This is a genomic window from Solicola agrisoli (assembly GCF_049059935.1).
GTDB lineage: Bacteria > Actinomycetota > Actinomycetes > Propionibacteriales > Nocardioidaceae > JAURVT01.
In genome coordinates this window covers 1-56,508 of record NZ_JBMGQR010000022.1, presented here as the reverse complement: position 1 = coordinate 56,508, position 56,508 = coordinate 1, and the positions used below count along the sequence as shown (strand labels likewise).

The 56,508-nt window shown below is 71.3% G+C and carries 52 protein-coding genes, 4 tRNA genes and 2 pseudogenes; 47 read left to right on the top strand and 11 right to left on the bottom strand.

Going from position 1 to position 56,508, the window contains the following annotated elements; translation table 11 throughout:
• A pseudogene (locus ACI6PP_RS10390) lies at positions 1-387 on the top strand (Bcr/CflA family drug resistance efflux transporter); the annotation flags it as partial.
• A gap of 3 nt (positions 388-390) precedes the next feature.
• Here the strand turns inward: ACI6PP_RS10390 and ACI6PP_RS10385 are convergent.
• Positions 391-1,254, bottom strand: a complete 864-nt coding sequence (locus ACI6PP_RS10385) for an aldo/keto reductase (RefSeq protein WP_421111390.1) — start codon at positions 1,252-1,254, stop codon at positions 391-393.
• 105 nt (positions 1,255-1,359) lie between these two features.
• Positions 1,360-2,580, bottom strand: coding sequence for a Fic family protein (locus tag ACI6PP_RS10380; protein WP_421111388.1), 1,221 nt, complete (start codon positions 2,578-2,580; stop codon positions 1,360-1,362).
• Positions 2,581-2,697: 117 nt separating this feature from the next.
• Here ACI6PP_RS10380 and ACI6PP_RS10375 point away from each other — a divergent pair, with 117 nt between their 5' ends.
• The 10 genes and pseudogenes from ACI6PP_RS10375 to ACI6PP_RS10330 all read left to right on the top strand — a co-directional run bounded on the left by ACI6PP_RS10375 (position 2,698) and on the right by ACI6PP_RS10330 (position 11,411).
• Positions 2,698-3,066: an NADH-quinone oxidoreductase subunit A gene (locus tag ACI6PP_RS10375; protein WP_421111387.1), complete on the top strand. Its 369-nt coding sequence runs from the start codon at positions 2,698-2,700 to the stop codon at positions 3,064-3,066.
• A complete protein-coding gene (locus ACI6PP_RS10370; protein ID WP_476712932.1) occupies positions 3,057-3,641 on the top strand; it encodes an NADH-quinone oxidoreductase subunit B in 585 nt (194 codons plus the stop codon). Before ACI6PP_RS10375 ends, ACI6PP_RS10370 begins: the two co-directional genes overlap by 10 nt.
• Complete coding sequence (locus tag ACI6PP_RS10365) at positions 3,638-4,423, top strand: NADH-quinone oxidoreductase subunit C (RefSeq protein ID WP_421111385.1); 786 nt, start codon at positions 3,638-3,640, stop codon at positions 4,421-4,423. Before ACI6PP_RS10370 ends, ACI6PP_RS10365 begins: the two co-directional genes overlap by 4 nt.
• Positions 4,416-5,378 carry an NADH-quinone oxidoreductase subunit NuoH gene (nuoH, locus tag ACI6PP_RS10360; RefSeq protein ID WP_421111383.1) on the top strand — a complete coding sequence of 321 codons (963 nt, stop codon included), beginning with the start codon at positions 4,416-4,418 and terminating at the stop codon, positions 5,376-5,378. The genes ACI6PP_RS10365 and nuoH overlap by 8 nt, the downstream gene beginning before the upstream one ends.
• Before the next feature lie 119 nt (positions 5,379-5,497).
• A pseudogene (locus tag ACI6PP_RS10355) lies at positions 5,498-5,725 on the top strand (4Fe-4S binding protein); the annotation flags it as partial.
• A 209-nt stretch (positions 5,726-5,934) separates the two neighbouring features.
• Entirely contained in the window at positions 5,935-6,465 is a 531-nt protein-coding gene (locus ACI6PP_RS10350) for an NADH-quinone oxidoreductase subunit J family protein (RefSeq protein WP_421111381.1), read from the top strand.
• Complete coding sequence (gene nuoK / locus ACI6PP_RS10345) at positions 6,465-6,773, top strand: NADH-quinone oxidoreductase subunit NuoK (RefSeq protein WP_421111379.1); 309 nt, start codon at positions 6,465-6,467, stop codon at positions 6,771-6,773. Before ACI6PP_RS10350 ends, nuoK begins: the two co-directional genes overlap by 1 nt.
• Positions 6,770-8,512 (top strand): NADH-quinone oxidoreductase subunit 5 family protein, encoded by a 1,743-nt coding sequence (locus tag ACI6PP_RS10340; RefSeq protein WP_421111378.1) that lies wholly within the window; start codon positions 6,770-6,772, stop codon positions 8,510-8,512. The genes nuoK and ACI6PP_RS10340 overlap by 4 nt, the downstream gene beginning before the upstream one ends.
• Positions 8,509-10,002, top strand: a complete 1,494-nt coding sequence (locus ACI6PP_RS10335; protein WP_421111376.1) for a complex I subunit 4 family protein — start codon at positions 8,509-8,511, stop codon at positions 10,000-10,002. Before ACI6PP_RS10340 ends, ACI6PP_RS10335 begins: the two co-directional genes overlap by 4 nt.
• A complete protein-coding gene (locus ACI6PP_RS10330; protein ID WP_421111375.1) occupies positions 9,999-11,411 on the top strand; it encodes an NADH-quinone oxidoreductase subunit N in 1,413 nt (470 codons plus the stop codon). Before ACI6PP_RS10335 ends, ACI6PP_RS10330 begins: the two co-directional genes overlap by 4 nt.
• 249 nt (positions 11,412-11,660) lie before the next feature.
• Here ACI6PP_RS10330 and ACI6PP_RS10325 read toward each other — a convergent pair whose 3' ends face one another.
• Positions 11,661-12,155: a YajQ family cyclic di-GMP-binding protein gene (locus ACI6PP_RS10325; RefSeq protein WP_421111374.1), complete on the bottom strand. Its 495-nt coding sequence runs from the start codon at positions 12,153-12,155 to the stop codon at positions 11,661-11,663.
• 104 nt (positions 12,156-12,259) lie between these two features.
• Between ACI6PP_RS10325 and ACI6PP_RS10320 the strand changes: the two genes are divergently transcribed.
• From ACI6PP_RS10320 to ACI6PP_RS10280, 9 genes are all read left to right on the top strand, one after another.
• A tRNA-Tyr gene (locus ACI6PP_RS10320) sits at positions 12,260-12,341 on the top strand.
• Between the two features lie 86 nt (positions 12,342-12,427).
• Positions 12,428-13,357 (top strand): NADP-dependent oxidoreductase, encoded by a 930-nt coding sequence (locus ACI6PP_RS10315; protein ID WP_421111372.1) that lies wholly within the window; start codon positions 12,428-12,430, stop codon positions 13,355-13,357.
• Positions 13,358-13,400: 43 nt separating this feature from the next.
• The gene (locus tag ACI6PP_RS10310; RefSeq protein ID WP_421111371.1) at positions 13,401-14,456 is read left to right on the top strand and encodes a quinone-dependent dihydroorotate dehydrogenase; all 1,056 of its coding nucleotides are present in this window, start codon (positions 13,401-13,403) and stop codon (positions 14,454-14,456) included.
• A gap of 47 nt (positions 14,457-14,503) precedes the next feature.
• Positions 14,504-14,576: transfer RNA gene (locus tag ACI6PP_RS10305), tRNA-Thr, on the top strand.
• Between the two features lie 33 nt (positions 14,577-14,609).
• Positions 14,610-14,686: transfer RNA gene (locus ACI6PP_RS10300), tRNA-Met, on the top strand.
• 99 nt (positions 14,687-14,785) lie between these two features.
• On the top strand, positions 14,786-14,956 hold the full coding sequence (gene rpmG / locus ACI6PP_RS10295) for a 50S ribosomal protein L33 (protein WP_421111369.1): 171 nt from the start codon (positions 14,786-14,788) through the stop codon (positions 14,954-14,956).
• 64 nt (positions 14,957-15,020) lie between these two features.
• Positions 15,021-15,443: an FAS1-like dehydratase domain-containing protein gene (locus ACI6PP_RS10290; protein WP_421111367.1), complete on the top strand. Its 423-nt coding sequence runs from the start codon at positions 15,021-15,023 to the stop codon at positions 15,441-15,443.
• The gene (locus ACI6PP_RS10285) at positions 15,440-15,847 is read left to right on the top strand and encodes a MaoC/PaaZ C-terminal domain-containing protein (protein ID WP_421111366.1); all 408 of its coding nucleotides are present in this window, start codon (positions 15,440-15,442) and stop codon (positions 15,845-15,847) included. Before ACI6PP_RS10290 ends, ACI6PP_RS10285 begins: the two co-directional genes overlap by 4 nt.
• Positions 15,840-16,877, top strand: coding sequence for a UDP-N-acetylmuramate dehydrogenase (locus tag ACI6PP_RS10280; RefSeq protein WP_421111364.1), 1,038 nt, complete (start codon positions 15,840-15,842; stop codon positions 16,875-16,877). The genes ACI6PP_RS10285 and ACI6PP_RS10280 overlap by 8 nt, the downstream gene beginning before the upstream one ends.
• On the opposite strand, the gene ACI6PP_RS10275 is transcribed toward ACI6PP_RS10280, so the two are convergent.
• Genes ACI6PP_RS10275 through ACI6PP_RS10265 form a run of 3 tightly spaced genes read right to left on the bottom strand, consistent with a single transcriptional unit; the run spans position 16,878 to position 19,025 of the window.
• Positions 16,878-17,423, bottom strand: coding sequence for a DUF4190 domain-containing protein (locus ACI6PP_RS10275; protein ID WP_421111362.1), 546 nt, complete (start codon positions 17,421-17,423; stop codon positions 16,878-16,880).
• Positions 17,420-17,944, bottom strand: a complete 525-nt coding sequence (locus ACI6PP_RS10270; RefSeq protein WP_421111361.1) for a hypothetical protein — start codon at positions 17,942-17,944, stop codon at positions 17,420-17,422. Before ACI6PP_RS10270 ends, ACI6PP_RS10275 begins: the two co-directional genes overlap by 4 nt.
• Positions 17,945-17,948: 4 nt before the next feature.
• Complete coding sequence (locus ACI6PP_RS10265; protein ID WP_421111359.1) at positions 17,949-19,025, bottom strand: adenosine deaminase; 1,077 nt, start codon at positions 19,023-19,025, stop codon at positions 17,949-17,951.
• Between the two features lie 184 nt (positions 19,026-19,209).
• Between ACI6PP_RS10265 and ACI6PP_RS10260 the strand changes: the two genes are divergently transcribed.
• The 21 genes from ACI6PP_RS10260 (at position 19,210) to ACI6PP_RS10160 (ending at position 44,203) form a co-directional block, all read left to right on the top strand.
• Positions 19,210-19,282, top strand: a tRNA-Trp gene (locus tag ACI6PP_RS10260).
• 63 nt (positions 19,283-19,345) lie between these two features.
• The gene (secE, locus tag ACI6PP_RS10255) at positions 19,346-19,579 is read left to right on the top strand and encodes a preprotein translocase subunit SecE (protein WP_421111358.1); all 234 of its coding nucleotides are present in this window, start codon (positions 19,346-19,348) and stop codon (positions 19,577-19,579) included.
• A 32-nt stretch (positions 19,580-19,611) separates the two neighbouring features.
• Positions 19,612-20,715 carry a transcription termination/antitermination protein NusG gene (nusG, locus tag ACI6PP_RS10250; RefSeq protein ID WP_421111356.1) on the top strand — a complete coding sequence of 368 codons (1,104 nt, stop codon included), beginning with the start codon at positions 19,612-19,614 and terminating at the stop codon, positions 20,713-20,715.
• An 84-nt stretch (positions 20,716-20,799) separates the two neighbouring features.
• Positions 20,800-21,228: a 50S ribosomal protein L11 gene (gene rplK / locus ACI6PP_RS10245; protein ID WP_421111354.1), complete on the top strand. Its 429-nt coding sequence runs from the start codon at positions 20,800-20,802 to the stop codon at positions 21,226-21,228.
• 130 nt (positions 21,229-21,358) lie between these two features.
• Positions 21,359-22,078, top strand: coding sequence for a 50S ribosomal protein L1 (gene rplA / locus ACI6PP_RS10240; RefSeq protein WP_421111353.1), 720 nt, complete (start codon positions 21,359-21,361; stop codon positions 22,076-22,078).
• Between the two features lie 151 nt (positions 22,079-22,229).
• The gene (locus tag ACI6PP_RS10235; protein ID WP_421111351.1) at positions 22,230-23,048 is read left to right on the top strand and encodes an SCO4651 family lipoprotein; all 819 of its coding nucleotides are present in this window, start codon (positions 22,230-22,232) and stop codon (positions 23,046-23,048) included.
• Between the two features lie 360 nt (positions 23,049-23,408).
• Positions 23,409-24,062 (top strand): 50S ribosomal protein L10, encoded by a 654-nt coding sequence (rplJ, locus tag ACI6PP_RS10230; RefSeq protein WP_421111349.1) that lies wholly within the window; start codon positions 23,409-23,411, stop codon positions 24,060-24,062.
• 55 nt (positions 24,063-24,117) lie between these two features.
• Complete coding sequence (rplL, locus tag ACI6PP_RS10225) at positions 24,118-24,501, top strand: 50S ribosomal protein L7/L12 (protein ID WP_421111348.1); 384 nt, start codon at positions 24,118-24,120, stop codon at positions 24,499-24,501.
• Positions 24,502-24,806: 305 nt separating this feature from the next.
• Complete coding sequence (locus ACI6PP_RS10220) at positions 24,807-25,766, top strand: ABC transporter ATP-binding protein (RefSeq protein ID WP_421111346.1); 960 nt, start codon at positions 24,807-24,809, stop codon at positions 25,764-25,766.
• Positions 25,763-26,539 (top strand): MlaE family ABC transporter permease, encoded by a 777-nt coding sequence (locus ACI6PP_RS10215; protein ID WP_421111344.1) that lies wholly within the window; start codon positions 25,763-25,765, stop codon positions 26,537-26,539. The genes ACI6PP_RS10220 and ACI6PP_RS10215 overlap by 4 nt, the downstream gene beginning before the upstream one ends.
• A 47-nt stretch (positions 26,540-26,586) precedes the next feature.
• Positions 26,587-27,381, top strand: a complete 795-nt coding sequence (locus ACI6PP_RS10210; protein WP_421111392.1) for an MlaE family ABC transporter permease — start codon at positions 26,587-26,589, stop codon at positions 27,379-27,381.
• Positions 27,382-27,395: 14 nt separating this feature from the next.
• Positions 27,396-28,745: an MCE family protein gene (locus tag ACI6PP_RS10205; RefSeq protein ID WP_421111342.1), complete on the top strand. Its 1,350-nt coding sequence runs from the start codon at positions 27,396-27,398 to the stop codon at positions 28,743-28,745.
• Positions 28,732-29,811 (top strand): MCE family protein, encoded by a 1,080-nt coding sequence (locus ACI6PP_RS10200; RefSeq protein ID WP_421111340.1) that lies wholly within the window; start codon positions 28,732-28,734, stop codon positions 29,809-29,811. The genes ACI6PP_RS10205 and ACI6PP_RS10200 overlap by 14 nt, the downstream gene beginning before the upstream one ends.
• Positions 29,808-30,902 (top strand): MCE family protein, encoded by a 1,095-nt coding sequence (locus ACI6PP_RS10195; protein ID WP_421111339.1) that lies wholly within the window; start codon positions 29,808-29,810, stop codon positions 30,900-30,902. The genes ACI6PP_RS10200 and ACI6PP_RS10195 overlap by 4 nt, the downstream gene beginning before the upstream one ends.
• Positions 30,902-32,092, top strand: a complete 1,191-nt coding sequence (locus tag ACI6PP_RS10190; RefSeq protein WP_421111338.1) for an MCE family protein — start codon at positions 30,902-30,904, stop codon at positions 32,090-32,092. Before ACI6PP_RS10195 ends, ACI6PP_RS10190 begins: the two co-directional genes overlap by 1 nt.
• Positions 32,089-33,495 carry an MCE family protein gene (locus ACI6PP_RS10185; RefSeq protein WP_421111336.1) on the top strand — a complete coding sequence of 469 codons (1,407 nt, stop codon included), beginning with the start codon at positions 32,089-32,091 and terminating at the stop codon, positions 33,493-33,495. The genes ACI6PP_RS10190 and ACI6PP_RS10185 overlap by 4 nt, the downstream gene beginning before the upstream one ends.
• The gene (locus ACI6PP_RS10180; protein ID WP_421111334.1) at positions 33,492-34,766 is read left to right on the top strand and encodes an MCE family protein; all 1,275 of its coding nucleotides are present in this window, start codon (positions 33,492-33,494) and stop codon (positions 34,764-34,766) included. Before ACI6PP_RS10185 ends, ACI6PP_RS10180 begins: the two co-directional genes overlap by 4 nt.
• Positions 34,733-35,545: a hypothetical protein gene (locus ACI6PP_RS10175; RefSeq protein ID WP_421111332.1), complete on the top strand. Its 813-nt coding sequence runs from the start codon at positions 34,733-34,735 to the stop codon at positions 35,543-35,545. The genes ACI6PP_RS10180 and ACI6PP_RS10175 overlap by 34 nt, the downstream gene beginning before the upstream one ends.
• The gene (locus ACI6PP_RS10170) at positions 35,542-36,300 is read left to right on the top strand and encodes a hypothetical protein (RefSeq protein WP_421111330.1); all 759 of its coding nucleotides are present in this window, start codon (positions 35,542-35,544) and stop codon (positions 36,298-36,300) included. Before ACI6PP_RS10175 ends, ACI6PP_RS10170 begins: the two co-directional genes overlap by 4 nt.
• A gap of 474 nt (positions 36,301-36,774) precedes the next feature.
• Positions 36,775-40,242, top strand: coding sequence for a DNA-directed RNA polymerase subunit beta (rpoB, locus tag ACI6PP_RS10165; protein ID WP_421111328.1), 3,468 nt, complete (start codon positions 36,775-36,777; stop codon positions 40,240-40,242).
• An 85-nt stretch (positions 40,243-40,327) separates the two neighbouring features.
• Positions 40,328-44,203, top strand: a complete 3,876-nt coding sequence (locus ACI6PP_RS10160) for a DNA-directed RNA polymerase subunit beta' (RefSeq protein WP_421111327.1) — start codon at positions 40,328-40,330, stop codon at positions 44,201-44,203.
• A 397-nt stretch (positions 44,204-44,600) separates the two neighbouring features.
• On the opposite strand, the gene ACI6PP_RS10155 is transcribed toward ACI6PP_RS10160, so the two are convergent.
• Genes ACI6PP_RS10155 through ACI6PP_RS10145 form a run of 3 tightly spaced genes read right to left on the bottom strand, consistent with a single transcriptional unit; the run spans position 44,601 to position 47,883 of the window.
• On the bottom strand, positions 44,601-45,641 hold the full coding sequence (locus tag ACI6PP_RS10155; protein ID WP_421111325.1) for an acyltransferase family protein: 1,041 nt from the start codon (positions 45,639-45,641) through the stop codon (positions 44,601-44,603).
• 1 nt (position 45,642) lies between these two features.
• Positions 45,643-46,695 (bottom strand): acyltransferase family protein, encoded by a 1,053-nt coding sequence (locus ACI6PP_RS10150; RefSeq protein WP_421111323.1) that lies wholly within the window; start codon positions 46,693-46,695, stop codon positions 45,643-45,645.
• 30 nt (positions 46,696-46,725) lie between these two features.
• A complete protein-coding gene (locus tag ACI6PP_RS10145) occupies positions 46,726-47,883 on the bottom strand; it encodes a hypothetical protein (RefSeq protein WP_421111321.1) in 1,158 nt (385 codons plus the stop codon).
• 205 nt (positions 47,884-48,088) lie between these two features.
• Between ACI6PP_RS10145 and ACI6PP_RS10140 the strand changes: the two genes are divergently transcribed.
• From ACI6PP_RS10140 to tuf, 5 genes are all read left to right on the top strand, one after another.
• Complete coding sequence (locus tag ACI6PP_RS10140) at positions 48,089-49,375, top strand: hydroxyacid-oxoacid transhydrogenase (RefSeq protein ID WP_421111319.1); 1,287 nt, start codon at positions 48,089-48,091, stop codon at positions 49,373-49,375.
• A 252-nt stretch (positions 49,376-49,627) separates the two neighbouring features.
• Entirely contained in the window at positions 49,628-50,002 is a 375-nt protein-coding gene (gene rpsL / locus ACI6PP_RS10135; protein WP_421111317.1) for a 30S ribosomal protein S12, read from the top strand.
• Positions 50,002-50,472, top strand: coding sequence for a 30S ribosomal protein S7 (gene rpsG / locus ACI6PP_RS10130; protein WP_421111316.1), 471 nt, complete (start codon positions 50,002-50,004; stop codon positions 50,470-50,472). The genes rpsL and rpsG overlap by 1 nt, the downstream gene beginning before the upstream one ends.
• A gap of 84 nt (positions 50,473-50,556) precedes the next feature.
• A complete protein-coding gene (gene fusA, locus ACI6PP_RS10125) occupies positions 50,557-52,674 on the top strand; it encodes an elongation factor G (protein WP_421111315.1) in 2,118 nt (705 codons plus the stop codon).
• 79 nt (positions 52,675-52,753) lie between these two features.
• The gene (tuf, locus tag ACI6PP_RS10120) at positions 52,754-53,947 is read left to right on the top strand and encodes an elongation factor Tu (RefSeq protein WP_421111314.1); all 1,194 of its coding nucleotides are present in this window, start codon (positions 52,754-52,756) and stop codon (positions 53,945-53,947) included.
• A gap of 74 nt (positions 53,948-54,021) precedes the next feature.
• Here tuf and ACI6PP_RS10115 read toward each other — a convergent pair whose 3' ends face one another.
• On the bottom strand, positions 54,022-55,620 hold the full coding sequence (locus tag ACI6PP_RS10115; RefSeq protein WP_421111312.1) for an amidase: 1,599 nt from the start codon (positions 55,618-55,620) through the stop codon (positions 54,022-54,024).
• Positions 55,617-55,913, bottom strand: coding sequence for a hypothetical protein (locus ACI6PP_RS10110; protein ID WP_421111311.1), 297 nt, complete (start codon positions 55,911-55,913; stop codon positions 55,617-55,619). The genes ACI6PP_RS10115 and ACI6PP_RS10110 overlap by 4 nt, the downstream gene beginning before the upstream one ends.
• Positions 55,914-56,084: 171 nt before the next feature.
• Between ACI6PP_RS10110 and ACI6PP_RS10105 the strand changes: the two genes are divergently transcribed.
• On the top strand, positions 56,085-56,508 hold a 424-nt coding region (locus ACI6PP_RS10105; protein ID WP_421111309.1), incomplete at its 3' end, for a cation diffusion facilitator family transporter.

Genomic DNA, 56,508 nt, shown 5'->3' with positions numbered 1-56,508 from the left:
CGGTTCACGCCGCTGCAGATCCTGTCGTGGTCGACGATCGCGGGCGTGGCCGCCGGCGTCGCGCTCGTCGCGGTGACGCTCAGCGGGTCCGGCTCGGTCGTGCTGCTGATGCTCCCGCTCGCGGTGGTGATGGCCGCGGTGTCGCTCGCCATGCCCAACACGCCCGCGCTCGCCCTCTCCCGCCACGGCGAGGTCGCCGGCACCGCCGCTGCGCTCCTCGGCACCGTCCAGTTCGGCGTGGGCGCGCTCGTGGCGCCCCTCGTCGGGGCCTTCGGCGAGGGCACCGCCGTGCCGATGGCGGCCGTCATCCTGGCCGTCACCGCACTCGGCGCGGTCCTCACCTGGGCGGTCGTCCGACCCGCGACGAGGCGCGCCGAGGCGGCCTGACCGTCAGGCCGACAGCCGGGCGGTCTGGTCGGCGCTGAGCGTCAGCCGCGTGGCCTGCGCCGACGACTCGATCGACGCCGGGCGGCTCGCGCCCGGGATGGGGATGACGTTCGGCGACAGGCCGAGCAGCCAGGCCAGGGCCACCTGCTGCGGCGAGACGTCGAGCTCGGCGGCGACGGAGGCGAACGCGTCGTGCTCGGCACCCAGCTCGGCGGCCTTGCCGGTGCCGCCGAGCGGGCTCCACGGCAGGAACGCGAGCCCGAGCTCGGCGCACACGTCGACCTCGGGCAGGCTCGAGCGGAAGCGCGGGCTCAGCTCGTTCTGGACGCTGACGAGCGCGTCGCCGACGATCTCGCGGGCCTGACGGATCTGCTCGGGGTTCGCGTTGGAGATGCCGACGCGCTGCACCAGCCCGGCGTCGACGAGCGCGCGCAGCCCGCCCATCGTCTCGGCGTACGGGACGGCGGGGTCGGGCCGGTGGTGCTGGTACAGGCCGATGCCGTCGGTGCCGAGACGTCGCAGCGACGCCTCGCAGGCCGAGCGGAGGTAGTCGGGGTGGCCGTCGAGGTTCCACTCGGCGCCGTCGCGCGTGTGGCCGCCCTTGGTGGCCACGACGACGCCGGAGGTGTCGCCGCCGTACGACCGGAGCGCCGAGGCGATCACCTCCTCGTTGTGGCCGAGGCGGCCGTCGGGGGAGTAGGCGTCGGCGGTGTCGATCAGTGTGACGCCGGCGTCGAGGGCCGCGTGCACGACCTGCTCGGCCTGCTCGGGGCCGGGCTCGCCCGGCTTCATCGACAGCGGCATCGCGCCGAGGCCGATCGCGCTGACGGTGAGGTCGCCGATGGTGCGGGTGGGGAGGTCGGTCATGCCCTCGACGCTACCGGCGCGCCCCTCCCGTCCGCGATCTGAAGCCTTGTGGTCCTCATACAGGTCAGATGACCACCCCAAGGCTTCGGATCGCGGACGGGAGGGTCAGCCGGAGCGGCGACGGCGGCCGGCACGGCGGGCGAAGGCGTCGAGGGCGTCCACGACCTCGGGGGCCTGCCAGACGCGGTTGCGGGTCTGCTTCTTGACCAGGGTCATGATGCCGACCTCCGTGAGGTGGTCGATCGCTGCCAGCGCGGTCGGGACGCTGACCTCGAGCTTCTCTGCGACGAAACCGGCGGTGACGGCTGGTTGGGCGAGCAGTGCCTCAGCCAGCCCCCAGGCGGCGGCGGTCCGCCGAGCGGTGATCCGTTCGGACCAGGCACCCCGGACGATCTCGAGATCGGTCAGGAGACGCTCCCCGTTGCCGATCGCCTCGAAGGACGCCTCGGCGAACTGTTGGACGATCGGGTTGACGTCCCCGTCGCGGTACGCGGCGAGGGCGTCGAAGTAGGCGCCGACGTCGGTGAGGAGGCCGGCGGACACGGGAACGGTGACGCGCTGGGTGATCTCCTTGTTCCGCAGCAGCGCGTGCACGAGAGCTCGCCCGGTGCGCCCGTTGCCGTCGGTGAACGGGTGGATGGTCTCGAACTGCGCGTGCGCGATGGCGGCCTGGATGAGCGGGGGGATGTCGTCGCGGTCCATGAACCGCGCGAGGTCGTCCAGCGCAGCGGGCACGCGCTCGTGCCGAGGTGGGACGAACTCGGCGTGGTGTGGACCGATCTGTCCTCCACCGATCCAGACCTGTTGGTCACGCAGCTTTCCGGCGCCCGGGTCGATGCCGTGGAGCAGGGCCCGGTGGGTGTCGAGGACCGCAGGCACCGTGAGGTCCTTGGCGAGTCCTGTGGCCGCGCGCATGGCCTCGACGTTGCGAGCCACGATCGTGGCGTTCCTGCTCACGGGCTCCTTGAGCACGGCCATCGCGAGCTGGCGTGCTCCCGCCGTGAGGTTCTCGATCTGCGAGCTGGAGGCCGATTCGGTTCGCAGCAGGACGGTGTCGATGGGGCCGAGCTCGCCACCCCCGAGTCGGTGCGAGGCGCGTTCGTCGAATCGGGTGATGTTCGTGGTCGCGTCGAGGGCGGCGGCTCGTGCCTCCCGGCTGGTGACCACCTCGCACTCGGCGATCAAGGGCGTGACCGCCGCGTCATAGGGCCCCTGGTGAAGTCGCCGCTGCGTGCGAGAGATCGGGATGTCGTGCTGGCTCTGCCAGGCCACGGACTCCCACGTCACGCTGGGCCAGCCCTCGACGGTGTGCGATTCCTTGACCATGGGATCACCTTATTAAAGGAAACGCGTCTTCCCTTTACCAAGGCGGCGGTGTGTTCAAGGAAAGGCGGGTGCGGCCGCTGACCCACTGGCCGGAGCGACGAGCCTAGACTGCCGCGCATGGGCGCGGGGTACCTCTGGTCGTACGCGAGCGTGGCCGTCGTCGGCCTGCTCGGCGTCGCGCTCGCCGCGGGGATGCTCGGCGTCAACCGGTTCCTGCGCCCGAGCCGTCCGGGCCGCGAGAAGCAGCTCACCTACGAGTCGGGCGTCGACCCCGTCGGCACGGGGTGGGCGCAGGGCAACGTCCGCTACTTCGTCTACGCCTACCTCTACGTGATCTTCGCCGTCGACGCGGTGTTCCTGTTCCCCTGGGCCACGGTCTTCACCACGATCGGGTGGGACGCGGCGGTCGAGATGGGCGTCTTCCTCGGCTTCATCGCGCTCGGCCTGGTCTACGCCTGGCGCAAGGGCGTGCTCACGTGGACCTAGACCGCCCCGTCGTCCGGCTGCCCGACCCGGTCTTCTCCGACCCCACCCTGGGCCCCGGCTCGGCGCTCGCGCCGCGTCCCGTGCGCTACCTGCTCAACTGGGGACGCCGCTACTCGCTCTGGGTGTTCAACTTCGGCCTCGCCTGCTGCGCGATCGAGTTCATCGCCAGCTCGATGTCGCGCCACGACTTCATCCGCCTCGGCGTCATCCCGTTCGCACCGGGGCCCCGCCAGGCCGACCTGATGGTCGTCTCGGGCACCGTCACCGACAAGATGGCGCCGGCGATCCAGCGGCTCTACGAGCAGATGCCCGAGCCCAAGTACGTCATCTCGTTCGGCTCGTGCGCCAACTCCGGCGGGCCCTACTGGGACTCCTACTGCGTCACCAAGGGCGTCGACCAGATCATCCCCGTCGACGTCTACGTGCCGGGGTGCCCGCCGCGTCCCGAGGCGCTGCTGCAGGGCATCGTCAAGCTCCAGGACCACATCGCCGGCGAGGACCTGTCGCAGCGGTACGCCCCGCGCGGTGCGACGTCGCTGCTGTCGCCGCGGGTCGACCCGCCCGAGGGACGATGACCGCGCCGACCGAGGCGCTCGACGTCGCCCGCGCCGCCGCCGGCGACCTCGCGGACGGGCTGCGCGTCGAGGACGGCTTCGGCCCCCCGACGCTGCATGTGCCCGCCGCCGTCTGGCGCACCGTCCTGCTCGCGCTGCGCGACCGAGTCGGCCTGTCGTACTTCGACTGGCTGAGCGCCGTCGACGAGCTCGACGCCGGCTTCACCGTGGTCTGCCACGTCGCCCGGCTCGGCGACCAGGGCGGCCTGCGGCACCTGCTCGTCGCCACGACGGTGCCGCGGGAGTCGCCGTCGCTCGACTCCCTGGTGCCGGTCTGGGAGGGCGCGGCCTGGCACGAGCGCGAGACGCACGAGATGTTCGGCATCGGCTTCGACGGCGGCGTCGCGCTGACCACGCTGCTGCTGCCCGAGCGCTTCGAGGGCCACCCGCTGCGCAAGGACTTCGTGCTCGCCTCGCGCGTCGCCAAGGCCTGGCCGGGAGCCAAGGAGCCGGGCGAGAGCGACGCCGACGTCGCCTCCGCCGGCTCGTCCCCGGGACGGCGCCGGCAGCGTCCCCCGGGCGTGCCCGAGCCCGAGGTGTGGGGGCCGCGCGAGCCCGGCAGCGACGCGCCCGACCCGCTCGCACCGGCCCGTGCGCCCGTCGCGGCGCAGCGACCCCGGCGCGGACGGACGGCCGCCGCGTCCACGGACGCCCCGCCCGGCACGCCAGCCCCGCGGGCCCGTCGCTCGCGCCGTCAGGCCGACGTCGCCCCGCCCCCGGCCGAGGGGGACGACGGTGCCTGAGGCGCTCGAGATCGTGCTGCGCGGGCTGGTGGTCCTCGGCGCCTTCCTCACGCTGCCGCTGCTGGTCGGGCAGGCCGAGCACAAGGTGATGGCGCACATGCAGTCGCGCCTGGGGCCGATGCACGCCGGCGGGTTCCACGGCTGGGCCCAGCTGGTCGCCGACGGCGTGAAGTTCGCGCAGAAGGAGGACGTCGTCCCGGCCGCGGCCGACCGCACCGTCTTCGCGCTCGCCCCGTCGCTGGCGCTCGTGCCGTACCTGGTGGTGATGGTCGCGATCCCGCTCGGCCCCGGCGTCGTCGGACGCGACCTCGACACCGGCCTGTTCTTCGTCCTCGCGGTGATGAGCCTCGGCGTGCTCGGCACCCTGATGGGCGGCTGGGCCAGCGCCAACAAGTACTCGCTGCTCGGTGGCATGCGCGTCGCGGCGCAGCTGATGAGCTACGAGCTGCCGTTCGTCCTGGCCGCCGCGTCGGTGGCGATGGCCGCGGGCACGCTGTCGCTGGTCGGCATCGTCGAGGCGTGGCAGCCGTGGTGGTTGCTGTGGCAGCTGCCCGGCGCGCTGGTGTTCCTCGTCGCCGGCCTGGCCGAGCTGCAGCGCCCGCCGTTCGACGCGCCGCTCGCCGACGCCGAGCTCGTCATGGGGCCGTTCACCGAGTACGGCGGCATGCGGTTCGCGATGTTCCTGCTCGCCGAGTACGCCGGCATCGTGGTCGTCGCCGCGCTCACGACGGTGCTGTTCCTCGGCGGGTGGAGGGGCCCGTTCGCGTCCGACCAGCTCGGTGTGGTCTGGTCGCTGCTCAAGATCGCGGTGGTCGCGTTCCTCGTCATCTGGGCCCGGGTGGCCTGGCCGAGGCTCCGCGAGGACCAGCTGAACTCCCTGGCCTGGAAGGTGCTCGTGCCCGTCACCCTGGTGCAGCTCGCGCTCACGACCGTCGTCGCCCTGGCCGTCGCATGAGGTGGCCCGGGCGCGGACTGGCCGCGGGCCTGAGGGTCACCTGGCGCTCGCTCACCCGTCGCGCGGTCACCCAGCAGTACCCGGACGTCGCGCCGGCCCTGCCCCCGCGCTCGCGCGGCGTGATCGCGCTGCAGGAGGAGAACTGCACGTCGTGCATGCTCTGCGCGCGCGAGTGCCCGGCGTGGTGCATCACCATCGACTCCCACCAGGAGGTCGAGCCGGCCACCACCGAGGGCGGCCGCGACCGCAGCCACAGCGTGCTCGACTCCTTCGACATCGACTTCTCGCTGTGCATGTACTGCAGCATCTGCATCGAGGTCTGCCCGTTCGACGCACTGCACTGGTCGCCGGAGTTCGAGTACGCCGAGACCGACATCCGCGACCTCACGCACGGCCGCGACCGGCTGCGCGAGTGGATGTGGACGGTGCCGCCGCCGCAGCCGCTCGACCCTCACGCCGCCGACCCCAAGGAGCTCGACGCCGCCCGCGCGGCGGTCGAGAAGGCGCGGGCCGCGGAGGCTCCGCCCACCGAGGCCCCTCCCGCCGAGGAGGGGCCGTGAGCGCCGTCCAGGTGGTGTTCCTGGTGCTCGCCGCGGTGTGCGTGTTCTCCGGGCTGCAGGCCGTCACCTGCGACCGTCTCGTGCACGCCGCGCTCTGGTTCGTGCTGACGCTCGGCGCCCTCGCCGGGACGTTCCTGCTGCTCGCCGCCGAGCTGCTCGCCTGGGTACAGGTGCTCGTGTACCTCGGCTCGGTGGTCGTCCTGCTCGTCTTCGCGCTGATGCTCACCCGTGCGCCCACCGGCCCCGGCTCGGCCACGCTCACCGGCAACCGCTGGGTGGCCGCCGTGTTGTCCGTCGCGACCAGCCTCGGCCTCGGCGTCCTGGGCTGGACGGGGTTCGCCGGCCAGCAGGTCGTCAGCCCCACCGTCGGGTCGCCGGAGGTGATCGGGCAGGCGCTGTTCACCCAGTGGGTGCTGCCGTTCGAGATCCTCAGCGTCGTGCTGCTCGCCGCGCTCGTCGGCGCGATCGCGCTCTCCACCGGGCAGCGCACGGCCGGTGACAGCGGCGCGTCGGACGGCGACGTCTGATGCCCCTCGCCTGGCCGCTGATCCTCTCGGCCGTGCTGTTCGGGATCGGCCTGTACGGGGTGCTCGCCCGCCGTCACGCGGTGCTGGTGCTGATCGGCGCCGAGATGATGCTCGCCGCCGTCACGCTCGACCTCGTCGCGTTCGACGCGTGGTGGGGCGAGCCGTCGCACTCGGGCCAGGTGCTCTCGCTGTTCGTCATCGCGATCGCCGCCGCCGAGATCGGCCTGGGCCTGGCGATCGTGCTCGTGCTGTTCCGGGCCACCGGCTCGGCCGACGTCGACGACGTCCCCGCGAGGGAGCCGCGGTGAGCACGGTCTCGGGCACCTCCACCGCGCGCGCCGGCGCCGCGGGGGTCGCCGCCAGCGCGGTCGTCTGGGTCCTGTCGCTGGTCGCCTGCGTCCCGTACCTGGGTGACGCGACGGGCCGCACCGACCTCTGGGTCACCGGCGGCGACCTGCTCGGCGTCGACGTCGCCACCCACCTCGACGGCCGCGCCGCGCCGGTCGTCCTGCTCGCGACGACGGTGGGCCTGCTCGTCCAGGTGTTCTCCACCGCGTACCTCGACGGCGACCCGCGCTACCGGTCGTACGCGGGGCTCGTCGTGCTGTTCACGCTCGCGATGGTGACGGTCGTGGTGGCCGACGACCTCCTCGTGCTCGTGGTCGGCTGGGAGGTGATGGGCATCTGCTCCTACCTGCTCATCGGCCACCACGTCGAGCTCGCGGCGGCCCGTCGCGGCGCGGTGGTGGCCTTCCTGACGACGCGCGTCGGCGACCTCGGGCTCATCGTCGGCGTCCTCGCAATCGGGGCCCACTACGACACCTACCGCGTCTCGGAGGTGCTGGCCCGGGTCGACGGGCCCGACCCCGTCGTCGTCGGCGCCGGTCTGCTGGTGCTGGTGGCGGTGCTGGCCAAGTCGGCGCAGCTGCCGTTCCAGGCCTGGCTGCCCGGCGCGATGCCCGGCCCGACGCCGGTCAGCGCGCTCGTCCACGCCGCCACGATGGTCGCCGCGGGCGTCTACGTCCTCGCGCGGCTGGAGCCGCTGGTGACGGCGTCGTCGGTGGTGCCCACGGTGCTCGCACTCGTCGCGTCGGCCACCATGCTCGGCGCCGCGCTGCTGGCGCTGGTGAGCGACGACCTCAAGCGGGTGCTCGCGTGGTCCACCGTCAGCCAGCTGGCCTACATGTTCGCCGCGATCGCCGTCGGCGACCCCGACGCGGCGACGGCCCACCTCGTCGCCCACGGCCTGTTCAAGGCCCTGCTGTTCCTCTCGGCGGGCTGCGTCGCGCACGCCGTCGGGTCGACCGCGCTGTCCGCGGCGGGTGGCCTGCGGCGTCGGCTCCCCGTCACCGCGTGGACGTCGGCCGTCGGCTTCGTCGCGCTCGCGGGCGTCGTGCCCACGTCGGGCTTCTTCACCAAGGACGCCGTGCTGGACGCGGGCCTCGGCGCGGTGGACGGCAGCGGGCCCGTCGCCGGATGGGTGGCGGTGGTCGTCGTGGCGGCGGGGCTCGCGACGGTCGTCGTCACCGCCGCCTACGCGCTGCGGACGTGGTGGCGCGTGTTCCTCGGCCCGGTGCCCGACGTCGCCACCGCCGGCCGCCGCGACGAGCCCGTCGCCATGTCGGCGCCGCTGGTGCTGCTCGCCGTGGGCGTCCTCGCGTACTCGCTGACGCAGGAGCCGCACCTGCTGACGGGCGTCGTCACGACCGTCCTCGTGCTGGCGGCGGTCGCCGTCACCGTGCCCGTCCTGCGCCGCGGCGCCGACCCGGCCGACCTGCTCGGCCCGGCGGCCCCCGCGCTGCGCACCGAGGGCGGATTCGAGCGGCTGAACGACGCGATCGGCGCGGGCGTCGGACGGGTCGCCGACGTCGTCGTGGCCCTGGACCACCAGGTCGTCGACGCCTACCCGCGCGGCGTCGCGGCGACCGCCCGTGCGGGCGCCCGGTTGTCCGACCGCGCCGTCACCGGCAACGTCCAGACCTACGCCACCGTGCTCGCCGCCGGGGTCGCGGTCGCCGTTCTCGTCATGGCGGTGGTCGTCCGGTGAGCCCGCTCGTCGCGGCGGTCCTGCTGCCGCTGCTGGTCGGCGGCGCGCTCGTGGTCGCCCGCACCCGCGTCGGCGGACGACCGGCGGCGGTGGCCGGCGTCGTCACCACGGCCGTCTCGGCGGTGCTGGTGCTGACGTCCTGGGCGGCACGCTCCGCCGACGCGCGGGCGGGCGAGGTCGACGTGCCCTGGATCGATGCGCTCGGTGCGCGCTGGCACCTCGGGATGGACGGCATCTCGCTGCCGTTCGTCCTGATGACGCTGCTGCTCGGGCTGCTGTGCTGCCTCAGCCTGGTCGACCACTGCCCCGACGGCGACGGCCCGCCGGGCGTGCTGGTCGGTCTGGTGCTGCTCGTCGTCGGCGCCGCGCTGGGCGTGTTCACCGCGCTCGACCTGCTGCTGTTCTTCGTGTTCTTCGAGCTCGCGCTGATCCCGATGTGGTTCGTCGTGGCGCGCTGGGGCGACGAGGCCGCGGGACGCCAGGCGGCCGCCACCCGGTTCCTCGTCTTCACCGTCACCGGCTCGGCGCTGATGCTGACCGGCTTCATCAGCGTCGCCCGGCTCGCCGGGTCGCTGCAGCTGACCGACCTGTCGGTGCTGCGGGTGCTCGTCACGGGCCCCGTGGGCGCGTTCGCGGCGCTGACGATCCTGCTCGGGCTCGCCGTCAAGACGCCGGTCTGGCCGCTGCACACCTGGCTGCCCGACGCCCACGCCGCCGCGCCCACCGTCGGCTCGGTGCTGCTCGCGGGCGTGTTCCTCAAGCTCGGCACGTACGGGCTGCTGCGCGTGTGGCTCGCGGTGGCGCCCGAGCCGGCCGCGCGGCTCGCGCCCTGGCTCGCGGCGTTCGGCGTCGTCGGCATCCTCTGGTCGTCCCTGGCGTGCCTGCGGCAGCACGACCTCAAGCGGCTGATCGCGTTCTCGAGCGTCGGCCACATGGGCTTCGTGGTGCTCGGCCTGTCGACGATGAGCGAGGTCGGCGTCGCCGCGGCCGTCCTCGGGAGCGTCGCGCACGGCGTCGTCACCGGGCTGCTGTTCTTCCTCGCCGGTGCGCTCAAGCGGCGGTACGGGTCGACGTCGTGGGACGCGATCGGCCGCGGCCTCTACCTGCGGACGCCCTGGACCGCGGGCGTCCTGGCGTTCGCCGCGATCGCCAGCCTCGGCCTGCCGGGACTGGCCGTGTTCTGGGGCGAGCTGCTCGCGCTGCGGGCGGCGTACGAGGTGGGCCCGGTGCTCGGGCGTCCGCTCGCGTGGACGCTGCTCGGTCTCGCCGCGCTGGGCGTCGTCCTCACGTCGGCCTACGTCGTGGCGATGCTGCGGCGCGTGCTGCAGGGCGTCCCGACCCCCGACGACCGCGACGCCGACCTGCAGGGCTCCGACGTGCCCGTGGTGGGCGTGCTCGTCGTGGCCACCGTCGCGCTCGGGCTCGCGCCCGGCCTGGTGCTCGGCGTCGTCGAGCCCGACCTGCTCGCGGTGCTGGGAGGTGTGCGGTGATCGACTGGCCCGACGTCCTGCCCGCGCTCGTCGTCGCCGGCGGCGGCATGCTCGCGCTGCTGCTCGACGCGTTCGGCACCCGTCGCTCGTGGCGACGCCCGGGGCTGGTGTCGTTCGCCGCGCTCGTGGTGGCCCTCGGCGTCGTCGTGTCGCCGGCTCGGCCCGACGGGCTCCAGCAGGCGCTGTGCGTCCTCGTGCTCGGCGGCACCCTGCTCGTCGTGCTCGGCGCGGCGGTCATGGAGCACGAGGACTCGATGCCACCGGGGGAGCTGCACTTCCTGCTGCTCGTGTCGGCGTCGGGCGCGGTGTCGATGGTGCTCGCCCAGGACCTCGCGACCCTCGTCGTCTCGCTCGAGCTGCTCTCGCTGCCGTCGATCGCGCTCGTCGGGCTGCGGCGCGGCGACGTCGACGCGGCCCGCGGCGCGTGGACGTTCTTCGTCGTCTCGGTGGTCTCGACCGCCGTGACGCTGCTGGGCATCGCGTTCGTCTACGGCGTCAGCGGCACCCTCGTGTACGACGAGCTCGCGCTGAGGCTGTCGGCGTCGCGGGCGCCGGAGGAGACCGTCGGCGCCGCGGTCGTGCTGACGGTCGTCGGGCTGCTGTTCAAGCTCGGCGCGGTGCCGCTGCACCTGTGGGTGCCCGCGACCTACCGCGGCGCGAGCGTGCCGGTCGCGGGCTACCTGTCGGTGGTGTCGAAGACCGGCGCCGCGGGCGCGCTGGTGCTCGTCCTGCCCGAGGCGTTCGGGCTGCAGGGTGACGCGTGGCGTCCCGTCGTCGCGGTGGCGGCCGCGCTGACCCTCGTCGTGGGCAACCTCGGCGCCTGGATGCAGGACGACGTCGTCGCGCTGCTCGCCTGGTCGTCGATCGCGCAGGCCGGGTTCGTGCTGGTGCCGATGGCCGTGCTGACCACCCCCGGGGTGTCGTCGGCTCCCGTGCGGTACCTGGCCGTCTACGGGCTGGCGAACCTCGTCGCGTTCGGGGTGGTGGGTCTGGTCCGGCGACGGTGGGGCGGGACGTCCTTCGACCACGTGACCGGACTGGTGCGCGTCGAGCCGTGGACCGGGGGAGCGCTGGTGCTCGCCCTGCTGACGCTGGCCGGCTTCCCGCCCGCGGTGGTCGGGCTGGTGGCCAAGTACGTGGTGCTCGAGCCGCTGCTCGACCCGCGCTTCGGCACGCCCTACGCCTGGCTCGCGGTGGTCGCCGTCGTCAACGTCGTGGTCGGGCTCGTGTACTACCTGCGGCTGATCGTCCGGGTGGTCGGGCCGGTGGGCACGGCCCTGGCCGGCAGCACCGTCAGCCCCTCACCGCCCCGCGCCGTCGTCGTCGCCCGCCTCGGCGTCCTGCTGCCCGCCGCCGTCCTCGTCGCGGCCTCCGTCCACCCCGACCTCCTCCTGTCCTGGATCCCCTGACGGTTTCCCAGGTATACCTGGGAAACTGCGCCAGCCACGGAGAACTTTCCGGGTATCGGGTCAGTTCTCCATGCCGAGTGGGGCGGATGTGCTGGGTGTGACGGCGACGAGGCGGGAGTCGGGTCGGCGGCCGCGTTCGTCCCAACCGTCACGGCAGCCCCACTTGGCCCGGGAATCTCGTCGGGACCATGGAAAGTTTCCCGTGCTGCCCGCAGTTTCCCAGGTATACCTGGGAAACTGCGGCCCCCATCAGCGGTAGTTGACGAACTGGACGGGGAAGTCGAGGTCGGCGCCCTTGACGAGGCCCTGGACGGCCTGGAGGTCGTCGCGCTTCTTGGACGTGACGCGCAGCTCGTCGCCCTGGATCTGGACCTTGACGCCCTTGGGGCCCTCGTCGCGGATGAGCTTGGAGACCTTCTTGGCCTGCTCCTGGGTGATGCCGTCGCTGAAGGTGCAGGAGATCTTGGTGTCCTTGCCCGACTGGCGGGGGTCGCCGGCCTCGAGCGACTTGAGCGACACGTCGCGCTTGATCAGCTTCTCCTTGAGCACCTCCAGGACGGCCAGGGCCCGCTCCTCGGCGTTGGCGGTGATCTCGACGCCGTCCTCGCCGCTCTTCTCGACCGACGCGCCGGTGTTCTTGAAGTCGTAGCGGGTGGACAGCTCGCGGGAGGCCTGGTTGATCGCGTTATCGACCTCCTGACGGTCCAGCTTGCTCACGATGTCGAACGAGGAGTCGGCGGCCATGGGGGTCCTCCAGAGGTGGGTCGGCGTGCGTCCGGGCGGGGGTTCGAGCGGACTCGGCCCCTACGCTATTGTTTCGTCCTGTCGCCCGCGGGCGACGACCCCCTGGCAGGTTGCCCGAGCGGCCAAAGGGAGCTGACTGTAAATCAGCCGGCACAGCCTACGCAGGTTCGAACCCTGCACCTGCCACGTCACGAGCCCGGTCCCCGGTGGGGGCCGGGCTCGAGCCGTGTCGGGGCAGGAATGCCCCGGCGCGCACCGCCGTTGGCCCAGGCATGCGTGCTTCCTACCTCGAGTCCTACGGTGACCCCCTCGACGTCGTGCGGGTCGGTGAGCAGCCCGACCCGATCGTCGGCCCCGACACCGTGCTGGTGCGCGTCCGCGCCGCCGGCGTCAACCCGGTCGACTGGAAGATCGTCGCCGGCTACCTCCAGGGCGCGATCCCGCACCACCTGCCGATGGTCCCGGGCTGGGACGTCGCCGGCGTCGTCGAGGCCGTCGGCCCCGCGGTGACGACGGTGCGCGCCGGCGACCGCGTGCTGGCCTACGACCGTCAGGACCACGTCCAGAACGGGACGTTCGCCGAGCTCGCCGCGGTGCCCGAGCGTGCGATCGCGACGATCCCCGACGGCGTCGACTTCACCACCGCCGGCGCACTCCCGCTCGCGGGCCTCACGGCCCTGCAGCTGCTCGACGCCCTCGAGGTGACGGCCGGCGACACCGTCCTGGTCCACGCGGCGGCCGGTGGCGTCGGCGGCTTCGCGAGCCAGCTCGCCCGCCTGCGCGGCGCGACCGTCGTGGGCACCGCGAGCGAGGGGAACCACGCGTTCCTGCGCGAGCGCGGCGTCACCCCGGTGACGTACGGCGACGGCCTCGTCGAGCGCGTCCGCGAGGTCGCCCCCGACGGTGTCGACGTGGTCGTCGACCTGGTCGGCGGCGAGGCCCTCGCCGCCACGCCGCAGCTGCTGGCCGACGGCGGGCGGGTCGCCTCGATCGTGGACGCCGACGTCGTGCACGACCTCGGCGGCACCTACGTCTTCGTCCGCGGCAACGGCGCCGAGCTGCAGTCGCTGGTCGACCTCGTCGCCTCGGGCGACCTCGCCGTCGAGGTGGCGCAGACCTTCGACCTCGAGCAGGCCGCCGAGGCCCTCGAGGCCAACAAGGAGGGCCACACCCGCGGCAAGGTCGTCGTCACGCACGGCTGACCTGCCGGGTCGGCGCGGCAGCGGCGGCCGATACCCTGCCGACGTGGCCTACCGCGTCCTGTTCGACCGTGTGCTGAGCCAGATGGACCCCGAGCGGGCCCACGAGCGGGCCTTCGCCGCGATCGCGCTGGCGGGCCGGACGCCCGGCGTCCGCGCCGCGTTGCAGGCGGCCACGTCCGCCCGCTCGCCGCGCCAGGTGATGGGGCTGACCTTCCCCAACGCGTTCGGTCTGGCCGCCGGCTTCGACAAGAACGCCGCCGCCGTGCCCGGCCTGCTCGCGCTCGGCTTCGGGCACGTCGAGATCGGCACCGTCACCGGACGTCCCCAGCCCGGCAACCCGCGTCCGCGCCTGTTCCGGCTGGTCGAGGACGACGCCGTGATCAACCGGATGGGCTTCAACAACGACGGCGCCGAGGTGGTCGGACGCCGGCTGGCCGCCCTGCGCGACTCCGGCCCGGCGGCCGACGCCGTGATCGGCGTCAACATCGGCAAGACCAAGGTCGTCGCGCCCGAGCACGCCGTCGCCGACTACGTGCTCAGCACCCGTCTGCTCGCACCCCACGCGAGCTACCTGGTGGTCAACGTCTCCTCGCCGAACACGCCGGGGCTGCGCGACCTGCAGGCCACCGCCGAGCTGCGACCCCTGCTCACCGCCGTGCGCGAGGCCGCCGACGGCGTGCGCACCACGCACCTGCCGCTCGTGGTCAAGATCGCGCCCGACCTCGCCGACGCCGACGTCGACGCCGTCGCCGACCTCGCACTCGAGCTGGGCCTGGACGGCATCAGCGCGGCCAACACCACCATCGCCCGTCCCGACCACCTCCGGACGCCCCGCGGCACCGTCGACGCGGCCGGCGCCGGCGGGCTGTCGGGCCCGGTGCTGGCGCCCCGCTCGGTCGAGGTGCTGCGCCGCCTGCGGGCCCGCGTGGGCGACCGGACGGCGCTCGTCTCGGTCGGGGGAGTGGTCACCGCGGACGACGCGCGGACGCGTCTGGCGGCGGGCGCCGACCTCGTCCAGGGGTACACCGGGTTCGTCTATGAGGGCCCGCTGTGGGCCTCGCGGATCAACCGCGGGCTCGCCCGTGACGCCGGGTCCTGACCCGATTTCGTCTGTGCTCCGGCGCCATGTATCTTTGTCGCTGGCTTGCCCCTTTAGCTCAGTCGGCAGAGCGTCTCCATGGTAAGGAGAAGGTCTACGGTTCGATTCCGTAAAGGGGCTCGGGGTCGCCGCACTCGCGTGCGGCGACCCAGTGGCGGGGTAGCTCAGGTGGTTAGAGCACACGGCTCATAATCGTGGTGTCGCGGGTTCGAGTCCCGCCCCCGCTACCACCACAGACCGTGACAGGCACAGAGCGTGTCAGCACAGACCAGTCGCCGCCAGGCGGCGACGCACGCACCACCCAAGACCAGAGGTAGAGGTAGAGCACCGTGGCCAGCAAGAGCTCCGACGTCCGTCCGAAGATCACCATGGCCTGCACCGTGTGCAAGGAGCGGAACTACATCACCAAGAAGAACCGTCGGAACAACCCCGACCGGCTCGACATGAAGAAGTTCTGCCCCCGCTGCGGCAACCACACCGACCACCGCGAGACCCGCTGACGCTGGGCCTCGCGCCCGCCGGTCCGTGGCGCCGACGACTACCCGAGTTGGTAGCGTCGGCGCCATGCCTGTTCCAGCCGACCTGGCCGGTCGTACCTTCCCGCCCACGGCGCCGTACGACGTCAGCGCCGCCAAGATCGCCGAGTTCTCCGCCGCGGTGGGCCAGCCCGCCGGCCCGGACGGCCAGGCACCCCCGACCTTCCCGATCGTGGTCGCCTTCGGCGCGATGACCGACCTGATGCGCGACCCCGAGGTCGGCATCAGCCTGCAGAACGTCGTCCACGCCGACCAGCGGTTCGAGATCACCCGCCCGGTCGTCCCGGGCGACGTGCTGGTCGCCGAGCTCACCGTCGACACCCTCCGCCAGCGCGGCGGCGCCGACTTCATCGGCACCCGCAGCGACGTCACCGACGCGTCCGGCGCGCACGTCTGCACCGCGTTCGCCACCCTCGTCCACCGCGCCCCCGAGCCCACGGACCTGCCATGACGCTGACCCCCGGTGCCGATCTCGGCCCCTCCCAGTTCCCGATCACCCGCGCCGACCTCGTCCGGTACGCCGGCGCCAGCGGCGACTTCAACCCCATCCACTGGTCCGAGCGCGTGGCCACCGACGTCGGCCTGCCCGGCGTGCTCGCCCACGGCATGTTCACGATGGCGCTCGCCGGTCGCGCCCTGTCGTCCTGGCTCGGCCCGGACGACCGTCTCGTCTCGTTCGGCGTGCGGTTCTCCAAGCCGGTCGTCGTGCCCGACGACGACGCCGGCGTGGCGCTCGAGGTCACCGGCGTGGCCACCGAGGGCGAGGACGGACGCGTGCGGGTCGACCTCACCGTCACCGTCGCCGGCGAGAAGGTGCTGGGCCAGGCCCGCGCCGAGGTCGCCACCGGTGCCTGACGCGCCCCCGCAGACCCTGGCCGACCTCACCACGCTGCGCGTCGGCGGGCCCGCCCGCTCGGTCGTGGTGGCCGACGACGCCGAGGCCCTGGTGCGCACCGTCGCCGACCTCGACGCCGCCGGCGAGCCCCTGCTCGTCGTCGGCGGGGGCAGCAACCTGCTCGTCGACGACTCCGGGTTCGACGGCACGGTCGTGCTCGTCCGCTCGCGCGGCGTCGCCGAGGAGGCCGACCTGTGCAGCGGCGCGCTCGTGGCCGTCCAGGCCGGCGAGCCGTGGGACGAGTTCGTCGCGCACACCGTGGCGCAGGGCTGGCAGGGCGTCGAGGCGCTCTCGGGCATCCCCGGGCTCGTGGGCGCGTCGCCGGTGCAGAACGTCGGCGCCTACGGCCAGGAGGTCGCGCAGACGATCGCGAGCGTCCGCACCTACGACCGTCACGACCGGCGGGTGCGCACGTTGGCGGCCGCCGACTGCGACTTCGGCTACCGGCACAGCCGTTTCAAGGCCGAGCCCGGCCGCTACGTGGTGCTGACGGTGAGCTTCCAGCTGGCGCTGGCCGACCTGTCCGGACCGGTCGCCTACGCCGAGCTGGCGCGCACCCTCGGCGTCGAGGTGGGTGAGCGCGCCCCCGCCCAGGACGTGCGCGACGCGGTGCTGCGCCTGCGTGCGGGCAAGGGCATGGTGCTCGACGCCGCCGACCACGACACCTGGAGCGCCGGCTCGTTCTTCACCAACCCGGTGCTCACCGCCGACGCCGCCGCCGACCTGCCCGCCGACGCGCCGCGCTTCCCCCAGCCCGACGGCACCGTCAAGACCAGTGCCGCGTGGCTGATCGACCGCGCGGGCTTCGAGCGCGGCCACGGCACCGGCGAGGCCACCCTGTCGACCAAGCACACGCTCGCGCTGACCAACCGCGGCCACGCCACCAGCGCCGACCTGCTCGCCCTGGCCCGCGAGGTGCGCGACGGCGTGCGTCGGCGGTACGGCGTCGACCTCGTCAACGAGCCGGTGCTCGTGGGGTGCGAGCTGTAGTCAGCGACCGAGCAGGCCCAGCAGCAGGCGCGCGCCGAGGTCGGGCTCGTCGCCGAAGGTGGGCGAGGGGTCGCTCGGCTCGAAGCCGCCGTTGGCCCCGATGACCACGAGCACGACCACGCCGACGACGGCGAGCACGAGCAGCACCGTGCCGACGACGCCGAGGATCCATCCGGCCAGGGCCATGCCGCGGCCCGTGTAGGCGCCGGGCTCGGAGCGGTCGATGAACCGCACGGCCCGGTGGCCGAACACCCAGGCCACGGGGGCGACGAGCACGGGCAGGAAGCAGACGAACCCGCCGGCGATCGCGATGATGCCCATCACGAGCGCGGCGACGGCTCCGGGCGCGTTGGGCGCCGGCGGGGGCGCGTAGCCCCAGCCCTGCTGCGGCGGTCCGTAGCCCGGCGGGGGACCGTACCCGGGCGGTGGTCCGTAGCCCGGCGGCGGGCCGTACCCGGGCGGAGGCCCGTAGCCGTACGACGGCGGCTGCTGGGGCGGGGTGCCCTGGCCGGCCGGGTCCTGCGGCGGGGTGCCCTGGTCGCTCACGGTGACGTCGAGCTCGCGCCCGCGACGATGGCGATGACGACGAAGAACGCGACCGCGAGGAGGCTCAGCCCGAGCAGGACGCTGCCGATGATGCCGCAGATCCAGCCGGCCTTGAGCTCGCCCTCGCCGGAGTAGCGGCCGGGGTTGGCGTTGACCTCCTTGAGCGCGCGTCCACCCATGACCCAGGCGAACGGCGAGGCGATCTGGCAGATGAGCAGGCCGAGGATGCCCACGACCAGCACCGTCGTGGCCTGCGGGTGCTTGGGCGGCGGGCCGTAGCCGTACCCCTGCTGCGCGTAGCCCTGCTGGCCGTACCCGCCCTGCGGGTAGGGCTGCTGCCCGTACCCCTGCTGGCCGTACTGCTGCTGTCCGTACCCCTGCTGGCCGTACGACTGCGGCGGCTGGCCCCACGACTGCGTGCCGCCCTGCCCGCTCTGCTGCTCCCAGTAGTCGGGGGAGGAGTCGCCCGACGGCGGCTGCTGGTCGTCGGGTCCCTGCCCGCTGGAGTCCGAGGTGCTCATGGGGTCACCCTCCCACGGTCGGGGGTCGGGAGGCGGGCACGTCGCCGGTGTCAGGCGGGTCCGCGTCGGGTGCGCTCGCGAGCCACGCGTCGACGCCGGCGAGGGCGGTCGCCTTGACGTCGTCGGGTGCGAAGGAGCCGCGCAACGAGGACGCGGCGAGGCCGGCCAGCTCGGCGTCGGAGAAGTCCTGGCTCGCCCGCAGGATCGAGTACTGGCCGGCCAGGCGGGTGCCGAAGAGCAGCGGGTCGTCGGCGCCGAGGCTCACCTGCACGCCGGCGTCCACGATCTGTCGCACCGGCACCTCCTGGTAGGTGTCGTAGACACCCAGGGCGACGTTCGACGCCGGGCACACCTCGAGCGTGACGCCGGCCTCGCGGACGGCCTCGAGCGTCGCGGGGTCCTCGACGCTGCGGACACCGTGGCCGAGGCGGTCGGCGTGCAGGTGCTGCAGGCAGGCCCGGACGTTGTCGGGCCCGCGCAGCTCGCCGCCGTGCGGGGTGCTGGCCAGGCCCGCGTGCCGCGCGATCTCGAACGCCCGCGCGAAGTCCTCGGTGGTGCCGCGCCGCTCGTCGTTCGACAGCCCGAACCCGACGACACCGCGTCCGACGTACTGCGCGGCCAGCCGCGCCAGCGTGCGCGCGTCCAGGGGGTGCCGCGTCCGGTTGGCGGCGATCACCACGCGCATGCCCAGCCCGGTGTCGCGCTCGGCCGAGGCGACCGCGTCGAGCACGAGGTCGGTGAACGCGGTGATCCCGCCGAAGCGCGCGCCGTACCCCGACGGGTCGACCTGGATCTCGGTCCACACCGAGCCGTCGGCGACGTCGTCCTCGGCCGCCTCCCGCACGAGCCGGCGCACGTCGTCCTCGGTGCGCAGGACCGAGCGGGCCACGTCGTACAGGCGCTGGAAGCGGAACCAGCCCTTCTCGTCGGTGGCCACCAGCTCGGGCGGCCACTCCTCGATCAGCGCCGCCGGGAGGGAGATCCCGTCCCGCTCGGCGAGCTCGAGGAGGGTCCCGTGGCGCATGGACCCGGTGAAGTGCAGGTGCAGATGGGCCTTGGGAAGCTCACGCACGGCTCTCACGCGACCATGGTGTCAGCCGTCGGGGCGCCGTCGACGCCGACCCGGGACGGCTTGCGGCGGTCTTGACGGGCCACGCACCTCGGTTCGACTCGCCGCCGCGCCCTCCCGTACACTTCGATGCTGGTGGATCCCCGCCCTTGATCGCCATGCCCTCGACGGTGTGCCGACCGGGACGGACCGCCGTAGGGCACTAGCTCAACTGGCAGAGCATCGGTCTCCAAAACCGAAGGTTGGGGGTTCAAGTCCCTCGTGCCCTGCAAGACCACATCAGCACCGACCAGATCAGCATCCAGCACTGCGACCAGAGGAAGGCGTCACCGGTGACCGACACCTCGTCCCGCACCAAGGGCGGCCAGGAGCCCCGCGGCAAGCGGACCCCGCCGCTGACGTTCTACCGCCAGGTCGTGGCCGAGCTCCGCAAGGTCGTCTGGCCGACGCGCGATCAGGTCGTCACGTACTTCTTCGTGGTGCTCGTGTTCGTGCTGGTGATGATGGCGATCGTGGCGGGCCTGGACTACGGGTTCGGCCAGCTGATCTTCAAGATCTTCGCCTGACCGTTCGGTCGGGCAAGCAGACGAGTGTGAAGGTGACGGAACCCAGCGTGTCGCAGCCGTACGACGAGACCGACGTCGACCTCGAGACCGAGGACGACGTCTTCGGTGACCCCGAGGCCGACGCCGCCGTCCGCGAGGCCGAGGAGCACGTCGCTCCCGAGGGCGCCTCCGACCTCGAGCAGGACGTCGAGATCGACGAGTACGAGCAGGGCCTCGACGCCGCGTCCGACGTCACCGAGGCCGGGACGCTCCCCGACCAGGACGTCGTGGACGCCGGCGAGGACGAGCTGAGCGAGGACGCCGGCCTGGACGCCGACCTCGAGCCCGTCGTCGACGTCGAGCCCGAGGACGACGCCGTGCTGCCCTCCGACGAGGTCACCGCCGCCGACGTCGACCCCGACCCCGAGGCCGACGCGCTGGTGGAGCAGGCCGAGTCCGACGGCGCCGAGGTCGAGGCGGCCGCCGAGGCCGACGAGGAGGAGACCCTCGCCGAGGAGGCCGCGGACGACGCGCCGTCCGACCCGCTGCAGGAGTTCCGCGAGCGCCTGTACTCCCAGTTCGGCGACTGGTACGTCGTGCACACCTACTCCGGCATGGAGAACAGGGTCAAGGCGAACCTGGAGAACCGCACCACCTCGCTGAACATGGAGGACTTCATCTTCGAGGTGGTCGTCCCCACCGAGGAGGTCGCCGAGATCAAGAACGGCCAGCGCAAGCTGGTCAAGCGCACCACGCTCCCCGGCTACGTCCTGGTCCGCATGGACCTCAACGACGAGTCCTGGGGCGCCGTGCGCCACACGCCGTCGGTCACCGGGTTCGTGGGCAACTCCCACCAGCCGGTGCCGCTCAGCCTGTCCGAGGTCGAGAGCATGCTGGCGCCCGCCGTCGAGGCCGAGGCCGCCGCGAACGCCCCCGCCGAGAGCGGCGGCGCCGCGTCCAAGCCGTCGGCCCCCAAGGTCGAGTTCGACGACTTCGCGGTCGGCGACTCGGTCATGGTCGTCGACGGGCCGTTCGCCACGCTCCACGCCACGATCACCGAGATCAACGTGGACGCCCAGAGGGTCAAGGCCCTCGTCGAGATCTTCGGGCGCGAGACACCGGTGGAGCTCAGCTTCACCCAGGTGCAGCGCGCCTGACGCACCGCCCGGCTCGGCCGGGCAGCACCACCCACCAGTGGCAGGGCCGAGGCAGGCCCACCATGACCACGAGAAGGAAGAGACATGCCTCCGAAGAAGAAGATCGCCGCACTCGTCAAGGTGCAGCTGCAGGCCGGTGCGGCCACCCCCGCCCCGCCCGTCGGTACGGCCCTGGGCCCGCACGGCGTCAACATCATGGAGTTCTGCAAGGCGTACAACGCCTCGACCGAGGCCATGCGTGGCAACGTCGTCCCCGTCGAGATCACCATCTTCGAGGACCGGTCGTTCACGTTCGTCACCAAGACGCCGCCGGCAGCCGAGCTGATCAAGAAGGCCGCGGGCATCAAGAGCGGCTCCGCGACCCCCCACACCGACAAGGTCGCCTCGCTGTCGAAGGACCAGGTCCGCGAGATCGCCGAGACCAAGCTCCCCGACCTGAACGCCACCGACCTCGACGCCGCCATGAAGATCGTCGCGGGCACCGCGCGCTCCATGGGCGTCACCGTCGACTGACGCAGGTCGTCCCGCCGCGTCCACGACGTGGCTCGCAGCACCCGGCCCCGGCCGGACCAACCACCCGACAGTTCTGTGGCAGGGCACGCGCATGGCCCGACGACCACACCCTGGTGAGGAGAAACCAGACATGGCACAGCGCAGCAAGGCGTACCGCGAGGTCGCCGAGAAGATCGACCCGGACAACCTCTACAGCCCCGTGCAGGCGGTGGCCCTGGCCAAGCAGTCCGGCAGCAAGAAGTTCGACTCCAGCGTCGACGTGTCGATGCGTCTCGGCGTCGACCCCCGCAAGGCCGACCAGATGGTCCGCGGCACGGTCAACCTGCCGCACGGCACCGGCAAGACGGCCCGCGTCCTGGTGTTCGCCACCGGTGCGAACGCCGAGGCGGCCATCGAGGCCGGCGCCGACTTCGTCGGCTCCGACGACATGGTCGAGAAGGTCAGCGGTGGCTGGCTCGACTTCGACGCCGTCGTCGCGACGCCCGACATGATGGGCAAGGTCGGTCGCCTCGGACGCGTCCTCGGCCCCCGCAACCTGATGCCCAACCCCAAGACCGGCACGGTGACCCCCAACGTCTCCAAGGCCGTGTCGGACATCAAGGGCGGCAAGATCGAGTTCCGCATCGACCGCCACTCCAACCTGCACTTCCTGATCGGCAAGTCGTCGTTCACCGTCGAGCAGCTCGCGGAGAACTACGCGGCGGCGCTCGAGGAGGTGCTGCGGCTCAAGCCGGCCAGCTCCAAGGGCCGCTACATCCGCAAGGTGACGATGTCGACGACCATGGGCCCCGGCGTCCCCGTCGACCCCAACCGCACCCGCAACGTGGCCTCCGACGACGTCGAGGCCTGACGCACCCCGCGCCCCGGCGCACCCACCACGCCCCGCGACCGACACCGGTCGCGGGGCGTCGTGCGTCCCCGGGCGTGCCCTTGCCCGCGGGCCCTACCCTGGGACAGGACCACCCGTCACGCCCCGCGCCACCCTCTCGACCGGGAGAACCATGAAGCTCCGCCCCACCCTCGTCGCCGGCATCGCCGCGGCCGCCCTCACCCTGACCGCCTGCGGCGGCGGCGCCGAGCAGGCCGCCTCGGACGAGGCCTCCAACGTCTCGAGCGGGACGACCGCCACGCTGACGCAGGCCAACTTCGTCGACCAGGTCGGGCAGGCCCAGCGCGAGGCGCGCACCACCCACCTGACGCTGAAGGCCGACGCCGGCTCGCAGCAGGTGGAGGCCGAGGGGGACGTCGAGGTCGGCGAGAGCGGTGCCGACAGCTCGATGGCGATGAAGCTGACCGTGCCCGGCATGGGGCAGGTCGAGGTCCGCCTCGTCGACGGCACCCTGTACACCAACCTCGGCCCGCTGAGCGAGAACAAGTTCGCGACCATCGACCTCGACGACCCGAGCAACCCGCTCGCCAAGTCGTTCGGCGGCGTCGTCGACCAGATGGACCCCGCGGCCAGCCTCAAGGCGCTCGAGGGCTCGATCACGTCCTTCGAGAAGAAGGGGTCGCCCAAGGAGATCGACGGCGTGCAGGCGCAGCCGTACGAGGTCGTCGTCGACACCGCCAAGGCGCAGGCCGCCGCCGGTGCGGGCGCCGAGGCGTCCGGCAGCACCGCCGGCGTCCCGTCGGAGGTCACCGCCACCTTCTGGGTGGGCGAGGACAACCTGCCGCGCCGCGTCACCACTCAGGTCAGCGGCGCCGACGTCCGCCTCGACTTCAGCAAGTGGGGCGAGGACGTCGACGTCCAGGCCCCGCCGGCCGACCAGATCACCAAGAACGACCCGTTCAAGGGCGCCCTGCCCACCCCCACCTCCTGACCTCCTCGGGCCGTCGGTTTCCCAGGTTCACCTGGGAGTCCGACGGGACCCCGGAGAACTTCCCAGGGTGTCGTCGGTTTCCCAGGTGAACCTGGGAATCCGGTGACGGGTGGGGCGGGGGGTGCGCACCGATTTGGAGGCGTGGCGCCCCGGCCCGTAGACTGCAAACGCCGAAGACCGCTGGTCGCCCGACACCCGTCGGGTCCGAAGGTCCGGAACGCTCCGGACGGCCCGCGCAGGTGACGATGCCAGCTCGACCCCGTCGAGCACCCGCGCCCCGTTGCCTCTGCGCCGGGGCGTTCGTCATGTACCGGCCCTCCACGTCCTCGGCACCTCAAGAGCACGTGTGGAAGGAGACCCATGGCGCGCCCGGACAAGGCGGCAGCCGTCGCCGAGCTCGCGGAGAACTTCCGCAGCTCGGACGGAGCCGTCCTCACCGAGTACCGCGGTCTCACCGTCAAGCAGCTGCAGGACCTGCGGCGTGCCCTCGGTGAGAACGTGCAGTACTCGGTCACGAAGAACACCCTGGCCAAGATCGCCGCACGCGAGGCGGGTGTCGACGGTGTCGACGACCTGCTGACCGGTCCCACGGCGATCGCGTTCATCACCGGCGACCCCGTCGTCGTGGCCAAGAGCCTGCGTGACTTCGCCAAGGCGAACGAGCCGCTGGTCATCAAGGGCGGATACCTGGACGGTCGCGCTGTCGCGGCCGCCGAGGTCAACGCCATGGCCGACCTCGAGTCGCGCGAGGTCCTCCTCGCCAAGCTCGCGGGCGGCATGAAGGCCAGCCTCGCTGGCGCCGCGGCCCTGTTCCAGGCCCCGCTCTCGAACGCCGTGCGCACCATCGCGGCCCTCGAGGCGAAGGCCCAGCAGGACCCGTCCGTCATCGCAGGCGCAGGCGAGGCCCCCGCGGCCGCCGCCGGCACCGAGTCCGAGGCTCCGGCCGAGGACGCCTCCGAGGCACCCGCCGAGGAGAACTCCGAGGCCAAGGCCGACGAGACCACCGAGGGCTGAACGCCCCATCCGTGACCCCCTCGGGGTCTGGTTCACCACAGAAAGGACCGCCACCATGGCGAAGCTGTCCAACGCCGAGCTCCTCGACGCGTTCAAGGAGCTCACCCTGCTCGAGCTCAGCGAGTTCGTGAAGGAGTTCGAGGAGACGTTCGACGTCAAGGCCGCTGCCCCCGTGGCCGCCGCCGCTGCCGGCGGCGCCGCCGCTCCGGCCGAGGCCGCTGCGGAGCAGGACGAGTTCGACGTCGTCCTCGAGTCCGCCGGCGACAAGAAGATCCAGGTCATCAAGGAGGTCCGCGGGCTCACCAGCCTCGGGCTGAAGGAGGCCAAGGACCTCGTCGAGGCCGCCCCCAAGGCGATCCTCGAGGGCGTCGACAAGGCTGCTGCCGAGAAGGCCAAGGAGGCCCTCGAGGCCGCCGGAGCCTCCGTCACCCTCAAGTGACGGCAGGCCGGGCTCGCCCGGCCGCTCGCACCACCTGAGCTGCACCGACAGGGCGCTCGTCCCCACCAGGGGGCGGGCGCCCTGTCGCACGTCCGCACCCTCCCGTCCCAACTGCAACACGCAGTTGCACTTGTCGGCTACCGCGGGGTAACGTGCGCCGACCGCAAATCGGACGACCCGGGTACGCCGCTGGTCATCAGGCCGTAACCTGACGCTCTCGGGCTCGTTCAGTGAGGTACACCACGTCGGACCGCGGGGGAGAGCCGTGTCCGAGGTGGCCACCGAGCAGGCGAGGAGGGGCGTGCATGGGCGTCGAGGTGAAGGTCGAGAACCTGGCCAAGTCGTTCGGCAAGCAGCTGATCTGGGGCGACGTGTCCCTGACGCTGCCGGCCGGCGAGATCTCCGTCATGCTCGGACCCTCCGGCACCGGCAAGTCGGTGTTCCTCAAGGCCCTCATCGGCCTGCTGAAGCCCGACACCGGTCACGTCTGGATCGAGGGCGTCGACATCCCGAACTGCCGTGAGCGCGACCTCTACGAGATCCGCAAGCTCTTCGGCGTGCTGTTCCAGGACGGCGCCATGTTCGGCTCGATGAACCTGTACGACAACGTGGCGTTCCCGCTGCGCGAGCACACCCGCAAGTCCGAGTCCGAGGTCCGTCAGATCGTGATGGAGAAGATGGACATGGTCGGCCTGGTCGGGGCCGAGACCAAGCTGCCGGGTGAGATCTCCGGCGGCATGCGCAAGCGCGCCGGCCTGGCGCGCGCGCTCGTGCTCGAGCCCGAGATCATCCTGTTCGACGAGCCCGACTCCGGCCTCGACCCGGTCCGCGTCGCGTACCTGAACCAGCTGATCATCGACCTCAACGCGCAGATCGACGCGACGTTCCTCATCGTCACGCACGACATCAACACCGCCCGCACCGTGCCCGACAACATCGGCCTGCTGTTCCACCAGCACCTGGCCATGTTCGGCCCGCGCGAGATGCTGCTCTCCAGCGAGGAGCCGGTGGTCGCGCAGTTCCTCAACGCCCAGCGCGTCGGCCCGATCGGCATGAGCGAGGAGAAGGACGCCGACGAGCTCGCGCAGGAGGCGTCGCAGGGCATGCCCGCGCTGCCCCCGATCCCCGCGCAGCTCGAGCCGTCCGACGGCCGCCCGCGCCGCGGCCAGAAGCCGCCCGGCGAGTGGTGCCGCGCCAACAACGTCACGCCGCCGCCCGGGTCGTTCGAGGACGACGTGTCGCTCGCGCCGGGGGCCACCGCATGAGCCTCGCGACGGTCTCGCGTCCCCTGGGGACGGCCGGCAAGCTCTTCGCGTTCGCGCTCGACGTGTTCATGGGGCTGTTCCGCCGTCCCTTCCAGCTGCGCGAGTTCCTCCAGCAGTCCTGGTTCATCGCCTCGGTCACGATCATCCCGACGGCGCTCGTCGCCATCCCGTTCGGCGCCGTCATCGCGCTGCAGGTCGGCGGGCTGATCCAGCAGTTCGGCGCGCAGTCGTTCACCGGCTCGGCCGCCGTGCTCGCGATCCTGCGCGAGGCCGGTCCGATCGCCACGGCGCTGCTCATCGCGGGCGCCGCCGGGTCGGCCATCGCCGCCGACCTCGGCTCGCGCCGCATCCGCGAGGAGCTCGACGCGATGATGGTGCTGGGCATCGACCCGATCCAGCGCCTCGTCGTCCCCCGCGTGCTCGCCTGCATGATGATCGCGCTGTTCCTCAACGGCCTGGTCAGCGTCGTGGGCGTCATGGGCGGCTACGTGTTCAACGTCGTGCTGCAGGGCGGCACACCCGGCGCCTACCTGGCGTCGTTCACCGCGCTGGCCCAGCTGCCCGACCTGTGGCAGGGAATGGTCAAGGCCGTCGTGTTCGGCATGATCGCCGCGGTGGTCGCCTCCTACAAGGGCATGAACGCCTCCGGCGGGCCCAAGGGCGTCGGCGACGCCGTCAACGAGTCGGTCGTCATCACGTTCCTGCTGCTGTTCGTCACGAACTTCGTGATCACGGCGGTCTACATCCAGCTCGTGCCGGCGAAGGGGATGTAGCGGTGGCCACCCTCGAGTCGAACCTGCGCGCCCTCTACCGGCGGCCGATGGACGGTCTGGACGACCTCGGCCACCAGCTGGCGTTCTACGTCAAGGCCTTCGCGGCGATGCCCCGCGCGGTGCGTATCTACCGCAAGGAGATCCTGCGGCTGCTCGCCGAGGTCACGCTCGGCTCCGGCGCCCTGGCGGTCATCGGCGGCACCATCGGCGTCATCACCGCGCTGAGCTTCTTCACCGGCACCGAGGTCGGCATCCAGGGCTACGCGGCCCTCGACCAGCTCGGCACCGCGGCCTTCGCCGGGTTCCTGTCGGCGTACTTCAACACCCGCGAGATCGCCCCGCTCATCGCCGGCATCGCGCTCGCCGCCACCGTCGGCTGCGGCTTCACCGCCCAGCTCGGCGCCATGCGCATCAGCGAGGAGGTCGACGCCCTCGAGGTGATGGCCATCCCGTCGCTGCCGTTCCTGGTCACCACGCGCGTCATCGCCGGCCTGATCGCGGTCGTGCCGCTGTACGTCGTCGGCCTGCTGTCGTCGTACTTCGCGTCCCGGCTCACCGTCACCCGCCTCGAGGGGCAGAGCACCGGCACCTACGACCACTACTTCCAGCTGTTCCTGCCACCGGGCGACGTGCTGTGGTCGTTCGGCAAGGTGCTCGTGTTCGCCGTCGTCGTCATCATGATCCACTGCTACCACGGCTACTACGCCTCCGGCGGACCCGCGGGCGTGGGCGTCGCCGTCGGCCACGCCGTCCGCACGTCGATCGTCGCGATCAGCGTCGTCGACCTCCTGCTCTCGATGGCGATCTGGGGCACCACCACGACCGTCCGGCTGGCGGGCTAGCGATGGCCACCCGGATGACCGACCGTCCCAGCATCAGGCGCACCCTCGGGGTGGGCTTCCTGGCGCTGCTGCTCGTGCTGCTGTACCTGACCTACGCGGTCTACAACAAGAAGTTCGTGGCGGCCGACCGCGTCACGATCACCACCACGAGCACCGGCCTGCAGCTGCCCAAGAACGCCGACGTCAAGATCCGCGGCATGATCGTCGGCCAGGTCCGTGACGTGCAGCCCAAGGGCGACGAGGTGCAGATCTCGGTGGCCATGGAGCCCGACAAGATCGGCCGGGTCCCGAGCAACGTCAGCGCGCTGCTCGTGCCCAAGACGCTGTTCGGCGAGAAGTACGTGGCCCTGCAGGTGCCGCAGAAGCCCGCCCGCGCGCTGCGGGCCGGCGACGACATCACGCAGGCGTCGGTCCCGATCGAGGTCGAGACCGTCCTGAACGACGTCTACCCGCTCCTGCAGACCGTCCAGCCCGAGGAGCTGTCGTACACGCTCAACGCCGTCGCCACGGCGCTCGACGGACGCGGCGAGGCGATCGGCGACAACCTCGTCCGGTTCGGTGGCTACCTGAACAAGGTGGAGCCGCTCACCCCCACGCTCGTCGACGACATCGACAAGCTCGGCCAGGTCTCCGACCAGTACGCCGACGTGATGCCCGAGCTCGGCGACACGCTGCGCAACACCGTGGTCACCGGCAACACCGTGGTCGCCAAGCGGGCCCAGCTGCAGGCGTTCTTCGCCGAGGGCACCCGGTTGTCCGACACCACCACGACGTTCCTCGACGACAACGGCGACAACCTCATCGGCCTGGCCAACGAGTCGCTGCCGTCCCTGGGCATGCTGCGCGAGTACTCGCCGGTGCTGCCCTGCCTGCTCGAGGGCATCGACAAGCTCACCCCCCGCATCGACAGCGTCTTCCGCGACAACCGGGTCAACATCAACCTCGAGCTGATCCCGCTGCAGGAGCAGGCCACCGGGTACGCGGCCGACGAGACCCCGCGCGTGCCCTCCGACGCCCAGGTGAGGGACGACCAGAAGTTCCTGGGCCCGAACTGCCAGACGCTGCCGAACATCCCCTACTCCCAGGCCGACCCGGCACCGATCCCGCCGCTGCCGACGCTGAAGACCCTCGGCCTCAAGGACAGCCACAACGGCAAGTTCGGGCGCGTCGACCCGAGCTCGCAGGACCCGCTCGTCGACATGGTGCAGCCGAGCACCGGCACCACCCCCTCGGAGACCAAGATGATGAAGTCGCTGCTCGCGCCCGCCATGGGCACCGACGCGGCCGACGTCAGCGACGCCGCGACGCTGTTCGCCGCACCGTTCCTGCGTGGGGCGGGGGTGACCTACGATGCCGCTCCTTGACCGGGCGAGCACGTCCGCGCTCACCAAACTCGTCGTCTTCATCGCCGTCACGGTGCTCGCCACCGCGCTGCTCGTGGTCACCATCGGCAACCTCAGCTTCGGCGACCGCAAGACCTACCGCGCCGAGTTCGAGGACGTCACGGGCGTGGCCAAGGGCGACGACGTCCGCATCGCCGGCGTCCGCGTCGGCTCGGTCAAGAAGGTCGAGGCCACCGACTCGGGCACCGCGGTCCTCACCTTCGACGTCGCCTCGACCTCCCGGCTCACCACCGCGAGCGACGTGGCCATCCGGTTCCGCAACCTGATCGGCCAGCGGTACCTGTCGATCACGCAGGGGGCCCGGGGCGCCACCTCGCCGTTGAAGGAGGACGCGCTGGTCCCGATGAGCCGCACCACCGAGGCGCTCGACCTCAACGTGCTCTTCGACGGCTTCAAGCCCCTGTTCAAGGGCCTGTCGCCCGACCAGACCAACAAGCTCTCGTTCGAGATCATCCAGCTGCTGCAGGGCGAGGGCGGCACCGTCCAGAGCCTGCTCGCACGCACGTCGTCGCTCACCCAGACCCTCGCCAACCGCGACGAGCTGGTCGGCGAGGTCATCACCAACCTCAACGACGTGCTCGAGACGGTCGGCGACCGCGACCAGGAGCTCGGCCGCACGATCGACACGCTGCAGGCGCTCGCCACCGGCCTCAAGGACGACCGCGAGTCGATCCTCGGCTCGCTCGACTCGGTGGCCGACCTCACCACCACGACGGCCGGGCTCGTCGAGGACGCCCGCGCGCCGCTCAGCGCCGACATCTCCCAGCTCGACGACCTCACCACCGGGCTCAACACGACCAAGAACAAGGCCACCATCGCGAAGTCGCTGCAGATCCTGCCCGAGAAGCTGAACAAGCTCGGCAACACCGCCACCACGGGCTCGCACTTCAACTTCTACCTGTGCAACATCACCGGCAGCGTGACCCTCCCGCCCATCCCGATCCTCAACCTCGACCAGGCCGTGCCGCTCGACATCGACGCGTCCACGCCCAACGTGAAGCGCTGCGCGACGGGGGACGGATCGTGAAGCCGTTCCGCGAGAGGAACCCCGCCGTCATCGGCCTGGTCAGCCTCTCGATCATCGCCCTGATGATCCTCGGCGCGTTCCGGGCCGACCGGCTGCCGGTGATCGGCGGCGGAGACACCTACTTCGCCGAGTTCTCCGAGGCCGGCGGGCTCAAGTCCGGCAACGAGGTGCGCCTGGCGGGCGTCTCCGTCGGCAAGGTCAAGGACATCACCCTCGACGGCGACCGCGTCAAGGTCGAGCTGCTGCTCGACAAGGGCGTCAGGTTCGGCGAGCAGAGCGGCGCCGAGATCCGCGTCCGCACGCTCCTGGGCGCCATGTTCGTCGCGATCACCCCGGACGGGTCGGGGCAGCTGCCGGTCGACTCGGTCATCCCGGTCGAGCGCACCGTGGCGCCGTACGACGTCGTGCAGGCGTTCTCGGGGCTGTCGGAGACCACCGACCGGATCGACACCCAGCAGCTCGCCACCGCGCTCGACACCATCTCCGAGGTCGCGAACGGGAGCCCGGAGGAGTTCAAGGGCACGGTCGCCGGCGTCTCGGCCCTCTCGCGCAAGATCGCGGCTCGCGACCAGCAGATCAACACGCTGCTGCAGAACCTCGAGAAGGTCTCGGGCGTGCTGGCCAGCCGCAACACCGAGCTGGCCAAGCTGTTCCGCGACGGAGACGTGCTGTTCCGCGCGGTGGCCGCCCGTCGTGAGCAGATCCACGACCTGCTCGTCGGCACCCAGGAGCTGTCGCGCCAGCTGCGCGGCGTCATCGCCGACACCAAGGCCGACCTGAACCCGGCCCTGAAGAACCTCGACGGCGTCGTGCAGGTGCTGCGCAAGAACCAGGACAGCCTGGACCGCTCGCTGCAGGTCTCCGGCGACTTCTACCGTCTGTTCGGCAACACGCTGGCCAACGGCCCGTTCTTCGACTCCTACGTCTTCCTGCCCCCGCAGCTCGACCTGGGGCTCACCGACCAGCTCAAGGGCGTGATCGGCAACGTCACCGGCGGCGCGACCGGGGGCACCGGCGGCACCGGTGGCACGCCGGGCACCACCGCGCCGACGGTCCCCGGGCTCCCGCCGCTCACCGGAGGGGGAAGCTGATGGCCGGCTCGCTCACCACCCGCCTCGCCGCGGTGCCGCGGCTGCTGTCGGGGCTCGTCGTCGTCGCGCTGCTCGTCGCGCTCGTGATCGCGTTCGTCCCGCGCAGCAGCACCCGCACCATGACGGTGGACTTCCCGCGCACGGTCTCGCTCTACGAGGGCTCCGAGGTCCGCATCCTCGGGGTGCCCGTGGGCAGGGTCGAGACGATCTCGCCCCGCGGCGACACAGTGCGGGTGACCCTGGCCTACGACAGCAAGTACAAGGTGCCCGCCGACGTCAGCGCCGCGATCGTCTCGCCGGCCATCGTCGGCGACCGGTTCGTGCAGCTGGCGCCGGCCTACAGCGGCGGGCCGGTGCTGGCCGACGACGCCGTGCTCGCCAAGTCCAAGGCGCAGGTGCCGGTCGAGCTCGACCAGGTGTACCAGTCCCTCGACGACCTCTCGGTGGCCCTCGGCCCCAACGGCGCCAACAAGGACGGCTCGCTGAGCGACCTGGTCGACTCCTCGGCCGCCAACCTCGGCGGCGAGGGCGAGAAGATCAACCAGACCATCGAGGACTTCTCCCAGCTCAGCACCACCCTGGCCAACAACAAGGACGACCTGTTCGCGAGCGTCGAGCAAATCAACGCGTTCGTCCGGATGCTGCGCGAGAACGACAGCTCGGTGCGGGCGTTCAACTCCAGCCTCGCCGACGCGGCCGGCACGCTGTCGGGGGAGCGCGAGGACCTCGCCGCCACCCTCGAGCAGCTGGCGGCCGCCCTGGGTGACGTCGAGACGTTCGTCAAGACCAACCGCACGCTGCTGCGCACGAACGTCGAGAACCTGACGTCGATCACCCAGACCGTGGTCAAGAACCGCGAGCAGCTGGACCAGACCCTGCGCAACGCGCCGGTCGCGCTGTCGAACCTGGCGCTGACCTACAACCCGAAGTACGGCACGCTCGACAACCGTGCGGCGATCCTCGACGGTCTGCTCGACTCCATCGGCAAGCCCGACCGCTCGCTGTGCGCGCTGCTCGGCGAGACCGGTGCCCCCGACGACGTCTGCTCGCTGCTCGGGCCGCTGCTTCCCGACCTCGGCTCGCTCGGCGGGGCCGGCGGCGTCCTGCCGCGCGTCGCGCCGTCGTCGGCCGCACCCACCGGCGAGCGCCACCAGCAGTCCGTCGAGCAGATCATGGGGGTGACCTCGTGAAGTTCTCCGGACTGCGCCGGCTCGGCGCCCTCGCCCTCGGCACCGCGGTGCTCTCGGGCTGCAGCCTGTCGCCCTACGACCTGCCCCTGCCCGGCGGCGCCGACCTCGGCGACGACCCGTACGAGGTCACGGTGATGTTCCGCGACGTGCTCGACCTGGTGCCCCAGAGCGCGGTCAAGGTCAACGACCTCACCGTCGGCAAGGTCCGCCGCATCTCGCTCGACGGGTGGACGGCCAAGGTGACGCTGCAGCTGCGCCGCGACGTCGAGCTGCCCGACAACGCCCAGGCCACGCTGCGCCAGACCAGCCTGCTCGGCGAGAAGTTCGTGTCCCTCGCCCCGCCCTCCGGCGGGAGCGTGGGACGTCTCGGCCCCGGCGACGTGATCCCGCTGGCCCAGAGCAGCCGCAACCCCGAGGTCGAGGAGGTGCTCAGCGCGCTGTCGCTGGTCCTTAACGGCGGCGGCATCGAGAACCTCGCGACCATCACGAGCGAGCTGAACAACGCGCTCGAGGGCAACGGCCCCGAGCTCAAGCGCCTGCTCGGCGACGCCGACGACGTCATCGGCGAGCTCGACCGCAACAAGGAGGGCATCATCACCGCCCTGGAGCGGCTGAACCGCCTGGCCGAGGAGACCAAGAAGCAGACCGACGCCATCACCGGCGCGCTCGACGACCTGCCGCCCGCGCTGGAGACGCTCGACCAGCAGCGCGACGACCTCGTCCGCCTGCTCGAGTCTCTCGACCGCCTCAGCGACGTCGGCGTGGGCGTCATCGACGCCTCCAAGGACGCGACCATCGAGGACCTCAAGCGGCTGCAGCCCATCCTGGCCCGGCTCACCGAGGCCGGCGACAGCCTGCCCGGCGCGTTCTCGCTCGGCCCGACGTTCCCCTTCTCCGACGCCTTCATCGGCGACACCCCCGCCGAGGCACGCAAGCGCCAGATCGGCGACTTCGCGAACCTGTCGATCAAGCTGAACCTCGACCTTCCCACGCTGCTGCAGGGCGTCGGCGGCGTCCAGAACAGCGACAGCAACGACATCCTCAAGGACCTCGCCGACGCGCTCGGCAAGGCGGGCGGCAACGGCTCGGCCGACGGCAGCGACGGCTCCGGCGACAGCAGCACGCCCGCCCCGTCCGACGCCCCCACGACGAGCGCCCCGACCACGCCGGCGCCCTCGCTGCCGTCGATCGCCCCGGTGCTGCCCCCGCTGCTGGGCAACAGGCCCTCGACGCAGGGCGGCGGGCAGCCGGGCGTCGTCCCGCAGCTGTGCAAGACCCTCGGCCTGTGCCGCGTCAGCCCCGAGGCATCGGCCACGGCGTCGTCGGTGGACCGGCTCATGCGCGACCGCGGCCTCGACCCCGAGCTCGCCTCGACCTTCATCGTCCCGGTGGTGGCCCAGTGATCAGTCGTCGCGTCAAGCTCCAGCTGCTCGTGTTCCTGGTGATCACGGCGATCGGCACCACGTTCGTCGGCGGCCGCTACGCCCAGCTCGACCGCCTGTTCGTCGACCGGACCTACCCGGTCAGCGTCAACCTCCCCGACTCCGGCGGCTCGTTCGCGGGTGCCGAGGTCACCTACCGCGGCGTCGGCATCGGACGGGTCGGCTCGCTCCAGCTCACCGAGGACGGTGTCAGGGCGACCCTCGACATCGAGAAGAGCGCGCCGAAGGTCCCGGCCGACGTCACCGCGGTGGTGGCCAACAAGTCCGCGGTCGGTGAGCAGTTCGTCGACCTCCAGCCGCGCAGCACGGGGGCGCCGTTCCTGAAGTCGGGGTCCTCGATCCCGCGCAACCGCACGGCCATCCCGCTCGACACCTCGACGCTGCTGGTGGACGTCAACAACCTGGTGAACTCGGTCGACAAGGAGAACCTCAAGACCGTCGTCGACGAGCTGGGCACGGCCTTCAACGGCACGGGCCGAGACCTCGGCCGCATCATCGACACGTCGAACTCCTTCATCGAGACCGCCGACGACAACTTCGACATCACCGCCGAGCTGATCCGCAACTCCAACGGCGTCCTGCAGACCCAGATCGACTCCGAGGGCGACATCAGGTCCTTCTCGCGCGACCTCGAGCGGCTGTCCGACACGCTGGTCTCCAGCGACGACGACCTCCGCACGATCCTGGACGACGGCCCGCGCACCGCCCGTCAGCTGCGCCAGGTGGTGGCCGAGAACGCCGACGACCTCGGCGTCCTGATCAACGACGTGCGCACCACCAACCGCATCGTCGTCACCCGCCTCGACGGCGTCCGCGGCCTGCTGATCCTGTACCCCTACGTGCTCCAGGGAGGCTGGTCGGTGGTCGCGCCCGACGGCGAGGGCAACTACGACGCGCACTTCGGCCTCGCGCTGACCACCGACCCCAAGATCTGCACCGACCGCGACGGCTACAAGTCGATGCGCCCGCCGGCCGACACCTCGCCGGAGAAGTTCGACCAGAAGGTGGAGTGCACCCTGCCGCCGGACGAGTCGGTGCCGCGCGCGCCCAAGAACGCCGACCTCCCCGCCCCGGACCTCAACCGGTCCGACGTCGTGGGTGTCTACGATGACGAGAAGCGCACCGTGGCCCCGGTCGGGGCGGTGCAGTCGACGATGACGACCCCCGACACCCGGACCTTCGGAGAGGATGCGTGGAAGTGGCTGCTGCTGGGCCCGGCGACCGCGAGGTGAGCGACCAGGACCGCGTCGACGAGACCGACGTCGACGAGACCGACCGGACTGCGACGGACGCCGACGACGACGCCACCGACACCAGCTCAGACGACGCGGACGAGGCGGACGCCCCGGGGGCGGACGAGACGTCCGAGCAGCAGGCCGACCAGCCCGCGGCGACGGCGGCGTGGCCCGAGAAGGCCCGCGCCGTCCGACTGCTCGCCGCCGTCCTCGTCCTGGGCGTGCTGCTCGGCGCGGCCGGCCTGCTGGCGCCCCGGCTGCAGGCCCGCGCCGACGACCAGGGCGACCGGTCCGCCGCGGTCGAGGCGGCCACCCAGTTCGTGGTCGACATCAACACCTACGACGCGTCCAAGGTGCAGGAGTACCAGGACCGCGTCGACCCGCTCCTCACCTCGGCCTACCGCAAGGAGTTCGACGCCCTGACCACCCAGGCGTTCACCCTCCTGGCCGAGCAGAAGGTCGTCAGCGACGACGCCCGCGTGACCGGTGCGGCCGTCGACACCATCGACGACGACTCCGCCACCGTGCTCGTCGCGGCGAACTCCTCGGTCACCACCGCGCAGCAGACCACCCCGGCCGAGCGACCGCTGCGCTGGAGGGTCGAGCTGAGCAAGTCCGGCGGCGACTGGAAGGTCGCACGGTACGACTCCGTGGCGAGCCAGGGCGCCGACGGCCAGGCCGCCGTCCCGCAGGACGGCGCCTCGTCGGCGACGCCCGCCCCGTCGGCGACGCCGCCCGCGCCGTCCTCGGGGCCCACGACGGGAGCCACGCCGTGAGCGGCACCGGACCGGCGCCGCGCCGCCGCAGGATCGCGGGGGAGCGCTCGGGCACCGCCGGGGCGCCCGAGGCCCCGGCCGCCCCGCGCACGCCCGCGCCCCGTCGCCCCACCCGACCGGTGCGGCCCAGCCGCGACACGGGCGCGGGCACGCCGCCGCCGTCGTCGTCGACGCGTCCGTCCCGCGAGCGCAAGCCCCGCGCCCCGCGCGAGCCGCGTCAGCGCCGCCCGCTGGGCACGCTGCTCCGGCCGCCGGCGGCCGAGCGCCGCTGGTTCGTCCCGCTCGCCCTCGTCGCGGCCGTGTGCCTGCTGGCCGGCCTCGTCCTCGCCGGACGTGGGGGATGGCAGGTCTGGCAGGACCGCAGCCTCACCGACGCCCAGTCCGCGGCCGCCAGCGCCGCCGGCACCGCCGTCGAGACCATGTACACCTACGACTCGCGCACCCTGGACAAGGACTCCGCGCAGGCCGAGAAGCTGCTGACGCCCAGGTTCCGCACGCAGTACGCCAAGATCGTCGACACCCTCGGCGAGCTCGGCGACCAGCGCCAGATCACCATCCGGTCCACCGCCCGCGACACCGCCGCCCTGCCCTGCGGCGACGAGTGCAGCTCCTCGGTGCAGCGCGTCATGGTGTTCTTCGACCTGTCCCGAAGCACCGGCGAGGGCACCGTCCCCGACGTCTTCGGCAACCGCGTCGCCCTCACCATGGTCCAGCGCGACGGCACCTGGCTCGTCAACAACGTCGAGGTCCTCTGACGTCTGGCATCCGCCCTGCCTGCGTTGTCCTCGCTCGACGAACGAACCCATTCGCCGTCGCTCGTCCGCCTTGGCAGGACGGCGCCAGACGTCAGAGCCTGACGTCTGGTCTCCGCCCTGGCTGCGTCGTCCTCGCTCGACGAACGGCCCCAGGTCGCCATCTCCGGCGCACGCCCACGGGCGCCGTCGTCCACACGGTTGTGGGCGATGTGCTTGACCTGCCGGGCCGCAGGGGCCATGCTCTAGCCACGCATGACCGGCTCGTCGTCGGCGGCCCAGTGGTAGATCTCCGGCGCTCGCCGGGTGGTCCCGGGTCCCAGATGAGCCCCGGGCTTGTGTTACTGGTGCTGTCCGGACTAGTCTGTTCATTTGCGCTGCCTTTACTGTCTGCAGAACCCCTTGACCGGGGTCCTTCGGCATGTCTTCGCACCGCCAGCCGTACCCGGGAACTGAGAGCCTTCGGAAGGACCCCTCTTGGCCGCCTCGCGCAACGCCGCCACCTCCACGATCCACCCCCGCCGCATCTCGTTCGCCAAGATCTCCGAGCCTCTCGAGGTTCCCGAGCTCCTGGCGCTGCAGACCGACGCCTTCGCCTGGCTGTCCGGTGACGAGTCCTGGCAGGCTCGAGTGCAGGAGGCACTGGACGCCGGTCGCACCGACGTCTCCACCAAGTCCGGTCTGGAGGAGATCTTCGAGGAGATCTCGCCGATCGAGGACTTCTCCGGGACGATGAGCCTGTCGTTCCGCGACCACCGGTTCGAGCCCCCCAAGAACTCGGTCGAGGAGTGCAAGGACCGCGACGTCACCTACGCCGCGCCCCTGTTCGTCACCGCCGAGTTCATGAACAACGAGACCGGCGAGATCAAGAGCCAGACGGTCTTCATCGGTGACTTCCCGCTGATGACCGACAAGGGCACCTTCATCATCAACGGCACCGAGCGTGTCGTCGTCAGCCAGCTCGTCCGCTCGCCCGGCGTCTACTTCGAGCGCAGCGCCGACAAGACGTCCGACAAGGACATCTACACCGCCAAGGTCATCCCCTCGCGCGGTGCGTGGCTCGAGTTCGAGGTCGACAAGCGCGACACCGTCGGCGTCCGCCTTGACCGCAAGCGCAAGCAGAGCGTCACCGTGCTGCTCAAGGCGCTCGGCTGGACCGAGGCCCAGATCCTCGAGGAGTTCGGCCAGTACGAGTCGATCCGCCTGACGCTGGAGAAGGACCACACCGCCGGCCAGGACGACGCGCTGCTCGACATCTACCGCAAGCTGCGTCCGGGCGAGCCCCCGACGCGCGAGGCGGCGCAGACGCTGCTCGACAACTACTACTTCAACGGCAAGCGCTACGACCTCGCGAAGGTCGGCCGCTACAAGATCAACAAGAAGCTCGGCCAGACGCAGCCGTTCGACCAGCAGACGCTGACCATCGACGACATCGTCGCCGCGATCCGCTACCTCGTCGCGCTCCACGCCGGCGAGACCGAGCTCGAGGCGCCGGCCGGTCAGACGTTCGTCGAGGCCGACGACATCGACCACTTCGGCAACCGCCGCATGCGCACGGTCGGCGAGCTGATCCAGAACCAGCTCCGCACGGGCCTGGCCCGCATGGAGCGCGTGGTCCGCGAGCGGATGACGACCCAGGACGTCGAGGCCATCACGCCGCAGACCCTGATCAACATCCGTCCGGTCACCGCGGCGCTGAAGGAGTTCTTCGGCACCTCGCAGCTCAGCCAGTTCATGGACCAGAACAACCCGCTGGCCGGTCTGACCCACAAGCGTCGCCTGTCGGCGCTCGGCCCGGGTGGTCTGTCGCGTGAGCGCGCCGGCTACGAGGTCCGTGACGTCCACCCGTCGCACTACGGCCGCATGTGCCCGATCGAGACTCCCGAGGGCCCGAACATCGGCCTGATCGGCTCGCTCGCGTCGTACGGACGGATCAACTCGTTCGGCTTCGTCGAGACGCCGTACCGCAAGGTCATCGACGGCAAGGTCAGCGCGCAGATCGACTACCTCACCGCGAGCGACGAGGACCGGTACATCGTCGCCCAGGCGAACTCGATCCTGAACGAGGACGGCTCCTTCGCCGAGGAGCGCGTCCTGGTCCGCCAGCGTGACGGTGAGGCCGACCTGCTTCCCCGTGACGAGGTCGACTACATGGACGTCTCGCCGCGCCAGATGGTGTCGGTGGCCACGGCCCTGATCCCGTTCCTGGAGCACGACGACGCCAACCGCGCGCTCATGGGCTCCAACATGCAGCGCCAGGCCGTCCCGCTGATCCGCAACGACGCCCCGCTCGTCGGCACCGGCATGGAGTTCCGTGCCGCCGTCGACGCCGGTGACGTCACCGTCGCCAAGAAGCCCGGCGTCGTCGCGGAGGTCTCGGCCGACTTCGTCGAGATCATGCAGGACGACGGCACCTACCAGACCTACCGTCTGGCCAAGTTCCGTCGCTCCAACCAGGGCACCTGCATCAACCAGCGCCCGCTGGTCGTCGAGGGTCAGCGCGTCGAGGTGGGCACCCCGCTCGCCGACGGCCCCTGCACCGACGAGGGCGAGATGGCGCTCGGCACCAACCTGCTCGTGGCGTTCATGCCGTGGCAGGGCCACAACTACGAGGACGCCATCATCCTCAGCCAGCGCGTCGTCCAGGACGACCTGCTGACCTCGATCCACATCGAGGAGCACGAGGTCGACGCCCGCGACACCAAGCTCGGCCCGGAGGAGATCACCCGCGACATCCCGAACGTCAGCGACGAGATGCTCGCCGACCTCGACGAGCGCGGCATCATCCGGATCGGTGCCGAGGTCGGCAACGGCGACGTCCTCGTCGGCAAGGTCACGCCCAAGGGCGAGACCGAGTTGACCCCCGAGGAGCGGCTGCTCCGCGCGATCTTCGGAGAGAAGGCGCGCGAGGTCCGCGACACCTCGCTCAAGGTCCCCCACGGCGAGTCCGGCACGGTCATCGGTGTCCGCGTCTTCGACCGCGAGGACGGCGACGAGCTGCCCCCGGGCGTCAACCAGCTGGTCCGCGTCTACGTGGCCCAGAAGCGCAAGATCTCCGACGGTGACAAGCTCGCCGGCCGTCACGGCAACAAGGGCGTCATCTCCAAGATCCTCCCCGTCGAGGACATGCCGTTCCTCGAGGACGGCACCCCGGTCGACATCGTGCTCAACCCGCTGGGCGTGCCCGGCCGGATGAACGTCGGCCAGGTGCTGGAGACCCACCTCGGGTGGGTGGCCAAGACCGGCTGGAAGGTCGACGGCGACACCGAGGACTGGGAGAAGCGCCTCAAGCTGATCGGCGCCGACGAGGCCCCGGCCAACTCGAACATCGCGACCCCCGTCTTCGACGGTGCGCGCGAGGACGAGATCCAGGGCCTGCTGGCCTCGACCCTGCCCAACCGCGACGGCCAGCGCATGGTCGGCCGCGACGGCAAGGCGATGCTGTTCGACGGTCGCTCGGGCGAGCAGTTCCCCGACGCGGTCTCGGTCGGCTACATGTACATGCTGAAGCTGCACCACCTGGTCGACGACAAGATCCACGCGCGCTCGACCGGCCCGTACTCGATGATCACGCAGCAGCCGCTGGGTGGTAAGGCGCAGTTCGGTGGCCAGCGCTTCGGCGAGATGGAGGTCTGGGCGCTCGAGGCGTACGGCGCCGCGTACGCGCTGCAGGAGCTCCTGACCATCAAGTCCGACGACATCCTCGGACGCGTCAAGGTCTACGAGGCCATCGTCAAGGGCGAGAACGTGCCCGAGCCCGGCATCCCCGAGTCCTTCAAGGTGCTCGTCAAGGAGATGCAGTCGCTGTGCCTGAACGTCGAGGTCCTCTCGAGCGACGGCACCGCGGTCGAGATGCGTGACGCCGAGGAAGACGTCTTCCGAGCCGCGGAGGAGCTGGGCATCGACCTGTCCCGCCGCGAGCCCAGCAGCGTCGAAGAGGTGTGAGCACGTCGGCGGCCCCGGACACCCGGGGCCGCCGGCCCTCGCCCCTCACCCATTAGGAACACAAGCAAAGGGAAGTGCGACAAACGTGCTCGACGTGAACTTCTTCGATCAGCTGCAGATCGGCCTGGCGACTGCAGATGACATCCGCACCTGGTCACACGGCGAGGTGAAGAAGCCCGAGACCATCAACTACCGCACGCTCAAGCCCGAGCGTGACGGCCTCTTCTGCGAGAAGATCTTCGGTCCCACCCGGGACTGGGAGTGCTACTGCGGCAAGTACAAGCGCGTGCGCTTCAAGGGCATCATCTGCGAGCGCTGCGGCGTCGAGGTGACCCGCTCCAAGGTCCGTCGCGAGCGCATGGGCCACATCGAGCTCGCCGCGCCCGTCACGCACATCTGGTACTTCAAGGGCGTCCCGAGCCGTCTGGGCTACCTGCTCGACCTCGCGCCGAAGGACCTCGAGAAGGTCATCTACTTCGCGGCCTACATGATCACCAAGGTCGACGAGGACTCGCGTCACCGCGACCTGTCCTCGCTCGAGTCCAAGATCGACGTCGAGCGCAAGAACCTCGAGACCCGTCGCGACAACACCATCGAGCAGCGCATGACCAAGCTCGAGGAGGACCTCGCGGCCCTCGAGGCCGAGGGTGCCAAGGCCGACGTGCGTCGCAAGGTCAAGGAGGGCGCCGAGCGCGAGGTCAAGCAGCTGCGTGACCGCTCGCAGCGCGAGATCGACCGCCTCGACGAGGTGTGGAGCCGCTTCAAGAACCTCAAGGTCCAGGACCTCGAGGGCGACGAGATGCTCTACCGCGACATGACCTACCGCTTCGGCAAGTACTTCGAGGGCTACATGGGCGCCGCGGCGATCCAGAAGCGCCTCCAGGACTTCGACCTCGCGGCCGAGGCCGACTCGCTGCGCGAGACGATCGCCACCGGCAAGGGCCAGCGCAAGACGCGCGCCATCAAGCGCCTCAAGGTCGTCTCGGCGTTCATGGCCAACGACTCCAAGCCCTCGGGCATGGTCCTCGACGCCGTCCCGGTGATCCCGCCGGAGCTGCGTCCCATGGTCCAGCTCGACGGTGGCCGCTTCGCCACGTCGGACCTGAACGACCTGTACCGCCGCGTGATCAACCGGAACAACCGGCTCAAGCGTCTGCTCGACCTCGGTGCGCCCGAGATCATCGTCAACAACGAGAAGCGGATGCTGCAGGAGGCCGTCGACTCGCTGTTCGACAACGGCCGTCGCGGTCGTCCCGTCACCGGACCGGGCAACCGTCCGCTGAAGTCGATCTCCGACATGCTCAAGGGCAAGCAGGGTCGCTTCCGTCAGAACCTGCTCGGCAAGCGCGTCGACTACTCCGGCCGTTCGGTCATCGTCGTCGGCCCGCAGCTCAAGCTCCACCAGTGCGGCCTGCCCAAGCAGATGGCGCTCGAGCTGTTCAAGCCGTTCGTGATGAAGCGCCTGGTCGACCTGAACCACGCGCAGAACATCAAGAGCGCCAAGCGGATGGTCGAGCGCGCGCGCCCGGTTGTCTGGGACGTCCTCGAGGAGGTCATCGCCGAGCACCCGGTCCTGCTGAACCGTGCGCCCACGCTGCACCGCCTCGGCATCCAGGCGTTCGAGCCCCAGCTGATCGAGGGCAAGGCCATCCAGATCCACCCGCTCGTCTGCTCGGCGTTCAACGCCGACTTCGACGGCGACCAGATGGCGGTGCACCTGCCGCTGTCGGCCGAGGCCCAGGCCGAGGCGCGGATCCTCATGCTCTCGACCAACAACATCCTCAAGCCGGCCGACGGCCGCCCGGTCACCATGCCCACCCAGGACATGATCATCGGGCTGTACTTTCTGACGCTCGACCGCACCGGTCACGTCGGCGAGGGACGCGCGTTCGGCTCGGTCGCCGAGGCGATCATGGCGTTCGACCGCAAGGAGATCACGCTCCAGTCGAAGGTCAAGATCCGCTTCGACGAGGTCGTCCCCGGCCACGGCCTGGAGACCCCCGAGGGCTGGGAGCCCGGCAAGCCGCTGATCATGGACACGACCCTCGGTCGCGCCCTGTTCAACGAGGCCCTGCCGGTCGACTACCCGTACGTGGAGTACCAGGTCGGCAAGAAGCAGCTGGGCGTGATCGTCAACGACCTCGCCGAGCGCTACTCCAAGGTCGACGTCGCCACGGCGCTCGACGCGCTCAAGGACACCGGCTTCCACTGGGGCACCCGCTCGGGCGTCACGATCTCCATCGAGGACGTCGTCACCCCGGTCCGCAAGCAGGAGATCCTCGCCGGCTACGAGGACCAGGCCGCCAAGGTCCAGACGCAGTTCTCGCGTGGTCTGATCACCGACGACGAGCGTCGTCAGGAGCTCATCGAGATCTGGACCCAGGCGACCAACGAGGTCGCCGCGGAGATGGACGGGACGTTCCACGAGGACAACCCGATCTACATGATGGTCAACTCCGGTGCCCGCGGTAACACCATGCAGGTCCGGCAGATCGCGGCCATGCGTGGTCTGGTGGCCAACCCCAAGGGCGAGATCATCCCGCGTCCGATCAAGGCCAGCTACCGCGAGGGCCTGTCGGTGGTCGAGTACTTCATCGCCACCCACGGTGCTCGCAAGGGCCTGGCCGACACCGCGCTCCGCACCGCCGACTCCGGCTACCTGACGCGTCGACTCGTCGACGTCAGCCAGGACGTCATCATCCGCGAGGAGGACTGCGGCACCGAGCGCGGCCTGCCCAAGCAGATCGCGACGCGCCTGGAGGACGGCCGCCTGGTCGTCGCCGAGAACGTCGAGACCTCGGCGTACTCGCGCTGCGCCGCCACGGCCATCACGAACCCGGAGACGGGCGAGGAGATGATCGCGGCCGGTGGCGACCTCGGCGACGTCGAGATCGACGCGCTGGTGCACGCGGGCGTCGAGTCGGTCAAGGTCCGCACGGTCCTGACCTGCGAGGCCCGCACCGGTACCTGCGCCAAGTGCTACGGCCGGTCGCTCGCGACGGGCCAGCTCGTCGACATCGGCGAGGCCGTCGGCACCATCGCGGCCCAGTCGATCGGTGAGCCCGGCACGCAGCTGACCATGCGCACCTTCCACACCGGTGGTGTGGCCGGTGACGACATCACGCACGGTCTGCCCCGCGTCGTCGAGCTGTTCGAGGCACGTCAGCCCAAGGGTCGTGCGCCGATCACCGAGTCCGCCGGTCGCATCCAGATCGACGACTCCGACAAGTCGCGCAAGATCATCGTCGTGCCGGACGACGGCTCGGAGCACCAGGAGTACCCGGTCTCCAAGCGGTCGCGCCTGCGCGTCGCCGACGGCGACCACGTCGAGGTCGGCGACCAGCTGACGCACGGCACGCCCGACCCGCAGGACGTCCTGCGGATCCTCGGTGTGCGCCGGGCGCAGGAGCACCTCGTGGACGAGGTCCAGGAGGTCTACCGCAGCCAGGGCGTGGCGATCCACGACAAGCACATCGAGATCATCGTCCGGCAGATGCTGCGCCGGGTGACGATCATCGAGCAGGGCGACTCGACCCTGATCCCCGGTGACCTCGCGGACCGTGCGCGGTTCGAGGAGGAGAACCGTCGGGTCGTGTCCGAGAGCGGCACCCCCGCTGCCGGTCGTCCGGTGCTCATGGGCATCACCAAGGCGTCGCTCGCGGTCGAGTCGTGGCTGTCGGCAGCGTCGTTCCAGGAGACCACCCGGGTGCTGACGGACGCCGCCATCCACGGCAAGTCCGACCAGCTCCGCGGTCTCAAGGAGAACATCATCATCGGCAAGCTGATCCCCGCCGGCACCGGCCTGGAGCGTTACCGCAACATCCGGGTGGAGCCGACCGAGGAGGCGCGCGCCGCGGCCTACACCGTCAGTGGCTACGAGTCGTACGACTACGACTTCGGCGCCCCGAGCGGCCAGTCCGTCGCGCTCGACGACTTCGACTTCGGGACCTTCTCGAACTAGTCGTCACCCGCACCACCAGCCAGGGCCCCCGAGGACGCCAGTCCCCGGGGGCCCTGCTGCGTCCCCACCCGACCGTCCGTCCTGTACGCCGAGTGGCGCAAATCCGGGGTCGACACGCCGAGCTCGGCCCGATTCTGCGCCACTCGCCTCGGGTTTTGCGCCACTCGGCGACACGAGCTGAGCCGGGGCGGCAGGCCCCCGCCGGAAGCCCGGGACATCCCGACACCTCCGGCTCGGCCCTCGCCCCACGACGTCATCGCTGCGCCCTTGCACCGAGTGGCGCAAACCTGTGCCCGAGTGGCGCAACATCGGGCCGGATCGCGCGTGTTGACCCCGAATTTGCGCCACTCGGCGGGGAGGGGCGGAAGAGGCGAGGGGAAGGGGGAGGGGGGTGGGGTCAGCGGGCGCGGCGGGAGGAGGGGCGCATGAGCCAGCGCAGCTGGGGGGCGAGGACGGGGGCGAAGAGGGTCGAGACGGGGCGCGTCATCAGCGCGGTGGCGAGCAGGGCCGCGCCGAGGCCGACGCCGACGACGGCGAGGGTGCCGTAGGCCTGCAGGTCGGTGAAGACGCCCGCCTGGCGCAGGACGATCACCACGAAGCCGTGGAGCAGGTAGGCGTACAGCGTGCGCTCGCCAAGGCTCGAGTACCAGGCGGCCCGGCGCGGGACGAGCGACAGGGCCGCGAGGCTCATCGCGAAGCCCAGCGCCAGCAGCCCGGCGCGCACCGCCATGCCGTCGAGGGGGCCCGCGTCCAGCTCCCCGTAGCCGTCGTTGAAGTACAGCCAGCTGACGGTCCAGCCCTCCGACCAGAGCCAGCTGGCGACGAAGGTCCCGGCGAGCAGGACGACGGCGGCCACGCGCACCCAGGTGCGGGTCAGGGCCTCGAAGTGCTCACGCGTGAGGTACATGCCCGCGACGTAGAACGGCAGGAACCCCAGGACGCGCTTGATCTCGAGGACGTTGTCGGGCGCGGCCAGGCCGCCGACGAGCGACACGACCACCGCCACCAGCACCGGGTGCCGCAGCGCGAGCCAGATCGGGGTGGACAGCCTCCACACGAACAGCGCCGCGAGGAACCACGACAGCCAGTTCGGGTCCAGCAGGGCCCAGCTGAGCGCGTCGCCGGACTCCCAGCGGTCCGTGAGGTTCAGTGCGACGTTGACGAGCAGGTACGGCACGACCAGCGACCCGAGCATCCGCTGCACCTGACGGGCGTCGCCCCGGTACCTGCGGGCGGTGTAGCCCGAGACGAGGACGAACACCGGCATGTGGAACAGGAAGGCCCAGGAGTAGACGACCCGGCCGAGGTGGACGTCCTGCAGGTCGGTCATGAAGTGGCTGACGACCACCAGGATCATCACGCCGAAGCGGGCGTTGTCGAGGAACGGGTCGCGCACCCGGGTGGGGGGCGCGGTCTCGCGGGCGAGGGTCTGGCTCACGTCAGCGCTCGATCCGCTGGGCGTCGCGCTTGAACAGCCACGTCAGCGACGGCTCGAAGAACGGCCGGAAGAGCCGGGCCACCGTCCGGGTCATCAGGACGTGCGCCAGCGCCGCCGCGGCGACGACCGCCACGGCGACCCCGGCGAGGCCGCGGTCGGCGAGCGCGTCGAAGGCGCCGCTGTAGACCAGGACCAGGACCACGAAGCCGTGGAGCAGGTAGGGGTAGAGGGTGCGCTCGCCGGTGCTGCTGAACCACGCCCGACGCTGCGGCACGAGCGCCAGCGCCGACACGGCGAGCACGAGCCCGACGACGAGCAGCAGGGCCCGGATCGCGAGCCCCTCCAGCGGCCCGGCCGACAGCGGTGCCTCGGAGTAGCCGTCGCGGAAGTACAGCCAGCTGATCGTCCAGCCGTCGGACCACACCGCGCAGACGACGAACGCCACGACCAGCGCGACGACGGCCCCCGCGCGGACGGCGGGCTGGACCAGCCGGTCGAAGTGGTCCTTGGTCAGGTAGAGCCCCGCGACGTAGAACGGCAGGAACCCGATCACCTGCGGCAGCCCGAGCACGTCGCCGACGGGCACCAGACCGCCCAGGAGCGACACGGCGACGGCGACGGCCACCGGCCAGCGCACGGCCAGCCAGATCGGCGTGGTCAGGCGCCAGATGAACAGCGCGGCGATGAACCACGTCAGCCACTCGGGCTCCAGGACGTGCAGCCGCACCGGCTCGCCGGCCAGCACCGCCTCGGTCACCTCGAGCAGCGTCTCGACGAGCAGGTACGGCACGACCAGGGTGCTCACCATCCGGCGCACCTGCCGCGCGTCACCGGTATGACGGCGGGCGGTGTACCCCGAGATCAGGATGAACACCGGCATGTGGAACAGGTAGAGCCACGTGTACGCGACGCGCACGCCGGGCACGTCCTGCAGGTGGGTCAGGAAGTGCCCGACGACCACCAGCAGCATCACCCAGTAGCGGGCGTTGTCGAGGAAGGGGTCGCGCGACCGCACCGGCGGGGTCACCGGCGCGAGCGTGGTCGCGGACGTCATCGGCTCGAGACCTGTCGGGTCCGGGACGGATCAGCTCGAGGGCGGCGAGTAGAACAACGCCACGTAGTTGCCCCGGCCGGACTGGATGTACGTCGCGCTCACCTGCAGGCCCCGGGTGGTGGTCTGCGCGGTGTAGGTCGTGCTGATCTCGTTGCGGTCCTCGACGATGTCCTGCGTGGGGGCGCCGGAGTCGCTGAACGGCAGCACGTACGAGCGCGCGATGGCGTCGGCGTTGATGTCGCGGTCGGCGACCATGATCGCGAACCCGGGGACGTAGCCGCTCAGGAGCAGCGTGGTGTCGTCGCGCACCGTCCACTGGTCGTTCAGCAGCGGGGAGCCGGCCGTGCTGGGCGCGGTGGTGGTGGGCTCGACGAAGGCGCCCTCGACGGCAGGCGCCGGGGTCGGCGTCGGCACGGGGGACGGCGACACGCTCGGGCTGGGGTCGTCGGACTCGATCTGCGTCGGGTCGGCGGTGTTCTGCAGCGTCACCGTCATCACCGGACGGTTCTGCGCGCCCGGGGGAGCGGTGCCGGTGGCGACCTGACCGGGGTCGACCGAGATGACCACGCTCAGCTGCTGGTCGTCGTCGGTGACGCCCTCCTGGGTGAGCGAGCAGCCGGTGTAGACCTCGTTCTCGGCCCGGCAGTACGACGACCAGTTCTTCGGGTCGATCCCGTTGTCGGGCAGCACCGACGCCAGCTGTGCGAGCAGCTCCTGCAGCACCTCGGCCGGGTCGCCGTCGACGCGCAGCAGCGCGGTGGTGATGTCGGCCGGCGGCGGGTCCTCGAGCTCGATGAAGCTGTCGCGGCTCGGGCTGGGCGAGGGGCTCGGCGTGGCCGACTCCGAGGGCTCGCCGCTCTCGAGACGCTTGCGAGCCTCCTCGGCGGCGCGTTCCTGGCGGGCCTCCTCGAGCTGGCCCTGGAACGCCTCGATCACGCGGGGGCTGCGCTTGCGGACCAGCGGTCCGAGCTGGGTGGCGCCGTCGGGCACGGACAGCCCGTAGCCGAGCGGGCTCTCGGTCGACGTCTCGTGCTGGGCGACCGCGCCCTCGGTGGACTCGCTGGACGGCTCGGACGGCGACGGGGTGCCGTCGCCGGCGTCGGTGCAGGCGGCCAGGCCGCCGGCGAGCGCGAGCGTCAGGGCGAGCGCTCCGGCGCGGCGGCGCAGGGGCGTTCGAGACTGGCGCATGGTCCCTCCGGGGATGTCGATCGTCGCTGGCCCCCAAGCGTAGGGGGTGCGGGGGCGTCCGTCGGCAGGTGTGGCGGGCGCGGACGGGGCCACGTGGTCGGCGCACCAGCGGCGCGCGGTGACACCAGGGCAACGTCCGGGAAACACCCGGGCGTGCCCGCCGGTACGGTGGCGTGCGTCACCACCATCTCCGGGAGGCACCCGCGTGTCCACGATCGCCGACGGATCAGAGACCGTCTTCACCTACGGCTCGCCGCAGCTCAAGTTCGGCGTGGGGGCGAGCCGGGAGGTCGGGCACGACCTGGCCGCGCTCGGGGCCGGGCGCGTGCTCGTGGTCTCCGACCCGTCGATCGAGGCCTCCGGCACGCTCCAGCAGGTGCTCGACGCGGTGACGTCCGCGGGCGTCGAGACGGTCGTCTACGCACGGTCGCGGGTCGAGCCCACCGACGAGAGCCTGGCCGACGCGGTCGAGTTCGGCCGCGCGCACGGCCCGTACGACGCGGTGCTCGCGGTGGGCGGCGGGTCGTCCATCGACACCGCCAAGGCCGTCGACCTGCTCTGCACCAACGACGGCGAGCTGATGGACTACGTCAACGCCCCCGTGGGCGGCGGACGGGCGCCGAGCTCCCCGCTGCTGCCGCTCGTCGCGGTGCCGACGACCACCGGCACGGGCAGCGAGAGCACCACGATCTGCGTGCTCGACGTCCTGGCCCAGCACGTCAAGACCGGCATCAGCCACCCGCGCCTGCGCCCCACGATGGCCGTGGTCGACCCGCTGCTCACGCTCAGCCAGCCCTCCGGGGTCACCGCCGCGGCGGGGATGGACATCCTGTGCCACGCGCTGGAGTCCTACACGGCGCGTCCGTTCACCTCCTACGAGCGCAAGCAGCCCCAGGACCGCGTCCCGTACTGCGGGGCCAACCCGGTCTCGGACCTGTGGTCGGAGAAGGCGCTGACGCTGCTGTCGACGGCGTTCCGCCGGTCCGTCTCCCACGGCGACGACCTGCAGGCGCGCACCGACATGGCCCTCGCGTCCACCGTCGCGGGCATGGGGTTCGGCAACGCCGGCGTGCACATCCCGCACGCCAACGCCTACCCGATCGCGGGCCAGGTGCGCGGGTTCCACCCCGAGGGCTACCCCGGCACCGAGGCGATGGTGCCGCACGGCATGGCGGTGTCGCTGACGGCGCCCGAGGCGTTCCGCTACACCTTCGAGGCCTCGCCCGAGCGCCACCTCCGCGCGGCCGACCTGCTCGAGCCCGGCGGCGAGCGTCCCTCCGACCCGGCCGACGTGCTGCCGGCCGTCCTCACCCGGCTCATGCGCGACGTCGGGCTGCCCTCGGGCATCGGCGCGGTGGGCTTCGGCGAGGACGACGTGCCCGCGCTCGTCGAGGGGGCGCTCAAGCAGGAGCGGCTGCTGGCGACCTCGCCGCGCCCGGTCGACGCGGACGCCGCCGCGGCGATCCTCACCGCGTCCGTCGAGCTCTGGTGAGCGCCGCCCCGGGCCGCGCACCACGTCGAGGGGCCCGAGGCAAGCACCGACCCACCGCGTTTTGACCCTTCCTGGCCGCGCGGGTAGTCTTGATCCTTGTGCCCGAGCCGCATCGGCTCAAGCACCTCTCGCGCGTGCCCGGATCGCTCCGACCAGCATGCGTCCCGAGCTCGAAGACCCGGCATCCCCGGCCCTGTTTGCACGACGGGTCGGTGCTGCCACCACCACGCCGGACGATAGAAAGAAGTGCTCGTGCCCACGATCCAGCAGCTGGTCCGCAAGGGCCGACAGGACAAGCTGGCCAAGCCCAAGACGCCTGCGCTCAAGGGTTCGCCTCAGCGCCGCGGTGTCTGCACCCGCGTCTACACCACGACGCCGCGCAAGCCCAACTCGGCGCTGCGCAAGGTGGCCCGCGTCAAGCTGAGCAGCGGCATCGAGGTCACGGCCTACATCCCCGGCGTGGGCCACAACCTGCAGGAGCACTCGATCGTCCTCGTCCGCGGTGGCCGCGTGAAGGACCTCCCGGGTGTCCGCTACCAGATCATCCGCGGCTCGCTCGACACGCAGGGCGTCAAGAACCGCAAGCAGGCTCGCAGCCGCTACGGCGCGAAGAAGGAGAAGAGCTGATGCCGCGCAAGGGACCCGCCCCGCGTCGACCCATCGAGATCGACCCGGTCTACGCCAGCCCCCTGGTCACGCAGCTGATCAACAAGGTGCTCGAGGACGGCAAGAAGGCCGTGGCGCAGCGCATCGTGTACACCGCCCTGCGCGGTGCGCAGGAGAAGAGCGGCACCGACCCCGTCGTCACGCTCAAGCGCGCGCTCGACAACGTCAAGCCCACGCTCGAGGTCAAGAGCCGCCGCGTCGGTGGCGCGACCTACCAGGTGCCGATCGAGGTGCGCGCCACCCGCGCGAACACCCTCGCCCTGCGCTGGCTCGTCAAGTACTCCTCCGAGCGTCGCGAGAAGACCATGGCCGAGCGCCTCATGAACGAGCTGCTCGACGCCTCGAACGGCCTCGGCGGCAGCGTCAAGAAGCGCGAGGACACGCACAAGATGGCCGAAGCCAACAAGGCGTTCGCCCACTACCGCTGGTGATCACGCCCCCGCCCCACCCGGGCGGGACCCCGGCTCCGGCCGGATCCAGCACCCCACACTCGACAGCAAGGGAAGTCACTCAAGGTGGCCGTTGACATCACCACCGACCTGACCACGGTGCGCAACATCGGCATCATGGCTCACATCGACGCCGGCAAGACCACGACGACCGAGCGGATCCTGTTCTACACCGGGATCAACTACAAGATCGGCGAGGTCCACGACGGCGGCGCCACGATGGACTGGATGGAGCAGGAGCAGGAGCGCGGCATCACGATCACGTCCGCCGCGACCACCTGCTGGTGGAAGAACCACCAGATCAACATCATCGACACCCCCGGTCACGTCGACTTCACCGTCGAGGTCGAGCGCTCGCTGCGCGTCCTCGACGGCGCCGTCGCCGTGTTCGACGGTGTCGCCGGTGTCGAGCCCCAGTCCGAGACCGTCTGGCGCCAGGCCGACAAGTACGGCGTCCCGCGCATGTGCTTCGTCAACAAGCTGGACCGCACCGGAGCGGACTTCTTCTACTGCGTCCGCACCATCGTCGAGCGCCTCGGCGCGACGCCGCTGGTGCTGCAGCTCCCGATCGGCGCCGAGGGCGACTTCCTCGGAGTCGTCGACCTCGTCGGCATGCGTGCCCTGACCTGGCGCGGCGAGACCGCGATCGGTGAGGACTACGACGTCGAGGAGATCCCGGCCGAGCTGGCCGATCAGGCCGCGGAGTACCGCGAGAAGCTGCTCGAGGCCGTCTCGGACCACGACGAAGAGGTCATGGAGCTCTTCCTCGAGGGCGAGGACGTCCCCGTCGAGGTCCTGCGCGCCGCGATCCGTCGCGTCACGTTGGCCGCGTCGGCCGTGCCCGTGCTCTGCGGCACCGCGTTCAAGAACAAGGGCGTCCAGCCCCTGCTCGACGCGGTCGTGGACTACCTGCCCTCGCCCATCGACGTCGGAGCCGTCCACGGCAAGGACGTCAAGGACGAGAGCATCCAGGTCGACCGCGAGCCCAGCGAGGACGAGCCCTTCGCGGGCCTGGCCTTCAAGGTCGCCTCCGACCCGCACCTCGGCAAGCTCACCTACGTCCGCGTGTACTCCGGTCGTCTGGAGGCCGGTTCCTCGGTGCAGAACCCCACCAAGGGCCGCAAGGAGCGGATCGGCAAGATCTACCAGATGCACGCCAACAAGCGTGAGGAGATCGCGTCGGTCGGCGCCGGCCAGATCGTCGCCGTGATGGGTCTGAAGGACACCACCACCGGCGAGACCCTGTGCGACCCGGCCAAGCCGGTCACGCTCGAGTCGATGACGTTCCCGGCCCCGGTGATCGAGGTCGCGATCGAGCCCAAGACCCGCAGCGACCAGCAGAAGCTGGGCACCGCGATCCAGCGCCTCGCCGAGGAGGACCCGACCTTCACCGTCCACACGGACGACGAGACGGGCCAGACCATCATCGGCGGCATGGGCGAGCTCCACCTCGACATCCTCGTCGACCGCATGAAGCGCGAGTTCAGCGTCGAGGCCAACGTGGGCAAGCCCCAGGTGGCCTACCGCGAGACCATCAAGCGCAAGGTCGAGAAGGTCAGCTACACCCACAAGAAGCAGACCGGTGGGTCGGGCCAGTTCGCCAAGGTCATCATCAACATCGAGCCGACGAGCCCCGCGTTCGTGCCCGAGGGCGAGGGTGGCTACGAGTTCGCCAACGAGGTCACCGGCGGTCGCATCCCGCGCGAGTACATCCCCTCGGTCGACGAGGGCGCGCAGGACGCGATGCAGTTCGGCGTGCTGGCCGGCTACCCGATGGTCGACGTCAAGGTGACGCTGACCGACGGTGCCTACCACGACGTCGACTCCTCGGAGCTGGCGTTCAAGCTCGCCGGTTCCCAGGCGTTCAAGGAGGCCAGCCGCAAGGCGGACCCGGTCATCCTCGAGCCTGTCTTCGCCGTCGACGTCACCACGCCCGAGGACTACATGGGCGACGTCATCGGTGACCTCAACTCCCGCCGTGGCCAGGTCCACGCGATGGAGGAGGGCATGGGCGGTGCGCGACTGGTCAAGGCACTGGTCCCGCTGTCCGAGATGTTCGGCTACGTCGGCGACCTGAGGTCCAAGACCTCGGGACGTGCGTCGTACTCGATGCAGTTCGACTCCTACGCCGAGGTTCCCAAGAACGTCGCGGAAGAGATCATCAAGAAGGCCCGGGGCGAGTGACCTCGCCGGTCACCCTGCACCTAGGGTGACCACCAGGGGTACGACCCGTACACACCACATACATCCAGGAGGAGCCCCAGTGGCTAAGGCGAAGTTCGAGCGGACCAAGCCGCACATGAACATCGGCACCATCGGTCACATCGACCACGGCAAGACCACCTTGACCGCGGCGATCACGAAGGTGCTGCACGACAAGTACCCCGACCTGAACCAGGCGTCGGCGTTCGACCAGATCGACAAGGCTCCCGAGGAGCGTCAGCGCGGCATCACGATCTCGATCGCGCACGTCGAGTACCAGACCGAGTCGCGTCACTACGCGCACGTCGACTGCCCCGGGCACGCCGACTACGTGAAGAACATGATCACCGGTGCGGCTCAGATGGACGGCGCGATCCTCGTGGTCGCCGCCACCGACGGCCCCATGCCCCAGACGCGTGAGCACGTGCTGCTCGCCCGCCAGGTCGGCGTGCCGGCCATGGTCGTGGCGCTCAACAAGTGCGACATGGTCGACGACGAGGAGATCCTCGAGCTCGTCGAGCTCGAGGTCCGCGAGCTGCTCAGCGACCAGGACTTCGACGGCGACAACGTCCCCGTCGTCAAGGTCGCGGCGCACCCCGCCCTCACCGGCGACGAGAAGTGGGCCGACTCGATCCTCGAGCTCATGAACGCCGTCGACGAGTACATCCCGCAGCCGACGCGTGAGACCGAGAAGCCCTTCCTCATGCCCGTCGAGGACGTCTTCACGATCACCGGTCGTGGCACCGTCGTCACCGGTCGCATCGAGCGCGGCGTCGTCAAGGTCAACGAGACCGTCGACATCGTCGGCATCCGTGAGACCAAGCAGACGACGACCGTCACCGGCATCGAGATGTTCCGCAAGCTGCTCGACACGGGCGAGGCCGGCGAGAACGTCGGTCTGCTGCTCCGTGGCACCAAGCGCGAGGACGTCGAGCGCGGCATGGTGATCATCGCCCCCGGGACGACGACGCCGCACACCGAGTTCGAGGGCCAGGTCTACATCCTGTCCAAGGACGAGGGTGGCCGTCACACGCCGTTCTTCAACAACTACCGTCCCCAGTTCTACTTCCGCACGACGGACGTGACTGGTGTGGTGGACCTCCCCGAGGGCACCGAGATGGTCATGCCGGGTGACAACACCGAGATGTCGGTGTCGCTCATCCAGCCGATCGCCATGGAGGAGGGCCTGCGCTTCGCCATCCGCGAGGGCGGCCGTACCGTCGGCGCCGGCCGTGTCACCAAGATCAACAAGTGACACTGCGCTGAACCCGTAGCACGAACGAAGCCCCCTTCCGCCCCAGGCGGGAGGGGGCTTCGTCGTGCCCGGCCTCAGGCGGTGACGGCGGCGACCTCCTCGGCGGTCAGCGCGAGAGCGTCGGGCGGCACGCGACGGCTGCGGGTGGACGCCGCGGCCGGCTCGGGCGGGCGGCGCAGGTGCCAGTCGGTGCTCGCCTGGTAGGCGGCGGCGAGCTCGAGCAGGCGGTCCTCCTCGTAGGGGCCCGCCCCGAGGATGGCGCCGACGGGGAGCGCGGGCGTCGTCGGCGTGGGCGTGGTGAACCCGATCGGCAGGCCCAGCTCGGGCAGGCCCAGCAGGTCGAACGGCACGACGTCGGTCTGCAGCACCACGTCGACGTCGCCGAGGAACCCGTCGAGGACCTCGCCCAGCAGGTGCGTCTTGGCCCGCTGGGCGGTGGCCCACTCGTCACCGGACAGCATCAGGCCCTGCAGCCACGAGAGCACCGAGACGCCGAACCCGCGCAGGTCGTCCTGCAGGTAGGGGCGGAACGGCTCGGACCGCTCGGGCAGCCGGCCCACGTTGAAGCCGGTGGTGAGCAGCGCCCAGTCGTCGGGGTAGACGACGTCGACCAGACGCACGCCGCGGACGGCTGACAGCGTGTCGAGGAAGGCCCGCCGGGCGGCCAGCTGGGCCGGAGGTGCCGTCGCGAGGAAGTCCGCCGGCACGCCGACCCTGGTCGAGCGACGCACCTGAACCCGCCCGCGCACCGTGACCGGCGTCGCCGCACGCACCAGGTCGGGGACGCGCGGGAGGCCCTGGGTGCGGGGGTCCTGGGCGTCCGCACCCGCCATCGCGGTGAGCATCAGCGCGGCGTCGAGCGCGTCGCGGGCGATCGGTCCCACGTGGTCGCGGGTGAACGACAGCGGGATGACGCCGTGCAGCGACACCCGACCCATCGTGGGCTTGAGGCCCGTCATGTTCTGCCGGTTCGCCGGCAGCACGATCGACCCGCCCGTCTGGGTGCCGATGGAGCTCGAGGCCATCCGCGCGGCGACCGCGCAGGCCGGGCCGGTGGACGAGCCGCCCGGGTCGGTGGACGGGTCCTGCGGCGTCCACGGGTTGACGGTGGTGACGGTCCCGTTGGGCAGGGTGGCCCGGGTGGTGGCCAGCGGGCCCATCTGTCCCTTGCCGAGCACGATGCCGCCGGCCTGGCGCAGGCGTGCGACGGCGGTCGCGTCGTACGTCGGCACGAAGTCCTCGAACAGGTAGGAGTTCGCCGTGGTGGGCACGCCGCGGGTGAAGTAGTTGTCCTTGATGCACAGGGGAGCACCCGCGAGCAGCCGGCGGTCACCCCGCCTGACCTTCCTCGCGGCCGCGAGAGCGGCGTCGCCGACCACCGCGTTCCAGGCCTTGAGCGTGCCGTCGACCGCGGAGATCCGGTCCAGGTGCGCCTGCACGAGGTCGACCGCCGAGAGGCGTCCGCGTCGCACGAGCGTCACGGCCTCGGCGAGCGTGGCCTCGACGGGGTCGCGGAGCGCCTCGGGCCGTACCGCGACGTCGACGGGCGAGGTGCGGCCCGCGGTCGTGGTGGCCGACGCCGGGGCGCCGAGCACGGCGGGTCCGGCGACCGAGGCCGCCGTGACGGCGGCGGACCTCGCGAGGAACGCCCGACGGTTGCTCGCGCGCGTCATCGGCCGACCTTCCCGGTCCAGGCCTGCGTGATGGACGGGTACAGCAGCGGGGGAGCGGCCTGCTGGGCGTACGCGTCGGCGTCGGGGCCGCTCGCGGGCGGCGCCCAGGTGCTGACGGTCGGCACCGCCGTGCGCAGGAAGGTGCGCAGCGAGGTCAGGGCCTGGGCGCGGCTGGGGGAGCCGGTGGCGGGGTCGGGTGTCTCCGGCAGCTGGTCGAGGTCGACGCCGGCGAGCGCGAGGCGTGCGCGGATGAGGACGTCGAGCTGCTCGTCGGTGGGTGCGGTGGGGGGCACGGGGGACTCCTTCGTGGTCGGGCCCACAGGTCACCACCTCGACGTCACGGCCCGATGACGGACGGCGACCCGCTGCGTGACGCCCCGCCCAGTCGACGACGGGCACCGTTCCCGTCCCAGATGCTGGCGTCACGGTCGGCGGACGTATGCACGTTCTCTAATATGGACGTCATGGGACACGACCACGCGCACGGTGCGTCGAGCGCGCACCGAGGACGGCTCGCGCTGGTCCTGGCGCTGACGCTGCTCGTGCTGGTGGTCGAGGTCGTCGTGGCGCTGGCGACCGGGAGTCTCGCGCTGCTCGCCGACGCCGGCCACATGGCCAGCGACGCCGGCGGCATCGCGCTCGCGCTCGCGGCCATCGCGGTGGGGCGACGCGGAGGAGGGCCGGGCTCGCGGCGCTCGTTCGGCAACCACCGCACCGAGATCCTCGCGGCCGCCGTGAACGGGGTCGTGCTGCTCGGCATCGCGACCTGGGTGGTGGTGAGCGCCGTCCGGCGCCTCGGCGACGCCCCGGAGGTGGACGGGTCGCTGATGCTGGCGGCCGGCGTCCTCGGCCTGGCGGCCAACCTGGTGGGCCTGTGGCTGCTGCGGC

What these genes read in the sequence shown, in the direction of transcription:
- ACI6PP_RS10385 (WP_421111390.1), bottom strand. Translation starts at nt 1,254, where the DNA reads ATGACCGACCTCCCCACCCGCACCATCGGCGACCTCACCGTCAGCGCG.
- ACI6PP_RS10380 (WP_421111388.1), bottom strand. Translation starts at nt 2,580, where the DNA reads ATGGTCAAGGAATCGCACACCGTCGAGGGCTGGCCCAGCGTGACGTGG.
- ACI6PP_RS10375 (WP_421111387.1), top strand. Translation starts at nt 2,698, where the DNA reads ATGGGCGCGGGGTACCTCTGGTCGTACGCGAGCGTGGCCGTCGTCGGC.
- ACI6PP_RS10365 (WP_421111385.1), top strand. Translation starts at nt 3,638, where the DNA reads ATGACCGCGCCGACCGAGGCGCTCGACGTCGCCCGCGCCGCCGCCGGC.
- nuoK (WP_421111379.1), top strand. Translation starts at nt 6,465, where the DNA reads ATGCCCCTCGCCTGGCCGCTGATCCTCTCGGCCGTGCTGTTCGGGATC.
- ACI6PP_RS10325 (WP_421111374.1), bottom strand. Translation starts at nt 12,155, where the DNA reads ATGGCCGCCGACTCCTCGTTCGACATCGTGAGCAAGCTGGACCGTCAG.
- ACI6PP_RS10315 (WP_421111372.1), top strand. Translation starts at nt 12,428, where the DNA reads ATGCGTGCTTCCTACCTCGAGTCCTACGGTGACCCCCTCGACGTCGTG.
- ACI6PP_RS10290 (WP_421111367.1), top strand. Translation starts at nt 15,021, where the DNA reads ATGCCTGTTCCAGCCGACCTGGCCGGTCGTACCTTCCCGCCCACGGCG.
- ACI6PP_RS10285 (WP_421111366.1), top strand. Translation starts at nt 15,440, where the DNA reads ATGACGCTGACCCCCGGTGCCGATCTCGGCCCCTCCCAGTTCCCGATC.
- ACI6PP_RS10270 (WP_421111361.1), bottom strand. Translation starts at nt 17,944, where the DNA reads ATGAGCACCTCGGACTCCAGCGGGCAGGGACCCGACGACCAGCAGCCG.
- rplK (WP_421111354.1), top strand. Translation starts at nt 20,800, where the DNA reads ATGCCTCCGAAGAAGAAGATCGCCGCACTCGTCAAGGTGCAGCTGCAG.
- rplA (WP_421111353.1), top strand. Translation starts at nt 21,359, where the DNA reads ATGGCACAGCGCAGCAAGGCGTACCGCGAGGTCGCCGAGAAGATCGAC.
- ACI6PP_RS10235 (WP_421111351.1), top strand. Translation starts at nt 22,230, where the DNA reads ATGAAGCTCCGCCCCACCCTCGTCGCCGGCATCGCCGCGGCCGCCCTC.
- rplJ (WP_421111349.1), top strand. Translation starts at nt 23,409, where the DNA reads ATGGCGCGCCCGGACAAGGCGGCAGCCGTCGCCGAGCTCGCGGAGAAC.
- rplL (WP_421111348.1), top strand. Translation starts at nt 24,118, where the DNA reads ATGGCGAAGCTGTCCAACGCCGAGCTCCTCGACGCGTTCAAGGAGCTC.
- ACI6PP_RS10220 (WP_421111346.1), top strand. Translation starts at nt 24,807, where the DNA reads ATGGGCGTCGAGGTGAAGGTCGAGAACCTGGCCAAGTCGTTCGGCAAG.
- ACI6PP_RS10215 (WP_421111344.1), top strand. Translation starts at nt 25,763, where the DNA reads ATGAGCCTCGCGACGGTCTCGCGTCCCCTGGGGACGGCCGGCAAGCTC.
- ACI6PP_RS10210 (WP_421111392.1), top strand. Translation starts at nt 26,587, where the DNA reads ATGGACGGTCTGGACGACCTCGGCCACCAGCTGGCGTTCTACGTCAAG.
- ACI6PP_RS10205 (WP_421111342.1), top strand. Translation starts at nt 27,396, where the DNA reads ATGACCGACCGTCCCAGCATCAGGCGCACCCTCGGGGTGGGCTTCCTG.
- ACI6PP_RS10200 (WP_421111340.1), top strand. Translation starts at nt 28,732, where the DNA reads ATGCCGCTCCTTGACCGGGCGAGCACGTCCGCGCTCACCAAACTCGTC.
- ACI6PP_RS10190 (WP_421111338.1), top strand. Translation starts at nt 30,902, where the DNA reads ATGGCCGGCTCGCTCACCACCCGCCTCGCCGCGGTGCCGCGGCTGCTG.
- ACI6PP_RS10150 (WP_421111323.1), bottom strand. Translation starts at nt 46,695, where the DNA reads ATGACGTCCGCGACCACGCTCGCGCCGGTGACCCCGCCGGTGCGGTCG.
- ACI6PP_RS10145 (WP_421111321.1), bottom strand. Translation starts at nt 47,883, where the DNA reads ATGCGCCAGTCTCGAACGCCCCTGCGCCGCCGCGCCGGAGCGCTCGCC.
- rpsG (WP_421111316.1), top strand. Translation starts at nt 50,002, where the DNA reads ATGCCGCGCAAGGGACCCGCCCCGCGTCGACCCATCGAGATCGACCCG.
- ACI6PP_RS10115 (WP_421111312.1), bottom strand. Translation starts at nt 55,620, where the DNA reads ATGACGCGCGCGAGCAACCGTCGGGCGTTCCTCGCGAGGTCCGCCGCC.